Origin of the sequence: Streptomyces sp. NPDC044984, from assembly GCF_040646935.1 — a bacterium.
Lineage (GTDB): Bacteria > Actinomycetota > Actinomycetes > Streptomycetales > Streptomycetaceae > Streptomyces.
Window position 1 is genome coordinate 113,422 of the sequence record NZ_JBEZBE010000013.1, and the last position, 55,425, is coordinate 168,846.

Consider the following 55,425-nt stretch of genomic DNA (forward strand, 5'->3'; position numbering starts at 1 on the left):
CACCTGGGCCTCGAACGACGTGGGCGAGGCGACGCCGAACTCCGGTTCCCAGTGCGACTCCTGGAACAGTCCGGGCAGCACCGAGCCGAGCGGGCCCCGCTTGTTGAAGAAGCCGGTCCCGCCGACGCACACCGTGCGGTAGTCCTCCGCCGCGAGGCCGGAGACCAGGTCGGGGGTGTCGTACACGAAGGTGCGCCCGGCGGTGGTCTCGCTGCCGGCGAACCGGGCCGCGAACAGCCGCGGATGCGGGCCGGGTGCGGCGGGTGTCGGCAGGAAGCCGGCGAAGATCGCCTGGTGGGAGGCGTAGGTGAAGCTGCCGGGGGCGTGCCGCCGCTCCCAGCGGCCGCCGGGCAGACGGCGGGCCAGGTTCGGGATGCGCCCCTGGGCGGCGAGTTCGGCGGCGACGTCGAAGCGGAGGGTGTCGAGGGTGACGAGGAGGATGTCGTGGCTGCCGACGATCTCGTTCATGTCCGGGTCGTGGTCCGGTGCGGCGGTCCCGTGCGGGCCGGGCGCGGGCGTCGGTTCAGGCGCTGACATGGGTGGTTCCCGTTCTGGACTGGTGGTGCGGGTGGGACGGACCGGTGGCGCGGCGCAGGACCGCCGCGACCTGGGCCGCGTAGGTGTCGAGGCCCTCCGCCCCGCTGCCCGGCAGTCCGGTGAGCCGGGGCAGCAGGTCGCCGAAGGCGTTGACCTCGCCGACGGCGAACCGGCGCCAGCCGACGGCCGGGAGCAGGTCGACGCCGACGCACAGGGTGCGCGGGAAGCAGGCCGCCGCGCGCTCGCACACGGCGAGGGCGTCCGCCCACCGGCCGCCGGCCGCCCCGACGGCGTCGCGCACCGCGTCGAGGTCGCCGCGGGTGCCACCGAGGTGGAGGTTGGTCAGGGGTGAGGCGCTGGTGCGCACGACGGCGTGGGTGGCGCGGCCGGCCACCACCACGACCCGCAGATCGGCGGCGCGGCCCCGCTGGGAGGCCTTGGGCAGCCAGCGCTCCAGGTGGAGGCCGTCGGGGGCGAGGGCGTCCACGACGGCGGCGATGTCCTGCTCCCGCTCGTAGCGGCGCACCGCCAGGGAGTTGAACAGCCTGCCGTCCCCGGTGAGTTCGACGGAGGTGGTGGCTCTGACGCGGCCGCTGCCCGACGCCTCGACGGCGAGCACCCCGGAGGCCGAGGAGCCGTGCGCGAGCTTGACGAAGAGTCTCGGCATGCGGTGCTCGCGCATCACGGTGCGTACGTCGTCCCAGCCGGTCACCCGTACGGCGTCCGGGCCGGAGGTGGGTGACCCGGGCACGGGGACGCCCGCCGCGTCGAGGACGGCGTGGCAGCGCCGTTTGTCGAACAGGACGGCCAGTTCGCCGGCGTCGTCGAGCCGGATGCCGCCGCGCAGCCCGCGGACGGCCTCGGTGAACCGCGCGTACCAGCGTGCCGAGCCCTCCACGCGGGTGGGGTCCTGGACGTCCCTCAGCAGCCGGTCGACGTGGGGGTTCTCGCCGGGCGAGTCGAGCCGGACGGTCTCGTCGGCGGCGAAGTCGGCCCCGCCCTCGCGCAGGACCCGCTCCCAGGGCACGACGCGCGGTGCGGGCAGTCCGGCTGCGCGGGCGGCGTCGGTGAAGAGGGCCGTCCTGCGGTTCTCCGGGTTGCCCACGACGGCGAGGCGCACGGGCGCGCCGGCCCGTCCCGGTTCATTCCCCGACCGCGACATAACGCTCCTCCGGCCGGCGCGCGCTGCGGTGGGCGGGGGTGAGGCCGAGGTCCTGGATGTGCGCTCCCAGCGTCTCGCGCACGCGGTGGGTCATCCCCTCGCTCATGAAGTGGTGCCCGAGGTCCAGCGCCCGCAGATGGGTCAGCGGCTGCCCCGAGAGCAGCGCGGCTCCCCCTTCGTCACTGAGGGTGCCCATGCTCAGGTCGAGGGAGTCCAGACCCGCGACGACGGGCGCGGCGGCCACGGCGGCGGCGATCTCGTCCTGGATGTCGCTGTTGCGCAGGCCCAGGTGGGCGAGCCGGGGGCTGCGGTCCAGCATGGCGAGGAGTGCCCGGACGTCGGCCGGGGTGCAGTCGCCGCCGTACCAGGTGGTGCCCAGCCACAACTCCAGGTGGTGCAGGGCGGGGAGGTCGCAGGCCGCCAGGCCGCGTACCGGCTCGGGCGGCAGCCCGCCGGACTCGACGCGCAGCCTGCGCAGCTCCTCGTGCCGCAGCGGCTCGATCACCAGGTTCTCGGCGCCGCGCACACCGAGTTCGTACAGGCCGGGCCAGGCGCGCAGCACCCGGCCGACGTCGCCCTGTTTGATCCAGGAGATCTCCGACTGCTCGGACTCGACGTCGCCGAGGAAGACCGCCCGCAGCCTCGGCAGCCGGTGTGCCCCGGCCGTGATCAGGTCGAGGACGGGGTCGATGCCGTGCTCGTCCCACTCCTGCCACCAGGCGCCGATGACGAGGGCCACGACCTCGTCGGTGCGGACCTGGTGCAGGAACGAGCTCCACCGGTCCTCGAAGGGCACGTCCCAGTCGGCCGTGAGCCGCCAGGCGACGGACGCGGGGGCCGGGAGGTCCGGGCCGGAGCCCTCCTCGTCGGTGACGCCGTCGAAGTGGTGCACGGGCAGTCCGTGGAAGTGGGTCAGGTACGAGGGGTAGTAGCCCATGGCGTGCTCACTCCCCCACCGAGACGTAGCGGTGGACGGTGCCGTCGCCGTCCTTGTCCCAGTCGGCGTCGTCCTTGTCGAGGTCCAGCTCCACGCCGGCGGGTTCGAGCGTCTCGCGTATGCGCTGCCTCAGCGGCTCGCTCAGGTAGTTGTGGTGCAGGTCCAGCTTCTTGAGGTGGGTCAGGGGCTGACCGCCGAGCAGGGCGGTGGCGCCGTCGTCACCGAGGGTGCCCATGGACAGGTCGAGCACCTCCAGCCGGGCGACCACGGGGGCGGACGCCACGGCGGCGGCGACCTCGTCCTGGATCTCGCTGTTGCGCAGGGCCAGGTGCCGCAGCCGGGGCAGCCGGGCGCCGGAGAGGATCGGCGCGAGGTCGGCGGCCTCGCTGTCGGCCCCGTACCAGGAGGTGCCGAGCCACAGGTCGAGGTGTTCCAGCGCGGGCAGTTCGCTGGCCGCGACACCGCGGACCACGCTCACCGGGAGGCCGCCGGTCTCCACGACCAGCTTGCGCAGGCTGTCGTGGCGCAGGGCGGGGAACTCCAGGCCCTGGCCGCCGCGCACGCCGAACTCCTCCAGAGCGGGGAAGCCTGTCAACAGCGGGGTGACGTCGGTCTGGTTGATCCAGGAGATCTCGCACTCCTCGCACACGATGTCCGCGAAGAACAGCGACCGCAGACCGGGCAGCCGGTCACGCGCGGCCACCAGCGCCTCGATCACGGGCGTGGGGGCGTCGTCGTACGCCTCCTCCCAGGCGCCGACGATCAGGGCGCGGACGCGCGAGGTGTCGACCGCGGCGCAGAAGCGGGCGAAGGCCTCCTCCCACTGCTCCTCGGCGTCGTACGCGTCGGCGGCGATCCGCCAGGCCACGGCGTCGGGTTCGGGCAGATCGCCCGTCGCCTCGCCGGGCCCGGGGAAGGCGAACGCGGGGAGACCGTACAGCTCCTCGAGGTGGCTACCGATGATCACGCGGGTTGCTCCTGTCGTGCGATACGGGAAAGAAGGCGGTACGTGGGCGAAGCCGTCGCGGTCCCGGGGCGCGGGCTGTCCGGCGGTGCGTGCAGCAGTTCTACCAACAGCGACTGACAACGCCCGGCGGCGGGCCCGGTGACGGTCCGTTGTCAGTGCCGGCTCGTACTGTCCGCACATGGACTCCGGGGCACCGTGCGCCGGAGCGGAGGGGAGAGCCATGTACCGGCAGGGAGACGTGCTGATCGTGCCCGTCGCGGACGAGGCGGTGCCGTCCCACGTCCCGGACGCGCCCAAGGAGCCGCGCGACGCCAGGGGCCGGCTGGTGCTGGCCCTGGGGGAGGTCACCGGACACGCGCACGCGGTGCTCGGGAAGGGCGAACTCATCCGTGAGCCGGGCCCGTTCGGGCCGTTCCTGCTGCACCTGCCCGAGGGCGGCCGGGTCGTCCACGAGGAGCACGCGGCGATCGCGCTGCCGAAGGGGTGGTTCCGGGTGATCCGGCAGCGTGAGTACGTACCCGGCTCGGTGCGGCTGGTGGCGGACTGACGGACGCCGGCAACCGTACGGAACACCACACCGCAGCAGGGGACAGGGGACGTTGACGATGACGATCGCGCAGGAGAGCGGGACGACAGCCGTGACGGAGGGCTTCACGGAGGGGGCGGCGCGCTGGCGTGCCTGGGCCGCGGCCACCGGGCCCGCCGACCGGGCGGCGGCGGAGGAGGGCGTCCGGCTGGCCTACCGCAGCGCCGGGCTGACCGGGCCGGAGCGCGTGATCTGGGCCGGGTCGCCGCGCGAGGGCGTGACGCTGGTCCGGGAGGGGACGGACTTCGGGGCGAGCGTGCGCGAGGCGGTGCGCACCGCGCCGTGGGCGGCCGAACGCGACCGGCTGTACGAGGAGTTGGGTGCCGCGGGCTGGTCCCGGCACTGGTCCCGGACCGGCGGTGCCCTGTGGGACGCCACCCAGGCGCTGGTCGACCGGATCCGCGCCGCCGTGCTCGACGACCTCGCCCCCGACGACGCGGCCGCTCGCACGGAGATACGTCTGGTCCTGCTGGACGCCCTGCTCGGTCAGCACGACGCGCCGTGGCTGGCCGCCCTGGACACCGAGGGGTCCCCGCTCGCCGGGCCGGCCCGGGTGTGCCGCAGTGCCGGCTGGTGGTGGCCGTTCGAGAAGGTGGCGGTGGTGTGCGAGCGGCCCGTCGCCCTGCACCGGGACGAGGCCGGCCGGCTCGACCACGGCGACGGCCCGGCGCTGGAGTTCCCCGACGGGTTCGCCCTGTGCGCCTGGCGCGGCATGCCGGTGACGCGCGCCTTCCTGGACGAGCTGCGCACCCTCACCCCGGAGCGGATCCGGCAGGAGGACAACGCCGAACTGCGGCGGGTGATGCTCGAGTACTACGGCTACGACCGCTATCTCGCCGACTCGGGGGCGCAGCCCCTGCACCGGGACGGCACGGGCACGCTCTGGCGCGTCGAACTGGACGGCGACGAGCCGGTCGTCATGGTCGAGGTCCTCAACTCCACGCCCGAACCGGACGGCACCCACCGCACGTACTGGCTCCGTGTGCCGCCGACGACCCGGACGGCCCGGGAGGGGGTGGCGTGGACGTTCGGCCTCGGAGCCGAGGTGTACGAGCCGCTGGAGGAGACGTGAACCCGTCCGGCCGCCCGAGGGCTGACCCCGCCCGCAGGGGGTAGGCGGAGAACAGCAAGGACGAACCGGACCGCGGAAGGGAGCACCCATGCCGAGCATGGTGGAGCGCATCAAACAGTTCGCCAGGAGCCCTCAGGGGCGGCGTACGGCCGAGCAGGCGCGGCGGGCGGCGGCCGACCCCCGGCGCCGGGCCCAGGCACAGCGTCTGCTGGGCCGGCTCCGCGGCGGCCACCGCTGAGCCGTTCCGCTTCTGCTTCCGCGCGGTCCGGGACGTACCCGTCCGGGCCGCGCGGCGATGATCGGGGAGGACCTCCATGAACGAGTCGTCGGTCCGGACGGTGGGCTGGGCGCGCTCACTGCCGATGGACCACGGGGTGAAGGCGGCCCGCGACTGGGCGCGCGAGCACCTCGTCGCGCTGGGCTGGGACACGGCCGCGCCCGAGACGGCGGACGACGTGCTGCTGGCCGTTTCGGAACTGGTCACCAACGCGCACGTCCACGCCCGCAGCAGCGCGCAGCTGGTCATGTCGTGGGACAGCCGCTGTCTGCACATCTCGGTGCACGACAGGTCCGCCACCCTGCCGGCGCCCCGGGAACCGAGCGCCGAACGCGTCGGCGGGCGCGGCATGCTGCTGGTCGACGCCCTGGCCGACACCTGGGAGGCCCGCCCCTGCCCCCACGGCAAGACCGTCACGGCCTGCTTCCGGCTGCCGGAGGGCGCACGGCGCTGACCCGCCCCGTGCACGGCGGGCGGCAGGCCCTAGGATCGGTCGGTCCGCCCTCGCAAGGAGCCCCGCACGGTGACCGCCGTTCTCCCCCAGCCCCGCACCACCCCCGCCCTGTCGTCCCCGCGGTGCCTGACCCGGGTCGAGAACGGTGAACGGCTGCACGCGCTGCTGTGGACCGCGGGACCGGGCCGGCGGATGATCAGCAGCGCGGTGCTGGGCGGCGGCATCGGCGAGCGGACCTGGATCCTCAACGCCCAGGTCTCCCACGGCTACCGGCGCACCGACCCCGACCGGCACCTGGCGGACCTCGCCGCCGCCGCGGGTGCGCGGGGACCGGGGGTGGGGCTGATGACGGCGGCGGACGTCTCGGCGTTCACGCGCGCGCAGGACGCCGGTGTGGAGGCCTGCGTCACGGCGGGCGTCGATGTGCGCGGCTGGGCCGCACGGCCCGGGGAGGGCACGAGCGGGCTCCAGGGCCCGGGCACGGTCAACATCGTCGTCGCCGTGCCGGTGCCGCTGAGCGACGCCGCCCTGGTCAACGCGGTGGCCACGGCCACCGAGGCGAAGGTGCAGGCCTTCCTGGAGGCGGGCCTCGACTGTTCGGGCACGCCCACCGACGCGGTGTGCGTCGCCGCCCGCACGCCGGGCCCGGACGAGGAGGAGCACGCTTTCGCCGGGCCCCGTTCCCTGTGGGGCGCACGGCTGGCGCGCGCGGTCCACCGCGCCGTGCGCGAGGCCGTGACCACGGTCTGAGCCCTTCCGCCACCCGGCGCGTACCGCCCGCCGTACCCCCGGATCCGGCGGGCGGTACGCACGGCTGCGGGAGCGCGCCCGAGGAACGGGGCGAGCGAGGAGTGAGGGCCCCGCCTCGGGGTACGCAGCCGCCCGGCGGGCAGGCCGTCGCCCGGGCAGGTTGATTTCGCGGACGCGGATGGGAGACCGTGGCAACCGAATCCGGTTTCCCGGCAGAGAGGTGGTGGGGTGCGCACGGCGCGTGCCTACGCTTGTGATTCCTTCCCCCGGTTCACCCGCCCACCCGCGCGGTACGGACGTCCGTACCGGTCCGACGTGGAAGGACGCCCCCTACCCGGTCGTGGTCCTCGACGCGAAGGGCACGGTCGTGGACCTGAACCCGCCCGCCCGGCTGGTGCTGTCGGACCACCACGACGGAGGCGGCCCACGGGACGTGGTGCCGTCCTGGCTGGCGGACGCGCACCGGAGTCTCACCGACGGGACGGATGTCACGCCGGCGGTCCCACGGGCCGCCGGAGAGATCGGCGACCGGTTCTTCGAGGCGCGTCCCGGCCCGGTCACGGACGGGGGCGTCGTGTGGTGGCTGGTGGACGGCACCGGCCGCCGCCGGGCGGAGGCGTCCCTGCACAGCGCCCGGGAGCAGGCGGAGATCCGCGCCATGGTCTCCAGCACCCTGCTGGCGTCGCTGAACGTGCCGCGCTGCGCGGAGGTCGCGGCGCACCTGGCGGCCGAGCACCTCGCCGACGCCGCGCTGCTCGTCCTGCCACCCGTCGGGCGCCGCCACCCCGTGACCCACGCCCTGCGCGGCGGGCCCGCGGAGCACGCCTCGCTCCAGTTCGACGCCCGGGACGTCCCGGGACTGGCCGAGGCCCTCCAGGGGTTCCCGCCGGTGCCCGCGCGCTGGATCGACCCCGACGCCCTTCCCGAGTGGGTCGTCCCGGCGGGCTTCGGCGGGCCGGTCGGCTCCGTCATCGTCACGCCGCTTCCCGGCCACGGGGTGTCCGCCGGCGCGCTGGTCCTGCTCCGCGCCGGCGCGGAGCGGGCCTTCACCCCGGACGAGGAGGCGTTCGCCCGGCTCTTCGCCGCACGCGCGGGCGCCGCTCTGTCGGCCGCGCGCCTGTACAGCGAGCAGAGCGCGATCACCGCCACGCTCATGCGGGAACTGCTGCCGCCGGCCCTGGAGAGCCTGCACGGGGTGGACTACGCGGGTCGCTACCGCGCCGCCAGCGACCACGAACGGATCGGCGGTGACTTCTACGACGTCCACCCCGGGGCGGACGCCTCGCAGGAGACGTTCGTCGTGCTGGGCGACGTGGCCGGCAAGGGGCTGGACGCGGCGGTCCTGACCGGGAAGATCCGCAACACGCTGCACGCGCTGCTGCCGCTGGCCTCCGACCACCAGCAGGTCCTCACCCTGCTCAACGGAGCCCTGCTCACCTCGCACCACACCCGCTTCGCCACCATGGTGCTGGCTTCCGTCAGGCGCGAGGACCGCCGGGTGCGTCTGAGGCTGACCAGCGCCGGGCACATGCCCCCGCTCATCGTCCGCGCGGACGGCCGCGTCGAGGAGGCGGCCACCCACGGCACCCTCGTCGGAGCGCTCCCCTCCGTCACGGTGCGGACGGCCGAGGAGGTGCTCGCGCCCGGGGAGGCGTGCCTGCTCTACACCGACGGCATCACCGAAGCCCGCGGCGGGCCGCTGGGCGACGAACTGTTCGGGGAACACCGGCTGCGGCAGGCGCTGGCGGAGTGCGCCGGCATGCCGGGGGAAGCGATCGTGGAGCGGGTGCAGATGCTGGCCGCCCAGTGGCTGGGCACCGGCAGCCACGACGACATGGCCACCGTCGCCATCAGCGCACCGCGCACCGCACCGCCCGCCGCCGTCGGCGGAGACCCGAGGAGAACCACATGAGCACGACCCGCTCGTCGGCCGCCGTCCTGCGCGACGGGCTCTGGCGGGCGGTGCTCGACGGCAGCGAGTACGACGCCGTCGACGCGGTGCGCGCCGCTCTCGACGCGGGGTGGGAGGAGGAGACCCTGCTGCTCGACGTCGTCGCGGCGGTGCAGGAGAGGATCGGTGCCGAATGGGCCGCCGACCGCATCACCGTCGCCCAGGAACACGCCGCCACGGCCATCAACGAGCGGGTGATCGCCGCCCTCGTCCACCGTCCGGCGGCGGACCGGCCCGCTCCCCCGTACCGCGGGCGGGTGACGGTCACGTGCGTCGACGGCGAGTGGCACGCCTTCCCGGCCCGGCTCGTCGCCGAGGTCCTGCGGCTGCGGGGCTGGCAGGTGGACTACCTGGGCGCCCAGACGCCCACACCCCACCTCGTCGCCCATCAGCACCACACCGACTCCGACGCCGTCCTGCTCTCCGGGTCGATCCCCACCCACCTGCCCGCCGCGCACGCGGCCATCACCGCGTGCCAGGCCGTCGGGGTGCCCGTGCTCGCCGGGGGCAGGGCCTTCGGCGAGGACGGGCGGTTCGCGCGGGCCCTGGGCGCCGACGGCTGGGCCCCGGACGCCCGCGGCGCGGCCGCCGCGCTGGAGGCCGGTCTGCCGCGCCCCACGGCGGTCCGGCAGGCGGTCGACGACCTGCCGCACCTGGCGGACCAGGAGTACACGATGGTGGTCCGGTCCCGCAGCCGCCTGGTCAGACAGGTGCTGACGGACCTGGAGAGCCGGTTCCCGGCCGTGCGCGGATACGACGACGCGCAACGGGAGCGGACCGCGGAGGACCTGGTCCACATCCTCGACTTCCTGGCCACCGCCCTGTACATGGACGACGCGGGGGTGTTCACCGAATTCCTGGGGTGGACCTCCGAGGTGCTCGCGGCGCGGAGTGTCCCGGTGCGCTCCCTGGTCACGGGGCTGGACATCCTCGCGGAGCAGTTGCACGACTTCCCCCGGAGCCTGCGTTTCGTCCGCGCGGGCGCGGCCGCGCTGAGCGGCGGTGCCGCCGGCGTCGCCGTCCGCGGCACCGCCGTATGAGCGCGTCGCACCGCACCGGCGTCCGCCCCGAACCGGGCCCGGGGACCGCCACCCTGACCGTGCGCGTCAGCGGCGAACTCGACGACGCCTGCGGTGCGGAGCTGATCGCCGTCGTGGTGGCGCACCTGACCGGGCCGACGCCACCGCGTGCCGTGCGGCTGGACTTCCGCGACCTGGCGGGCATCGATCCGCTGGGACTGGCCGCGCTGCTCATGGTCCGCCGTCACAGCTGCGCCGCCCGCGCCGTCCTGCACCTGGACAACCGGCCCCGCGTCCTCGAACGCCTGCTGCGGCAGACCAACGTCCTCGAACACCTCACCGCGGCGGGGGCGGGAGCCGAGCGGTCCGGACCCGGCGGCTGATCCCGGACCGGCCCGCCGCTTCCCCGTCAGCCCGTCGGCCGCCGCCCCGCCCCCGCCAGGGACCGCAGCAGGGCGCCGCGCCCCCGGTCGGGCACCGTCCACAGGGTCTGTCCGCGCACTCCCCAGCGCTCCAGCAGGGCGTTGGCGGCGAGGAAGCCGGTCGTCGCCGCGCGTTCCATGAGTGCCACCGGCAGGCCGGTGCGCACCAGGTCGCCCGCCACCACCAGCGCGGGGTCCGGTGTGCGCACCGTGGGCCGGTCCGCGTACCCCCCCACGGGGAACAGCGGGCAGTCGGACCGCCACAGGTGGCGGGCGTCGACGATCCGGGCGCCGCCCGTCTCCGGGTAGACGCGGTGCAACTGGTCGATCAGCGTCTTCCGCACGGTCTCGCGGGGGCCCCGCGGGTCCACCGCGTAGGCGTGGAGTTCGACCACGGAGCCCCCGGTACGGGCGGCCCAGCGGGCCGCTTCGTCCTCGTAGCGCTCCAGCACGCTGATGTTGTCGAGGCCGGCGTATCCGCTCGTGCCCAGGAACGCGGGCCGGCCGGGTGCGACGGGCCGGTCCAGCCACAGGCGGCTGACCAGGAACGGCGGGGCGGTGCGCAGCCGGGCGACCCGTTCCCGCCACGGGCCGTCGCCCAGCCGGCCGGAGCGGGCGACCAGGGAGCGCAGTCCCGCGGCGTCGAGGGCGAGGACGACGGTGTCGTGACGGCTCTCCTCCCCGGTGGTGGCGACCTGGTAACCGCCGTCGCCGGTGGGGGCGATGTGCTCGACGGCCGTGGCGGTGCGGATCCGGGCGCCGTGCCGGCGCAGGTAGCCGGCCAGGGGGTCCCACAGGGCGGCGGGGAAGGGCGCGTCGGGCACGTCGAACAGCAGCCCTTCGGCGGAACCGAGGAAGTAGATGTGGAACATCAGGACCATCTCGGCGGCCGACAGCCGCCGGGGGTCGGCGAAGAAGCTGCGGGAGAACACCTCGAAGGCCAGGTGGCGGGCGCTGGGCGGGAAGCCCACGGCGTCGAGGAAGTCGTGGGCGCTGGTGCCGTCCAGGCGTTCGTACACCTCGGGCACGCGTACGTCGAGCAGCTCGAGGGCCGCGAGCGGTCTCATGCGGCGCAGGTCGCGCACGCGGAAGGACGGGCTGAGGGCGACGAAGCCGAGCGCGCTCCACGGCGGGGTGCGCGGGACGTGGCGGAAGCCGTCCCGCAGTCCGTCGCTGTGCCGCAGCGGGTAGTCCGGCAGGCCGGTGAGCCGCTCCAGACCGGGGTCGGTGCGGCGCAGCAGACCGCGCAGGTTGTAGTACTGGCGGAAGAAGGCGTGGAAGCCCCGGCTCATGGTCGCCGGGGTGCCGTCCGCCAGGCCGGTCGGCCAGCCGCCGACCCGTCCGCCCAGGAAGGGCTCGTGCTCGTAGAGCGTCACGGCCACGCCGCGTTCGGCCAGCGCGGTCGCCGCGGCCAGACCGGCGATGCCGCCGCCGACGACGGCGGTCGTCGGGCGGGCGCCCTCGATCCGGCGCGCCCCGGGCGGGGGCGCGAGCACGCGGGCGCGGCGGTCCCGGCCGTGCCGGGTGGCGTCCGGGCGGCGGAAGGGGGTCATCCCTCGTCCTCGCTCTCGGTGCGGGGCCGCCGGCCGACGAAGGTGTGGGTGATGCCCGTCTGCCAGCCCGGCAGGGGCAGGGCGCGCACCGCTTCGAAGCCGGCCGCGCGCAGCCGGCCGGCGAAACGGCCGGCGGTGTCGAACTCCACGACGCTGCGCCACAGGTGGCGGTAGAGCCCGGCGTCCCCGAGCACGGTGGCCGCCGGCTGGACGATGCCGCGGCACACCAGGGTCCACACCGCGCGGTCCACGCGGCGTCCGCCGAGCGTGTACTCGTGCACGCCCAGTCTCCCGCCGGGGGCGAGCAGATCGCGCACGGTGGCGAGCACGGCGTCGGGGTCGGAGACGTTGCGGAAGAGGTAGGCCGCGAACACCGCGTCGAAGGGCCCCTCCACCCCGGCCTCCGCCAGCCCTTCCGCCGGTGCCCGGACGAAGCTCACCCCGTCCGGCCAGGCTTTGGCGGCGGCCCGTTCGAGCATGCCGGCGGAGGCGTCCACGCCGGTGATCCGCGCGCCCGGCAGCACGGCGGCGAGGGCGGCGGTCGACGCGCCGGTGCCGCAGCCGAGGTCCAGGACGCGCAGTCCTCCGCCCCGCCGCGGCAGTCCCAGGCGGCGTGCCGAGCGGCGGAGGTGGGAGTGGTAGCCGGGGTTGGCGGCCACCAGGGCGTCGTAGCCGCGGGCGGCGTGGTCGAACGCGGCGGCGAGGTCCTCGTCGCGCAGCAGGGTCATGCGGTCTCCCGGTGCAGAGCAGAAGGGTGGGGGCGGCGGTCCGGGTCAGGGGCCGTCGAACGGGCGGCGGGGCAGGGTGGGCAGTTCCAGCGCCGAGCGGAGCATCGGGCCGACCGGGGCGTGCAGGCCGACGGCGAGGTCCTCGTGGAGCCGGGTGCGGCCGTCCAGGAAGCGCAGCAGGCGCCGCATGGGCACGCGGGTGAAGAGCCGGGAGAACAGCGCGGGTCCGTCGGCCCGGCCGCTGTCCAGGGCGCGCAGCAGGACGGCGTCCATGGCCCGGGAGCGGGCGGAATGGGCGGGGGGCGGCACCGGTGTACGGCCCTGGCGGAGGGCGTCGGCGACGGCCTCCGTCTGCCGTTGGATCCCGGCGAAGGTGTAGCCGGTCGAGGGGCGGGTGGCGCCGCCCGCGGCACCGATGCGGAAGACGGAGGCGCCGACCCGACGGGGGACCGCGGCGTCGGTCATCGGGATGACGCCCGTCTCGGTGGACAGGACCCGCAGTTCCCCCAGTCGGAGCACGTCCTCGGTGTACCGCCGTACCGCCGACTCGTATCCGCCGGCGGTGAGGGGGCGCCGGGAGAACTCGGTGTACTCCACCAGCGCCTCGCGGCGGCCGACGGGCAGGACGTAGCCGAAGGACAGTCCGCCGGCGGGCTGGGGGGTGCGGAAGTCCATCAGGTCGGCGGTCCGCGGGTCGAAGACCGGGCGGGCGGTGCGGACGAACCAGCCGTGGAAGTGCTGCAGCAGTGTGGTGCGGGCGGCCGGCAGGCTGCCCGGGGGACGCGAGTCGAACACCCAGCGGACCCGCAGGGGCCGGGCGCGGCCGTCGGTGCCCCGCAGGTGCAGCAGGGCTCCCCCGCGCACGTCCTCCACGGTTTCGACGGTCGCCTCCAGCCGGCGCACGACCGGGCTGCCGGCCAGGTCGTGGCCGACCAGGTGCTCGAAGTCGTCGGACCGGATCATCTTGTACCGCAGTGGGGTGATGTCCCCCGCGATCGCGGGGCCGGAGGGGGGACGCACCCGCAGGTGCCGCCAGGTCGCCGTGACGGCGGCGTCGAAGCGGCCCGCGCCCGCTTCCCAGAAGCACCACGTGCGGCGCGGAGGACGCAGCGGGCCGGGCGGGGCGTCCACCAGGACGACCGACGGTGCCCGGGACCCCGGCGCGGTCCGCGACAAACGGTGGGCCAGGGACAGTCCGGCGGCGCCCGCCCCGACGATCGCCACCTCGGCGTCCAGCACGACGGCACTCTCCTCCCGCTCCTCGGCACACGCGCCTCGTCAGCATTCCTGCTTGTGTGCCCGTTCGGATTCAGGTCACTCGAACGTGTGACGAACCGCCACCGGTGAGACGGGGCACTCAGGGGGAAGGCATGCGGCGGCAGCTCGCCGGACCGTTCCGGCTCGTACCGCATCCGCGCGTGGTGCACGAGCGGAAGGGCATCGGGGACGGAACGATCGGCGTTCAGGACGAGAGGAACCGGGATGAGCCGCACGCAGGCGGAGGATCACGACACGGCGGAGCCTCGGCTCGTCGGGGGGCCGGTGCCGGTGTCGGCACGGGCCCGGTCCGACGGCGCGCGGCCCGGCGCCCGGTACGACGCGGCGCACACGGCGCGCCCGCCGTGGAACGAGGACGCGTCCGCGGTGGACCGGGACGTGGCCGGCGCGGTCGGACGCGTGCTCGACCACGTGCTGGCCGACCGGGTGGACCGCGCGCGCGACCTGGACCCCCTGTTCGGCGACGACGTGGCCGGACGCGTCGCGCGCTTCACCCGGGCGGGCGGCAAGCGCACCCGTTCGCGTTTCCTGTGGTGGACGCTGCGCGCCTGCGGCGGGGAGGGCGCCGCCCCGGTCGCGGCGGCCCTGCGGATCGGTGCGGCGCTCGAGCTGCTGCAGACCTGCGCGCTCGTCCACGACGACGTGATGGACGGCTCCGTACTGCGCCGTGCGCGGCCCGCCGTCCACGTCGACGTCGCCGCCCAGTACGCGGACGCGGCACCGGCCGGGCGCGCCGAGCGCCTCGGCGGCGGGACCGCCGTCCTCGCCGGCGACCTGGCGCTCGCCTGGGCGGACGACCTCCTGGCCGAGGTCCCGCTGGAGGGCGGCACCGCGCGGACGGTACGTCGGCTCTGGAGCGACATGCGCACCGAGATGGTGGCCGGCCAGTACCTGGACCTGCACGGGCAGGCGACCGGGTCGCGGTCCCTGCCGCGCGCGCTGCGCACCGCCCGCCTCAAGAGCGCCCTGTACTCGGTCGAACGGCCGATCGCCCTCGGGGCCGCGCTCGCGGGCGCGGACGACGGCGTCACGGCGGCCCTGTGCGCGGCCGGGCGCTGTGTGGGCACGGCGTTCCAGCTCCGCGACGACCTCAGCGACGTGTTCGGTGATCCCCGGCGCACCGGCAAACCGGCGGGCGGGGACGTCCGCGAGGGGAAACCGACCTGTCTGGTCGCCCTCGCCCACGCGCGTGCCGCGGCCGCCGGCGACCGCCGGGCCCTGGACGTGCTCGAGCGCTCGCTCGGCCAGGGGGCGCTCACCGAGGAAGGGCTGGAGGAGGTGCGGGAGGTTCTGGCCGGTAGCGGGGCGCGGACCGCGGTCGAGGCGATGATCGACCGTCTGGTGGCCCAGGGGCTGCGGCACGTCGACGGTGTCCTCCTCGATCCGCGCGGCGGGGAGCGGCTGCGGCTGCTGCTGGCCTCCGCGGCGGGTGAGGGGCCCGCGCGGGACGCGCACCCCCGCGGCGCCCGGCCGGAACCCGCGCGGGCGGCCGGCGGCCGGGAGGCCGGCCGGTGACGCGCACCGTGACGGGCCGTACGGATCACGTCGTCGTCGTGGGGGCCGGGCTGGCCGGGCTGTCGGCGGCGCTGCACCTGCTGGGCGCGGGCCGCCGCGTCACCGTCGTCGAGCGGGACGCGTCGCCCGGTGGACGCGCCGGGCGTCTGGACCTCGACGGCTACCGGATCGACACCGGTCCCACCGTGCTGACCATGCCCGACCTGGCCGACGAGCCGTTCGCCGCCGTCGGCGACAGTCTGCGCGAACGCGTGGAGCTCGTGCCGCTGCACCCGGCGTACCGGGCGAGCTTCGCCGACGGGAGCAGCCTCGACGTGCACACCGGGGCCGACGCGATGGCCGCGGAGGTCGAGCGGTTCGCCGGTGCCCGTGAGGCCGCGGGCTATCTGCGGCTGCGCGACTGGCTGGAGCGGCTGTACCGGGCGCAGGCGCGCCGCTTCATCGACACCAACTTCGACTCCCCGCTCGGCCTGCTGGGCGCCGACCTCGTCCGGCTGGCGGCGCTGGGCGGCTTCGGACGGCTCGACGCGCGCATCGGGCGCTTCCTGCGGGACGAGCGGCTGCGCCGGGTCTTCTCCTTCCAGGCGCTGTACGCGGGCGTCCCGCCGGCCCGGGCGCTGGCCGCGTACGCGGTCATCGCCTACATGGACACCGTCGCCGGCGTGTACTTCCCGCGCGGCGGGATGCACGCGCTGCCCCGGGCCATGGCGGACGCCGCCGCCGGCGCGGGCGCCGACCTGCGGTTCGGCCACGAGGTGACCCGGCTGGAACGCTCCGGAGAACGGATCACCGCCGTCGTCACCGACCAGGGCCGCATCCCCTGCGACGCGGTCGTCCTCACCCCCGACCTGCCCGTCGCCTACGCGCTCCTCGGCCGCCGGCCGCGGCGCCCCGTACGGCTGCGGCACTCCCCCTCCGCGGTCCTGCTGCACCTCGGCACCGACCGGACCTGGCCGCAACTGGCGCACCACACCCTCTCCTTCGGCGCCGCCTGGCGCGGCACCTTCGACGAGCTCACCCGCACCGGCCGGCTGATGAGCGACCCGTCGCTGCTCGTCACCCGGCCCACCGCCACCGACCCGTCCCTCGCCCCGCCGGGACGCCACCTGCACTACGTCCTCGCCCCGTGCCCCAACACCGACATCGGACCGGGCCCCGCCGCCTGGACCGACCTGGCACCGGGCTACCGGGACGCGCTGCTGCGGGAGCTGGAGCGGCGCGGGCTGGCCGGGCTCGGGGCCGCCGTCGAGACGGAGTGCGTGGTCACGCCCGCCGACTGGCACGCGCAGGGGCACGCGGCCGGTACGCCGTTCGCCACGGCCCACACCTTCGCCCAGACGGGGCCGTTCCGGCCCCGCAACCTGGTCCGCGGCACCGAGAACGCCGTGCTGGCCGGCTGCGGCACCACCCCCGGTGTCGGCGTGCCGACCGTGCTGCTGTCCGGGAAGCTGGCCGCGGCACGGATCACCGGCGGGCCGCGCCGGCCACGTCCTTCTCCCACGCCCCCGCAGGAGGCCTCCGTATGACCGACCGTGAACTCGACGCGGCCGGCGTCACCGATCCGGCGCTGCGCGAGGCGTACCACCACTGCCGGGCGCTGAACGCACGGCACGGCAGGACGTACTTCCTCGCCACCCGGCTGCTGCCCGTCGAACGGCGCCCCGCCGTGCACGCCCTGTACGGCTTCGCCCGCTGGGCCGACGACATCGTCGACGCGCTCGGCACCGGGGCGGACACCGCGCGCCGGGACGCCGGACTCTCCGCGCTCCAGCGGGAACTGGACAAGGGCCTGCGGGACGGGAACAGCACCGAACCCGTGGTGCGGGCGGTCGCCGACACGGCGCGCCGGTACGGCATCGACCACGGGCACTTCGCCGACTTCATGACCGCCATGCGCTCCGACCTGGTGGTCACCGACTACGCCGACTACGCGGCCCTGCGCCGGTACATGCACGGCTCGGCGGCGGTCATCGGCCTGCAGACGCTGCCGGTGCTCGGCACGGTCGCCCCGCGCGAGGCGGCCGCGCCGCACGCCGCGGCCCTCGGGATCGCCTTCCAGCTGACCAACTTCCTGCGGGACGTGGGCGAGGACCTCGACCGGGGGCGGGTGTACCTGCCCGCGGACCTGCTCGCCGCACACGGCGCCCACCGGGCGCTGCTGCGCTGGTGCCGGGACACCGGCCGCCGCGACCGGCGTGTCACCGCCGCGCTGCGGGAGTTCGAGGCGCTGACGCGGGGCGTGTACCGGGAGGCGGCACCGGGGCTCGCGATGCTCGAGCCGGTGTCCCGGCCGTGCGTCCGGGCGGCGTTCGTGCTGTACGGCGGGATCCTGGACGCGGTGGCGCGGGACGGCTGGTCGGTGCTGCACCGGCGGGCGGTGGTCCCCCGGCGGCGGCGTGCCGTGGTCGCCGCCGACGGGCTCGTCCGGGTGGCCACCGCCCGGCTGCGCGCCCACGGCGGCGCCCGGCGTCCGGACGTCCGTCCGCTCGCCCCGTGCCCGCCGGTCCCCGGGGAGGTCGCGTGAGCACCGGATCCGGAAGCGGGCGCCGGCGCCTGCCGCTGTCCCTGCGCCGGCGCCCGGTGCCGTGGGAGCGGCAGCCCCCCACCTGGCGCGAGGCCCGGCCCGCCGTCATCGCCGGGGCGCTGAAGCGGGCGCAGGCGCGTCCGTCCGGCAACTGGTACGTCGTCGGCGCCTCCCGCGACGCGGGCGGTGACCGGCCGCTGGCGCGGACCGTGGCGGGGCAGGAGGTGGTGGTGTGGCGGGACGCGGCCGGCCGGCCGGTCGCCGGGCCCGGGATCTGCCCGCACCTGGGCGCCCCGCTGCGGGACAGTCCGGTGCGCTGCGGCACGCTGGTGTGCCACTGGCACGGACTCGCCCTGGACGGCGGGTCCTTCGCGGGCTGGGAGCCGTTCCCGGCGTACGACGACGGCGTCCTGCTGTGGGTCCGGCTGGACGCGGTGGGCGGCGAGGCGCCGCTGGACGGTCCGGTGGTGCCGCGGCGGCCGGACCCGGCGCGCGCCCTGACGGCGGTGTACACCGGCGTGGGGGTCTGTGAGCCCGAGGACGTCGTGGCCAACCGTCTGGACCCCTGGCACGGGGCCTGGTTCCACCCCTACTCGTTCGTCGACCTCACCGTGGCCGGCGCGCCGGACGGCCCGGACGGGGACGGGGACGGCTTCACCGTGGACGTGTCCTTCAAGGTGGCGGGGCGGCTGGTGGTCCCGGTGCGGGCGGTGTTCACCGCTCCCGAGCCGCGCACGGTCGTCATGCGCATCACCGAGGGCGAGGGGGTGGGGTCCGTGGTGGAGACGCACGCCACTCCCCTGGGGCCCGACGACCGCGGGCGGCCCCGCACGGCGGTCGTCGAGGCGGTGGTGGCGGCGTCCGGCCGTCCGGGGTTCGTCCTGGCGCGCGGCGCGGCGCCGCTGCTGCGTCCGCTCGTGCGGGCCGCCGCCGGACGGCTGTGGCGCGACGACCTGGCCTACGCGGAGCGCCGCTGGTCGCTGCGTTCCTCGGGGCGTTTCCCTGGCTGAGCGGACGGACCGGTCAGGGGCTCCTCCGGGCCCGGTCGGCCTCGCCGCCGGCGCCGAGGAGCCCGGTGTGCCGCATCGGGTCCTCGGCCTCCAGCCGGGCCAGTTCCCGGCGGGCCACCCGCAGCACCACCGGGGGCAGCGCGGCACGCGCCGCCTGTGCCAGACGCAGCCAGCGGGGCACGTAGACGGCCGTGCTGCGGTGTTCCACCGCAGCGGCGAGCCGAGCGGCGACCTGCTCCGCCGGGTACAGGCGCCGGGCCGGCGGCGGCATGTGGCCGCGCAGCTCCCGCAGTACGGGATGGCGGTCCGCGTCGCGGATCATGTCGGTGTCGGTCCAGTTCACGTAGCCGATGCCGACGGCGACGCCGTGGTGCGCCACTTCGGCGCGCAGGGAGTGGGCGAAGGCCTCCACGCCCGCCTTGGAGGCGCAGTAGGCGCTCATCATCGGGGCGGCGCCGATCGAGGCCAGTGAGGCGACCTGGAGGTAGTAGCCCTTCGTCGCCAGCAGATCCGGCAGGAAGGCGCGGGCCGTGGCGGCGCTGCCCGTCAGGTTGACGTCGATCACGCGGCGCCACAGGGCCGGGTCCGAGGTGACGAACGGGCCGCCCTCCGCGACACCGGCGTTGGCCACCACGGCGGAGGGGGTGCCGAGGCGTGCCCTGACCCGTTCGGCGGCCCGATCCAGCGCGGCCTCGTCGGTGATGTCGAGCTCGCCCACCCATGTCCGCGTGGGCAGGCTCTCCGCCACCGCTTCCAGCCCGGACCGCTCGTGACCGAGCAGCGCGATCCGGGCACCGCGCCCGGCGAGATCACGGGCCAGGGCCGCGCCGATCCCGCGGGCGGCGCCCGTGACCACGACGGTACGGCCGCGCAGCGGGCCGCCGCTCACCGGACGTCCCCTTCGCCGGGCGGCGGGCCGGTGTCGGGGCGGGCGGTGTGGTCGGGGTGGCCGACGGTCCGGCGGGCCTCCTTCATCTCGGCCTCGTAGAGGTGGTCCCGGCCCTCGGCCAGTTCCTCGACGGCGGCCTGTTCGAGCTCCTTGAACGGGCGGTAGTACGTGGCGTCGTAGGCCTCGACGACCTGGAACGTCCAGTGTCCGGGGATCACGTTGCGGCCCAGCACCTGGGTCCGCACCGTCTCCGCCCAGTCCGGGTGCCCGGCCTTGCGCAGCAGTTCGACCGTCCGGTCGAGTTCGAGGTCGGCGGTGCCGGTGAGCTGGTGGAAGCTGTAGAGGTGGCCGCGGGCCCGCTCGGTCGTCTCCAGTGCCTTCGACAGCGAGCCGAGCGCCTCCACCGTCTCGTCGCTCACGCCTTCGGGGCGCCGGTGGGCGCGGTCGGGGCCGTCGTCGTGTCGGGTCATCGTCCCTCCTCCGTCGGTCGTGGTCGTCGGGTTCGCGCGCGCCGGTCATCCACCGCCGCTGCCGCCCCTGTCGGGTTGCCGGCGGCCGGTGCGGTCGCGGCGGGCCAGCAGCCGCTGTGCCCCGGCCAGGCCCGGCGCGAGGGACCGGCGCAGCGCGGCGCGTGCGGCGTTGGCGCCCGGCGCGCCGTGCACGCCGCCGCCCGGGTGGGCGCCGGCGGACGCCAGGTACAGGCCCTTGACGGGGGTCTCGGGGCGCCCGGTGCCGGGGGCCGGGCGGAAGAACAGCTGCTGGTGCATGGCCGCGGTGCCGCCGTTGATGGCACCGCCGTACAGGTTCCGGTCGAGGGCCTGGAGGGCGGGCGGGGCGAGGACGCGCCGGGCCCGGATCCTGGACCGGAAGCCGGGCGCGAAGCGTTCCACCTGTCGCTCCACGCGGTCGGCCATGAGTTCCCGCTCCTTGGCGTCCCAGGTCCCGGTGAGCGAGTCCTCGCCCGCGTCGCCGGTGACGTCGTGGGGCACGTGGGTGTAGGCCCAGGCGGACTCGGTGCCCCGCGGGGAGCGGGACGGGTCGGCGGTCGTCATCTGGCCGAACAGGCAGAAGGGGCGGTCCGGGACGGTGCCGGTGGCGAGCTGGGCGGCGAAGCGGGTGAGTTCGTCGAGGCCGTCCGCGAGATGGACGGTGCCGGCGCCCGCGGCCTGCTCGCAGCGCCAGGGAACCGGGCCGTCCAGCGCCCAGTCGACCTTGAAGGTGGCGAAGTCCCACTGGAAGCGCCGCAGGTCGTCCAGCAGCTGGGCGGGAACGTCCTCGGGGCCGAGGAGTTCGCGGTACAGGGCGGGCACGGCGACGTCCGCGAGGACGGCGCGGCCGGCCGCGAACGTCTCGCCGTCGGCCGTGCGCACCCCCGCCGCCCGGCCGTCGCGCACGAGGATCCGGTCGACGCGCCTGCCGCAGCGCAGCACCCCGCCGCGCGACTCGAGACGGCGCGTCAGGGCCTGGGTGAGGGCTCCGGCGCCGCCGGCCGGCACGGGGAAGCCGTACGTCTGCCCTAGCATCGTCATCAGCCAGCCGAAGCCGCCGCTGCCCGCGGCCTCCGGTGCCAGGTCGGCGTGGAGGGCGTTCCCGGCCAGCAGCAGTCCTCCGCCCTCGCCCCGGAACTCCTCCTCCGCCATCCGGCGCACCGGCAGGACCAGGGTGCGCGCCATGCGCAGTCCGCCCGTGCCGCGCAGCCTGACGGCCAGCCGGAGCCCGGAGCGGACGGGCGGGAAGGGGGTGAACAGGGCGTCCAGGAGGTCCGGTCGGAGGCCCTCCCACATGTCGTGCAGACGGTGCCAGGCGGCGCCGTCGCCCGGCGCGAAGGCCTCCAGCGAGTCGGCGGTGACGTCGACGCGACGGTCGAGGACCGCGCACCGGCCGTCGCTCAGGGGGTGCGCGACCACGTGCGGGGCGTGGCTCCAGCGCAGCCCGTGACGCTCCAGGTGCAGTCCGGAGACGACCGGGGAGGCGGCGGCGAGCGGGTAGAAGGAGCTGCAGAGGTCGCTGACGAACTCGGGGTCGGCGCCCCGGTCGTGGCGCACGGCACCCCCGGGTTCCGGCTGCTCCTCCAGCACCTCGACGCTCCAGCCGGCGTCGGCGAGCAGGTTGGCCGCGACCAGTCCGTTGGGGCCGGCCCCGATCACCACGGCGTCAGGCACGGGCGCCTCCGTCGTCGGGGACCGGTGACACCACCTGGCCGAGGGGGCGGCGCCGCTCGGCCTCGGCCGCGTCCGCCTCACAGATCTTCGCCAGCCTGGCGAGCATGGCGCGGTGGCGGATCTGGATCAGGGCCTCCACGGCCACGTTGTGCATCGTGCCGCCGACGCCCTTCAGCGGGTGCTCGTCCACGATGACCAGGCAGTGGTCGCCCCAGGGCCGCAGTTCGACGGCGATGCGGGCCGTGCCGAGGGGGCCGGCCTTGGCCTCGAGCTCCAGCGCCTCGCCCGGCACACAGCGCCGGACGACGGTCTCGTTGGACAGGCGCAGGGGCCCGAGCCGCACCTCGAAGCCGATCGCCGAGTCGAGCTGCGGCCAGTGGCCGCGCACCGGTCTCGACGAGGAGGTGCCCACCACCCAGTCCGCGTACCGGGTGCCGTCCTCCAGGACGGCCCAGACGGACTGCGGGCTCGTCCTGATCAGATGATGGCGAACCGCCACTTCGACCTCCCGTGTCCGCGAGTGACGTCAGTCAGCACTGAGTGCCCCTTCTGACCGGGGTCAACCGGCGACTCTGCGTCGGTGCGGGCCGGGGGGTGTTCGCGCGGCCCGGGCGTTTGCGGGGTGTCTCCCCCACTCTCGGCTTCTCCCCCACTCCCGGCTGCGCTCGGGCGGGGGCCCCATCGCCCTGGGGGCGCCTCCCAGGCCCTTCAGGCACTGGGGAAGGCACGACTGCCCGCGGTGAGCGCGGCCGGCGCGTTCGGTGTCAGGGCGTCGTGTCCCGGGTCGGGGCCAGGGCCCAGCGGATGGCTGCGGTGACGGCGGTGCCGAGGGGGCGTACGCAGACGCCCTCGGCCGCGGGTATGCGGGGTAGCCACAGGGCGCGGGAGGCCCAGCCGGGCAGCAGGGACACGGCGTTGGCGGCGAGGACGCCGTACGGCAGCCGGGCGAGCAGCGGGACGGGCGGGCTGAGCAGCAGGAAGCGGGCGGTGGAGCGCGCCTCGGGGGTGGCGCGCAGCTCGCCGCGGTAGGCGGCCAGCCGCTCGGCGAGTCCGGCGCGGTCGACCGGCGGGTCGGGCACGCCGAGCGCGGTGGCGACGCGCGCCATGTCGGCGACGTACGCGTCGCAGCCCTCGTCGTCCAGGGGGCGGGCGCCGTAGCGCTGGTGGGCGCGCAGGAACATGTCGACCTCGGCGATGTGCACCCAGCACAGCAGGCGGGGGTCGGACGCCCGGTACTCCTCGCCGTCGGCGGTGGTGCCGCGCACCGTCTCGTGGACGGCCCGCACCCGGTCGACGGCCCGCTGGGCGCTGTCGGCGGTGCCGTACGTGGTGGCGGCGAGGAAGGTGCTGGTCCGCTGCAGGCGTCCCCAGGGGTCACCGCGGAACCCGGAGTGCCCGGCGACGGCGGCCATGGCCAGCGGGTGGAGCGACTGCAGCAGCAGGGCCGACAGTCCGCCGATGAACATCGACGCGTCCCCGTGCACCCTCCTGACCGGCCGGTCGGGACCGTACCAGCGCGGGCCGGGCGTGCCGTGGATGCGTGCGCGGTTGTCCGGGCCGTCCGGTCCTGCGACCCGGGAGAAGATCGCCTGGCCGATCCGGTCGCGCAGCACCGCGCTGCCTTCCGTCAGCACTCCCATGGCTCGCCCCGCTTCCTCGCGCGCCCCGACGACCCGTCGGCGTCCACGGCCGCACCTGCCCGGTACCCGGCAGGGCGGCTAGGGAACATCGCCCCGCCAGTCGTACACCCGGGCGCCGGCGCCGCGGGGCGCGTACACCGCGCGGCCGCCCGCGCCGTAGCGGCCCAGCTCGGTGGGCAGGCCGACGCCGTGCCTCAGTTCCGTCTCGCTGCGGCCGGTGACGTCCAGCAGCAGACCGTCCAGCGGGCCCCCGGCCAGCTCCACGTACGACCGCCCGGCGCGCGGGCCCGGATCGTCGTGGTCCGCCCCGTAGACCCTGCCGCGCAGGAACTCCAGTTCGTCCATACCGGCAGGGTGGCATCCGGCACTGACAACCGGGGCCTACGCCCCGTCCGCGCCCGCCGCCCAGGGGGGCGGCGTCCGTCCCTCGCTCCAGGCGAGCAGGGCGTCGCGGTTCACGCACACGATGCCGCACTGCTCGGCGTACTCGACGGCCGGCGCGGTGAAGTCGCTGGTGGTGACGACGAGGGCGACGTCCGCCTCGTGGACGGTGAAGCAGGTGCCGCCGAAGCGCTGGAGGTCCTGCGAGCCCACCTTGTTGTCGTCGCCGTAGCGCTTGCACTGGACGACGAGGCGGCGGCCGTCGGGGGTCAGGGCCGTCACGTCGGCGCCCAGGTCCCCCGCTCCCCCGACGACCTCGACCCGCGCGCAGCCGTCCCGCACGCACAGGCCGGCTATCGCCGCCTCGAACGCCTCGGGGCTCAGGGCGTCGTGGTCGATGACCGGGGTGACGGGCGCGACGACGGTGGGGAGGACGTCGTCGTACGCCCCGGCCGGTGCGGGGATCGCGGGCCGGAGCGGGGACGGGACGGGGTCGTCCAGGGCGTCGAGCGCCGTCGACGTGGCCTGTTCCAGGGCCTCACCCGCCCGGCGGGCGATCCTCGCCGCGGACGGCCGCCGCCGTCTGCGTCCGTGGGCCAGCAGGGCCGCGACGGCCACGCACAGCAGGACGACGGCCCACACCGGGCGCCGCTGCACGACCGGGGCCAGCGCGCGCACCGCGAAGCCGGTGACGATCAGGGCCGTGGCGAGCAGGCCGAAGAACATGGCCGTCGCCCGCAGGTCGAAGCGCCTTCCGTGGTGCCTCGGACGTGTACGGCGCTGGGGCATGGTCACCCTGGTGGCTCCTCTCTCGCGGCCGGCAGGACGTGCACCCGGGGTCCACGGGACTCCTGAGGATCACGTACGCCGTCTGCCCCGGATCGGGCCGTTCACCGGCGTGCCGCACATCGGCGCGGGGTAGAGGCGGTGTGTGCTGGCTGCGGCGACCAGGGAGGCGGACGATGGACTGGCGGTACTTCGCGCGGCAGATGGCTTCCATGGCGCGTGACCTCCTGGCCGAGCACACCCTCGACTCGACCCTGGAGCAGATCACGCGCAAGGCGGTGGAGCTCGTCGACGGCTGCGACGCCTCCGGGATCCTCGTGCTGCGGGGGGAGCGGGTGACTTCGCTGGCGCCGACCGCGCAGTTCGTGACCGACAGCGACCACCTCCAGGAGCGCCTGCGCGAAGGGCCCTGCTTCGACGCGGCCCGGCCCGACCGGGCCGAACGCGTCTTCCGCATCCCCGACTTCACCGCGGACCCCGAACGCTGGACGTCCTTCGTGCCGCGCTGCCGGGAGCTCGGGGTGGGCAGCATGATGGGCTTCCTCCTGTACACCCGGGAGGAGGAGCTGGGAGCCCTCAACATGTACTCCCACAAGCCGGGCATGTTCACCGAGGACAGCGAGACGGCCGGCTGGCTGCTGGCCTCCCACGCGGCGGTCGCCTTCTCCACCGCCAGGACCGACGCCCAGCTGCAGGACGCCATCGCCACGCGGCATCTGATCGGGGAGGCGATGGGCATCCTGATGGGCCGCCACCAGGTGACGGAGGACCAGGCCTTCGACCTCCTGCGCACCCGGTCCCAGCGCACCAACACGAAGCTGCGCGAGGTGGCGCGTCAGGTCTGCGAGACGGGCGCCCTGGACCGGTGACCGTCCGGCGGCGGTCGCTCAGCGGCTGCCGGTCCAGCCGTGGGCGACGTCGATCACGAGGCGGCCGTCGAGCTGCAGCACCCGGAACGGCAGCCGCGCCCGCACACCGAGCCCGATCTGGGTCTCGCCCTCGAAGCTGCCGGCGAACCGCGCGTCCCTGAACGTGCGGTACCCGGTGAGGTCCACGCCCGGCAGGGGGCGTCCGGCGCGCGCGGGGTAGGTGGGCTCGCCGCTCTCGGGGGCGTACGAGGGCGCGGCCACCCGCACCTCGAGGACGGCGCCGCCGGAGACGGGGATGTGCCGGCCCGATCCGTCCTGGTGGAGACGGTCGACGTACCGGACGGAGTGGCCGAGGCCGCCGCGCGCGGCACCGGGCAGATCGACGACCATGCGGTCGTGGCAGGCGTGCCGGCCGGTCCTGACGTCCCGTACCGGCGTGGTCGTGCTCTCGGAGGCGGACTTGGGCAGGCTGCCCCAGCCGGTCGGGCACGCCGTGGCCCGGGTGGCCGTCGCCGGGGTGGCGGCGGCCGGGACCGCCGCCGTGGTCAGCGTGGCGCCCACGAGCACGAGGGTCGCGCAGATCATTCTCTTTTGAAGCATTTTCGGCCCCCTGGGCTCGCATCCTTCTGGTATCGGGTGAGACGACCGGGATGCCCCGAAGGTTGCGGCTCCGCCGCGCCGGACCGTCCGGCATGGCACATCCTGGTGGGGAGCGAACGGATGACCCGTGCGTCCGCACCGGGAGGACGCGACATGGATGACGCAGCCGCCGTACCGCGCGGGGAGCGGCCGGCGGACGTGCCCGGCCGCGGCGCCGGGGAGGGCGCGGGAGCGGACGGGCTCCGGACGGCGCGTCCGGCGGGCCGGATCGAGGACGCGCTCGCGGAGCCCGTGGTGGCGGCGGTCCAGGACATCGGCGGGTACGGCGGACTGGTGTACCTGCGCTCGCGGGACCGGCGCTCGCTGGTGCTGTGCGTGGTGGCCGGCGTCCCGCGGTCGCTGCTGATGACCTGGTGGCGGGTGCCCGTGGGCGGCGCGCTGCCCATGTCCGAGGCGTACCGCAGGGGCGAGAGCATGTGGCTGCCGGACGAACGGGCCATGATGCTGCGCTTCCCGCAGTTCACCGCCGCGCTGCCGTACTCGTTCGGCTCCGCCTTCCACCCGGTGCACGTCGACGGCGAACCCGTGGGCGTCCTGTCCGTCCTGCGGTCGGCCGCCCGGGAGCCGGTGGACGAGCGGGCGGTGCGGGCGGCGCTGCACGGCGCGGGGCGGGACATGGAGGAGCGCCTCACCGCGTTCGCCCGCCGGATGCCCGGCAGGGAGGGCGCGGACGCCGTGGCGTACGGCATCGACTACGACGACCAGCCGGTCAGCGTGCGGCTGCCCACGCCGCCCGCCCGGGCCGTGTCGGTCGGCATGGTCGAGTGGGACCTGGACAGCGACCGGTGGTCGGGGGACGACGACGCGCTGTCCCTGCTGGGGGTCGGCCGGGAGGAGTTCGGCGGCAGCATGGCGGAGGTCGAGGGCCGGGTGTCCCCCGAGGACCTGTACGAACTGCGGGCGGGCCGGCGGGAGGCGGCGGACACCGGGCAGATCAGGGGCCGGCGCTTCAGGGTGCTGGACGAGGCCGGGGAGGACGGGCGGATCCGCTACCGGCCGGTCGAACTGTGGGGGCACGTCGTGCGGGCGGAGGGGGCCGCCCGGCTCCTGGTGGGCGCCCTCGTCGACGCGGCCGGCGGGGTCACCGCGGCGGAGGCCGCCGAGCGGCTGCCCGACGGCGTGTTCTCCCTGGACCAGGACGGCCGGGTCGCCTACGCCAACCGCCGCTGCCAGGAACTGCTGGGCTGCGACCTGGAACACATGCTCGGCCACTATCCGTGGGAGGTGCTCACCTGGCTGCGCGATCCGGCCTACGAGGACCGCTACCGGGCGGCGATGCTGTCGCAGGAGCCGGTGTCGTACCTGGTGCAGGACCCGGACGGCGTCTGGCTGGGGTTCGTGCTCTATCCCGAGGTGCACGGGCTGACCGGCCGCGTGTTCCGCACCGGCGCCCCCGCCGGGGCCGAGCCGGGCCGGTCCCCGGCGCCGGCCGGCGGGGACGGCGCGGCGGCGCCCTCGGAGCTGGTCGCGACGGCCCGCGCGGGAGCCCTCTACCACGTCGTGCAGATGGCCAGCGTGCTGACCGAGGCCGTCACCGTCAGGGACGTCTGCCTGGCCGTCGCCGAACAGCTGCTGCCCGCGTTCGGCGCGCAGGAGATCGCCCTGTACACGATCCGCGACAACCGGATGCACCTGCTGTGGGAGTCCGGTTATCCGGAGCACTTCCTCGACAGTTTCGAAGGGGTGCCGCTCAACGCGAACCTGCCCGGTGTGCACGCCCTGACCACCCGGCTCCCGCTCTTCTTCGAGTCACCGGAAGCGCTGGTCAACGCCTACCCCCAGCTCCTCCTGGACCCGATGAACGCCTGGGCGTTCCTGCCGCTGATCGCCTCCGGCCACCCGGTCGGCTCCTGCATCCTCGGCTGGACCGCACCGCACCGGTTCACTCCCGAGGAGCGCACCGCGCTGACCGCGCTGGGCGGTCTGACCGCGCAGGCGCTGGAGCGGGCCCGGCTCTACGACGCGGAGTCCGCCGTCGCACGGGGGCTGCAGGAGGGGCTGCTGCCGCACCGGCTGCCCGCCATCGACCGGATGCTCACCACCGGCCGCTATCTGCCCGGCACCCAGGGCATGGCCATCGGGGGCGACTGGTACGACGTGATCAGGACCGGGCGGGGGGTGGCACTGGTCATCGGCGACGTCGAGGGGCACAGCGTCGGGGCCGCCGCCGTCATGGGGCAGCTGCGCAGCGCGGTGCACGCCTTCGCCGCCAGCGGCCGGCCGCCGCAGGAGGTCATCACCCACACCAACCGGCTGCTGGTGGAGCTGGAGACGGACGTCTTCGCGACCTGCTGCTACATCGAGCTCGACCCGGCCACCGGCCGCGCCCTGGCCGTCCGGGCGGGTCATCCCCCGCCCCTGCTGCGCCACCCCGACGGACACACGGAGAGCCTGGACCTGCCCGGTGGCGTGCTGCTCGGGGTGCTGCCGGAGGCCGTCTACCCGGTCACGGCACTCACCCTGGCCCCCGGCAGTGTCCTCGCGCTGTACACGGACGGGCTCGTCGAGACGCCCGGCGGTGACATCGAGACGGGCATCGGGATGATCCGCCGCTGCCTGGCGCGCAGCCGCACCGACTCGGTCGAGGAGCTCGCCGACCGGCTGATCAGAACGGCCCGCCGGACCGAGGACCGCCCGGACGACGTGGCGCTGCTGCTGACGGCCTACGACTGGCGGCCCGGCCGCTGACCGCCGCCCGCCAGGGGTACGCGCACGCCTCCCGTACCGGCGAAGGCATACGGTGCTCCCGCCCCCGCACCAGGCCTGACGCGCGCAGTGGGCGCATCCACCCGTACGAGGACACGGCGGCCTCACAGGCAGTAGCGCACCAGCCACTCGTCCGGGTCGTAGGCGTCGCGGGCCGGGTCCGGCGCGACGGCCGGGCGTTCCTCGACCATGTCCTCCACCCGGACCGGCTCCGGGAGGCGTCCGAAGCGGGCGTGCCGCACGGTCGCCGCCGCGTCCGTGCCCGTGCCCTCGTGTGTGCGAACCGTCCCCTTGTCCACGGCGACTCCCCTCTCGCGGCCGACCGGCGCTCCCCCTCGGACAGCACCGCGTCCTTGGCGCCAAGTGTCACACACCGGTCACCGAAAGCGTGGCTTCCGTCACAGCCGACCGCGGCCGGTACTGATCAACTCCTCGCATGCGCAGCAACTTCCTCTCCCTTGCCGTCGTCCTCGCCGGCGCCCTGTCGGTCACCGCGTGCGACACGCGTGCCGAGCCGTCTCCGTCCGGTGCCTCCTGCGCGGGGCGGCCCTCCGGCACGGACACCGAGCTGGAACGGGACGGGGTCCGGATCACCGGATTCGACGGCGGAAGCGGGGGCTGCGTCCTGTTCGAGCTCACCCACACGGAAGCCGGGCCCCACACCTACACGGTCACGTTCGACATCCTGTCCGAGGCGGGGAGGGTGCTGTACAACACCGAGGGGACCGTCCAGGACGTGGCTCCGGGCCGGACGGTCCCGGGCAGGGTCTCGCTGAGCGGGTCGATGGCGGGCCCGGGGGACGCGAGCCGGGTACGGATCGCCAAGGTGCGCAGCGTGCCGGCCGACGAGACGCCGTCCCCGGGGGGCCCGTGTCCGGACTCCGGTGTCCGCGTGTACGCGGACGACGCCAACGCCGCCATGGGCCTGCGGGTGGTGTCCGTGCGTCTGGAGAACTGCGGCACCCGGCCCTACTCGCTGCACGGCTATCCCGACGTCCGGCTCTTCGACGAGGACCACGAACCGGTGGACGGTGTCCGGGTCCTGCGCGACGGCGCTTCCGTCGCCGGCGGCACGGGGGCGGACGGCCCGGCCCTGCCGCTCGTGCTGAAGCCGGGTGAGGGTGCCTGGGCCGGCCTGGTGTGGCGCAACACGGTCGAGGCGGGTGCGGCGGTCGACGTCCCCTACGTGCGGGTGCGGGCGAAGTCCGGGGCGGACCCGGTGACGCTCGTCCCCGAACTCGACCTCGGGACGACGGGGAAGCTGGGCGTCGGCCCCTGGAAGAAGGAGGAGGAGTAGCTTCCCCGGAGTAATGGCTTTCCCGGAGGAGCGGCTTCCCGGCCGGATTGGTCCCCGACAACGGGGTGGAAGTGGACCCCTCGGCGGGCCGCCGTTCTTTCTAGCGTCGGTGTCATGAACGCCGTCACCACGCGCGGGGCCCTGCTCGCCGCGCTCGCCTGTGTCCTCGTCGGAGGCTCCTTCACCGCCAACAGCGTCCTCGGCGACTACCCGTACGCGGGCGGTCAGTTCCTGCGGTACGCGCTGGCCTGTCTGCTGCTGATCCCCCTGGCCGGCCGGGGCGCGGCCGCCAGGCTGCGGTCGCTCCCGCCGCGCCTGTGGGCCCGGCTGGCGCTGCTCGCCGCGGTCGGCATGGTCGGGTTCAACCTGGCCGTCCTGGCCGCGGAGCGGACCGCGGAGCCGGCGGTGCCCGGCGTCTTCGTGGGCTGCGCGCCCGTCGTGGTCGCCGTCCTCGTCCCCCTGCTGGACGGCCGGCGGCCGAGGCGGGCGGTGCTGTACGGGGCGTCGGCGGTGGCCGTCGGCGCCTTCACCGTGCAGGGCTGGGGGCGTACGGACGGGGCGGGCCTCGCCTTCTCGCTGTGCGCGCTCGTCGGGGAGGTCGGGTTCGCCGTACTGGCCGTGCCCGTGCTGCGGCCCCTGGGCCCCCGTCTGCTGTCCGCCACGGTGTGCGGCGTCGCCGCGGTCGAGTCGGCGGCGGCCGGGCTGCTGCTCGACGGGTCCGCGTGGCTGCGCCGCCCGGACGGCGTCGAGGCGACGGCGCTGCTGTGGCAGGCGGTGGTGGTCACCGTCGTCGGCTTCGTGTGCTGGTACATGGGCATGCAGCGGATCGGTGCCGAACGGGCCACCCTGTTCTCCGGTCTGATCCCGGTGGCGGCCGCGTGCACCGCGCCGCTCGTCGGCACCGGCTCCTACGGTGCGTCCCAGGCGGTGGGCAGCGCCCTGGTCGGCGCCGGGGTCGCCCTGGGGTCCGGCGCGCTGGGTGTGCCGGCGGGCCTGCGCCGGTTCCGCGCCGCCCTGCCCGAACGAGGCCGCTCCTCCACGGCCGCCGAACCGGACGCCCTGGCCGACGCCCCCAGCCGCTGAGCCCGCGGCCTCCCGCTCCTGCTCCGCATCGGTGCGGAGGGGGAGGGAAACACGGGGCGGCAGGACCCGGGCCGGGTCCTGCCGCCGTTCATGTGCCGCGTCGGGTCAGGCCCCGCGCCTCACGCTCCGCAGGACGAAGAATCCGAAGATCACCAGCACTCCGCCCAGCGCGGCGGGCCAGAGCTGGGCCCCGGTCTCGGCGAGGCTGCCGGTCTCGGCCTGCGCCTCGGTCCCGTCCTCGGACCCGAGCTCCGGGAGACTGCCGGGCACCTCGGCGGCCTGGGCCGCCTGGCCGCCCTCGTCGTTGCCGCCCTTGTCGCCGACCTGGTTCCCGATGTCGGCGTCCTCGGCCGGGGTGGAAGCCTTCACATCGGGCTGCTCGGGCCGGGCTGCGCCGTCGCCCTCAGCGGGCTCCTCGCCCTCCGCGGGCTCCTCGGCGGCCGGGGGCTCCTCGGCGGCCGGGGGATCCGACGGCTGCTCCTGCCCGCCGTCGCCCTGGTTGCCGTCGTCGCCGGGCTTGTCGCCGCCGTCGCCCTGGTTGCCGCCGTCGCTGCCCTGGCCCGGGTCGCCGGGCGTGGCCGTGGGCTCCTCCGGCTGCTGGGGCTCCTCACCCGGCTCGCCGCCGCCGTTGCCGCCGCCGTCGTTGCCGCCGCCGGCACCGCAGGTGCGGCCCTCGTTGATGCAGTCGACCATCTCGTTCATCAGGTCCTCGTCGAAGACGTTGATGAAGTCACCGTGGTCCGTGATCGGCTTGTGCAGCTGCTCCGGGAAGGAGTCCACCGCGAACAGCGGAGTCGTCCTGCCACCGTCGTCGAGGCTCGGTGCGTCGACGTCGTAGACGATGCGCTGCACCAGCTGCGGCACCGGCTTGAAGCCGGACGGGCAGGCGCCCTCGGCGTCCGCGAACGCCATGTGCGTACGGTGGTTGGCGCTGTCGATGTTGCGGCCGTCCCAGCAGCTCTGGAAGTCGAACGTGCGCACCACGTCACTGCCCTGCGGGCACAGCGGGTACTTGTCCGTCAGCTGCCGGTCCTCGAAGCCGGTGCAGCTCCAGGAGGCGTTGGCGTTGGCGGGGCCGTTGACGAACGACTTGGCGTCGCCGGTGATGATGCGCAGCAGCCGGGGCATGGCGGTGACCTCGCCCCGCGGGTTGCCCTCGAAGGTCAGCGTGACCTCCTTGGGCGTGACGATCTCACCGACGTTGCCCTCGATGCCGCCGCCCGGGGACTGGGCGTCCTGCTCCTCGGTGCCGTTCTGCAGCCGCAGCACGGGCCAGTAGTACGACGACCTGTCGCCCTGGTCCGCGCAGCTGGTGTCCGCCCGCGCCAGGTCTTCGTCGCTGGAGAAGGCGTTGGTGGCCTGGTTGCCGATGTAGTCGTGGAAGTGGTGGGCGCCGTTGCCGACACCCGGGGCGGCGATCACGTTGTCCGAGTTGAACAGGCCGTTCTCGTTGACGCCGCACTCGCTGGTGAAGGTGCCGCGGGAGGCGTTGCCCGTCTGCCGCGGCTCGGTGACGTTGGGCTGGACGCTCTCGATGTCGACGTAGTCGCCGGCGACGGGCCCGTTGCCGGCCTGACCGCCGTTTCCGCCCTGGCCCTGACCTTGCTGGCCCTGACCTTGCTGGTCCTGGCCCTGCTGGCCCTGACCTTGCTGATCCTGGCCGTCGCCTCCGTCACCCGCCTGCTCGCCCTCGTCGCCGGCGCCCTCGTCACCGGCGTCCTCCTGCCCGGCGTCCGGCTGTGCGGCGTTGCCGGACTCGCGCACGGCACAGGCGGCGAGCTCCTCGAGGCCGGCGGGCCGGTCGCCGGCCCGGTCGATGGCGGTCGCGATGCGCGCGAGGGTCGCGGAACGCTTCTCCTCGAGCGGCCCGGCGACCGCGTCGTCCGCGAAGCCCGGGTCCTGCCGGAGAGCCTCGGCCGACTCCCCGAGCCTCTTGTAGGCATCGGCGATCTGCGCGTCGAGCGCGGCGAGTTCCTTGTCGACCTCCGCCCGCGCCTCCTGCGGCACCGACGTCAGCTCGGTGGCCACGTCCGGGCAGTCGATCGTGGCGCCCGAGAGGACCCGGCCGCCGCCCGGCGCGCCCTCCTCCGTCGCGGAAGCGTAGACGTTGGCCGCCATCATCCCGCCTCCGCCCAGGATCAGGGCGAAGGCGGCGAGCGTCGCGCGCTGTTTGGGGCGTCTGCGTGTGTTGCGTGCCAAGGCGGTACTCCTACGCTTCTGTCGCGGGGGGTGGGCAGGGGATTCCCACGCCCCATACGCAGGCGGACCGCCGCGCGTTCAAAGGCCTCACGGATTCTTCGCGGAATCTCAGAGAACCCCGGTCCCGTACGCACCGGTCCCCGCCGGACTCGTGCGGCCCGGCGGGGACTTGGGGACGGGAGCGGTCAAGTGCCGGTGAATCAGCCGAAGTTCACGTCACTGCACAGGAAGTACGTCTGGTCCATGTGCGAGGCCTGCCAGATCGTGTAGACGACGTGGCGGCCGCTGAGGCCGGAGGTGCTCACCGGGATCGAGTAGTTCTGGCTGGGCGCGTACGAGCCGGTGCGGGCCAGCTGCCGGAGGTCGTCCCAGCCCAGCTGCTCGGTGGTGGGGTCGAAGCCCTGCCGGGTGACGTAGACGAGGAAGTAGTCCGCGCCGTGGCCGGCCTGGTCGTACAGCTTGACGGTGAAGTCGTCGTCCACGTTCGTCGTCTTCCAGGCGCCCACCGCGTCGAGGGAGTCGTAGCGCCCGCCCTCGGCGTGTCCGCCGCTGCACAGCCGGCCGTCGGGGACGACGGCCTGGAAGTTGCCGGCGGAGCCGTTGCGGTAGAGGCCGTTCCAGTTCCACATGGCGTTGGGGTCGTCCTGCCACGCCTGCCAGCACATCGGGTCTTCCTGGGCCATCGCCGGGTTCTGGAAGTCGCTCCCCCAGCGCTGCCAGCAGCCGTAGTTGCGGGACGCGGGGTCGATCACCGAGCCGTGGGCGACGGCGGTACCGCTCCAGGGGATCAGACAGAGCAGCGCGGCGACGGCCACGGTCAGGGCGAGCGACAGACGGGACCGGAGCGACACAACGTCATGAACATGACAAACCATGGATTCCCTCTTTCCGCTGTGGGGGTCGCGGGGATGCGGGCGCGCCCCCACGGCCGCCATGGGAGCGCTCCCAGTGCACAGGCTGCGCCCGCCGAAGCGGAGCAGCAATGCGCGTTCGCGCCACTTCCGCGCGGGCGGTGGCGCATTCGATGCGTTCGACGGAGACCGGTACCGGCCCCTCAGAGCCCGTCGAGATCGTGCGTCGTACGGCCGAGGCAGACGGCCGAGTCGTCCATCGAGGTGTCGATCTCCTCGAAGCCCATGCGGTCGTAGAAGGCCCGGGCGGGCTTGTTGGCCGCCGCCATGACGAGGTGGACGGACGGCACTCCCCCGTCCCGCAGGGCCTCGAGGAAGGTCCGCATCAGCCGCCGTCCGTGACCACGCCCCTGCCAGTCGGGCAGCAGGTCGATGTGCAGGTGGGCCGGCCAGGCGGCCAGTTCCGGGAGGATCATCCGCTCGGGGTGGTGCAGGAGCCGGGCGATCACCTCGTCCGGGGTGGCCGGCGGGCCGGACGGCTCGGGGTGGCGGTCGGCCACCAGGGGCAGCCAGGCGGTGCGGAAGGCCCTGGCGAAGCGGACGGTGTCGGCGGTGCCCACGATGTAGCCGACCGCCCGGCCCCGGCCGTCGTCCAGCACGAAGGCCAGTTCCGGCTCCAGATGGACGTAGGGCGCGGCGAAGGTGTCGGGGAAGACGGTGGGGTCGGTGTAGTGGGGGCGGCTGTCCTGGCCGTTGTGCGCGGTGCGGATGCAGATGTCGTCGAGGGCCGGCCGGTCCTCGCGGCGGTACGGGCGGATCCTGGGGGACTCGGTCATGCTGGGCATCCTGCCCACTTGGGAGCGCTCCCACAACCCCTTTCCGGCCGGGCCGGGCTCCGGTTTCCCGGCTTAGCCCGCCGGCCCCTGGTTACCCGGGAGACATGAAGCTGCATATCCCGGGGCGGAACGGCCCGCGGACCGACGAGAGCGCGACGGACGAGTCCCGTCCGGGTTACGGGAGCGACGCGGCGGCGGACGAGCCCGGGCCCAGTGACGAGGTGGAGCGGGCGGCACCGGACACGCCGGGCAAGCTGCCGAAAGGAGCGTGGGGCGCGGCGCTGAAAGGCAGCGTGCGCGAGTTCAAGGACGACGAGCTCACCGACCGGGCCGCCGCCCTGACGTACTACGGCGTGCTGGCGCTGTTCCCGGCGCTGCTGGCCCTGGTGTCGGTCCTGGGCCTCACCGGCAGGTCCACCACGGACAAGGTGCTGGAGAACCTCCAGGAGCTCACCGCCCCCGGTGCGGCCCGCGACATCCTCACCCAGGCGGTGCAGCAGTTGCAGGGCAGGGCGGGCATCGGGTCGATCGTGGCGATCGTCGGTCTGGTGCTGGCCGTCTGGTCGGCGTCGGGTTACGTGGCGGCGTTCATGCGCGCGGCGAACGCGGTCTACGACATGCCCGAGGGCCGCCCGGTGTGGAAGGTGCTGCCGGTACGGCTCGGGGTGACGGTCGCCCTGATGGTGATGGCCGTGATCAGTGCGCTGATCGTGGTCTTCACCGGCGGGCTGGCCCGTCAGGCGGGCGACCTGCTCGGCCTCGGCGACACCGCGCTGACCGTGTGGTCGCTCGCCAAGTGGCCAGTGCTGGTCGTCCTGGTCGTGATCATGATCGCACTGCTGTACTGGGCGGCTCCGAACGCCAGGGTCAAGGGGTTCCGGTGGATCACTCCGGGCAGTTTCCTCGCGCTGGTGATCTGGCTGATCGCCTCCGCCGGGTTCGCCCTGTACGTGGCCAACTTCGGGTCGTACAACAAGACGTACGGCACGATGGCCGGCGTCATCGTGTTCCTGATCTGGCTGTGGATCACCAATCTGGCCATCCTGCTGGGGCTGGAGTTCGACGCGGAGATCGCCCGGCAGCGGGCCATCGCCGGGGGCCACCCGCCCGAGGCGGAGCCGTACACGCAGCCGCGCGACACCCGGGCCTGGGACGAGCAGGACCGGCGGCGCATGGACGAGACCTGACGGTGCCGTCGGCGGGGCTCAGTCCATCAGGCCCGCGGCGACCGTGGCGCCCAGCTCCCAGCACCGCTCGACGGCGGCCCGGTCCGGTTCGCCGGTGACGGTCACGCCGTCGGCGGCGCGCCGCCAGCCGAGGCCCGTCGCGATCGACTCGATGCCCCGCACCGCGCCCGTGACGTCGTTCCCGCCGTGCACGTAGTAACCGAAGGGCCGGCCCCGGGTGGTGTCCAGGCAGGGGTAGTAGACCTGGTCGAAGAAGTGCTTGAGCGCGCCCGACATGTAGCCGAGGTTCGCCGGGGTGCCGAGGAGGTAGCCGTCGGCGTCCAGGACGTCGGCGGCGGTGGCGGACAGCGCCGCCCGCCGCACCACCCGGACACCCTCGATCTCCTCGGTGGTGGCGCCCGAGAGGACGGCCTCGAACATCGCCTGGCAGTTCGGCGAGGGCGTGTGGTGGACGATCAGCAGAGTCGGCACGCCCCGACCCTGCCGTGCCGGTCCGCGTGCCCGCAAGCCGCCACGGGCGGTGTCCCGTTGTGACGGCGGGACGGGGATGACACGATGCCCCGCATCGGTACGTGGAGACGGGGTGCGTCTTGGTCGACGAGGGTCACGGGTCACCGGCGGCGGCGGTGTTCGACGCGCTGGGCGGCGAGTACGAGAAGGCGTTCGCCTCCTCGCCGGCGCACCGGGCGTCGCTGGACCGGCTGCTCGAGGGGCTGGCGCCCGGCAGCAGGGTGCTGGACGTGGGCAGCGGCACGGGCCGCCCCACGGCCGCCGCGCTCACCGGGGCCGGCCACCGGGTGCTGGGCGTCGACGTGTCCCCGGTGATGGTGCAGATCGCCTCCCGGCAGGTGCCCGGAGCGGAGTTCCGGTGCGCCGACATCCGACGGATGCCGCTCGAGGACGGTTCGTTCGACGCGGTCTGCGTGTACTTCGCGCTGCTGCAGATGTCCCGTGCGGAGCAGTCGGAGCTGGTGCGCCGGCTGGCGCGGGCGCTGCGGCCGGGCGGCCTGCTGGCGCTGGCCACCGTGCCGCTGGACGTCGAGGGGTTCGAGGGCGTCTTCATGGGACAGGACGTGCGCGTCACCAGTTTCGCGGCCGAGGACGTCGTCGCCCTCGTGCGGGCGGCGGGCCTGGCGGTGGAGTCGCAGGAGAGCGTGATGTTCACCCCGGCCCATCCCGACGCCCGGCCGGAGCCGCAGCTCTTCCTGCACTGCCGCCGCGAGGAGGCGTGACCCCCGGCCGGCCCTCGGCCGGCCGGGGTGACGGATCGTCAGGAATGATCGGCGCCGGATCAGGTACCCGTCTTCCGTTCCCCATCGGAAAGCGAGGTAGCCGACGCATGTCGCAGGTAGAGGAATCGATCGAGGTCGACGTCCCGGTCCGCACCGCCTACAACCAGTGGACCCAGTTCGAGAGCTTCCCGGAGTTCATGGGCGGCGTGGAACGCATCGAGCAGCGCAGTGACACGCTGACCCACTGGGTGACCAAGGTCGGGGGCGTGGAGCGGGAGTTCGACGCCGAGATCACCGAGCAGATCCCGGACGAGCGCGTCGCCTGGACCACGGTCGACGGCGAGGCGCGGCAGGCCGGGGTCGTCACCTTCCACCGGGTGCGGGACACCACCACCAAGGTGATGCTGCAGATGGACTTCGACCCGCAGGGGATGACCGAGAACGTGGGCGACAAGCTCGGCTTCGTCAAGCGGCAGGTCGGCGGGGACCTGAAGCGGTTCAAGGAGTTCATCGAGCGGCGCGGTCTGGAGACGGGCGCCTGGCGCGGCGAGGTCTGACCTCCGCGGGGCGGCGCCGTCCGGGCGCCGCCCCGCACTCCGTCGTCCCGGTCCCCTCCGGCACGGCGGCCCCCGCGGTCCCGGCCTTCGGGCCGGGACCGCGGCCGTCCGCGGCAGGGGCTTCGGCCCGCACCGCGCGCCCCGGAGACCTGGCGGCCGAAGCCGCCGGACACGGCCGCCGCGGTCCCAGCGGCCACGGCGGTGACCGCCCCGCCCCGGCATTCCCTCAGCCCGGCATTCCTTCAGCCCGTCATGCGCCTCAGCCCGTCATGCGCCTGCGCCACGACGGTTCGACCCGGCGCCACTCGGCCTCCCACTCGGCCAGGCGCCGCAGTCGCAGCCGGGCGCGGACGAGCCATCCGCCGAGCAGGACCGCTCCCCCGGCGGCGACAGCGACCGTGGCACCGGCCATGACGGTCTGGAACCGTGCTTCCGCGCCGTCGGGCGGTGCGGAGACCAGCCGGCCCGCGGGGTCCGTCCACACGGTGACCCCGGCGCCCGCCGGGCTCCCCGGATCGACCTCGGCCCGGCCCGTGCGGCCGGTGCCGTCGGGGGCGGTCCACCGCACCTTGGCCCATACGCCGCCGTCCCCGTTCTCCGTCACCGGCGCGGACAGCCCGGCGGCGTCCTCGGCCAGTACGGCGGGGACGGGGGTGGTCCGCTCCCGGCGTTCGGCGAGCGACCCGTCCACGGCCGCGGCCGCCGCCAGCCCGGAGAACGCCCCGAGCAGCAGGGCGAGGAGGAGTGTGACGAGCACCAGCCAGGCCTCGGCCAGATCACTGCGGCGGCGCAGCGGGTTCCTCCGCCACCGCCACAACCGCACCCTCCGGGACCTCGTACCCTGCGTCCTCGCCATCGGAGGTCACCTCCTCGCGCGGGTGACGAACGGCGCCTCACTCCAGGGTGGACCCGACCGCCCCGTTCCCGCACGGACCGGAAGCCCCGTTCCCGCACGGACCGGACGGCCCGGTCCGGCCGCTGCCCGTCAGACCGTCGGGTGCACGGGCACCACCTCGTGCTGCGGGACGCCGAGGACGACCTTGAGCGCCCCGGTCTCGGCGGCGTTGCCGAAGACGTCGTAGGCCTCCTGCATGTGGTCGAGCGGGAACGTGTGGGTGACCAGCCGGCGGGTGGGCAGCCGGCCGGCGGCCGCCATCCGCAGCAGGGTGGGGGTGGAGCGGGTGTCGACGAGCCCGGTGGTGATGGTGACGTTCCTGGCCCACAGGTCCTCGAGGTGCAGGGTGGCGGGTGCGCCGTGCACACCGACGTTGGCGAGGTGTCCGCCGGGCCGCACGATGCGGGCGCACAGTTCGAAGGTCTCCGGAACACCCACCGCCTCGATGACCACGTCCGCGCCGAGCCCGCCGGTGAGGTCCTCGACCAGTTGCTCGGGGGTCTCGTCCGCGTCGGCCACGGCGTCGGCGCCGAACTCCTTCGCCGCCTGCAGCCGTGCGGCGGCCGGATCGACGGCGACGATACGCTCGGGCGCGAACAGCCGGGCGGTGGCGATCGCGGCGAGGCCGACGGGCCCGGCGCCGACCACGACGACCGTGTCACCGGGGCGCACCCGCCCGTTGAGCACGCCCACCTCGTAGGCGGTGGGGAAGATGTCGGCCAGCAGTACGGCGTCCTCGCCCGCGACGGCGCCGGGCAGCGGGTGCACGGAGAGGTCGGCGTACGGGACGCGTACGTACTCGGCCTGGGTGCCGTCGACGAGGTGGCCGAGGATCCAGCCCCCGCCGCCCCGGCACTGGCCGTACACGCTCTCGCGGCAGTAGCCGCAGCGCCCGCAGGCGGTGATGCAGGAGACCAGGACGCGGTCCCCGGGGCGCACGGTGCGGACGTCGCCGCCGGTCTCGACGATCTCGCCGACCGCCTCGTGGCCCAGGACGGTGCCCGGACGGACCCCGGGCACGTCGCCCTTGAGGATGTGCAGGTCCGTGCCGCAGACGGTGACGGCGTCGACGCGCACGATGGCGTCGCCGGGTTCCTCGACGGCCGGGTCGGGAACCTCCTCCCAGGCGGACTGCCCGGGGCCGTGGAAGACGTAGCCCTTCATGCCGATCCTCACCCTTCTCGCTCGGCGGCGGGCTTCGGCGCCGGGAGCGCGTCCGCCCGGGTCGGCGGGGGCTCCGAGTGAGCGCCGGGAACGCCCCCCACTTCCAGTCTGGGCGCAGGACGCCGGATCCGCTCGGGCCGGACGGCCCCCCTGTCACGCCGTCGGGGCGGCCCCGTGATTCCGCACCCCGCGCTGCCCGGATGTCCGAGCCTTCTCCCGCCCCCGCCGCCCCTTCCCGTCCCGTCCCCGGGGCTCCGCCCCCGGACCCCGTGCGCGGTCCCCCGCGCCCCTGGGGGATCAGGCCACCGGGCGGGCGATGCCGGTGTCCAGGAAGTGGCGGGTCCGGCCGGCGGAGTCGCCGAGTCGCAGGACGAGGCGGGACACGGCGTCGTACAGGTGCCGTACCGCTTCGAGGCGTTCCAGGCGCGGGGCGAGGGCCGACAGGGTGATGGCCAGGGCGACGCCCGCCCAGGCGACGGGGCCGAGCGGGGCGCAGCCGAAGAAGTGGCTGACGCCCGGCGTCTGGACGAGGGCGGCGAGCACGGCCGCGGAGCCCAGGGCCGTCACCCACACCAGGGGGCTCCGGCGGCGCCCGGAGAGGGTCTGCGCCAGCTGGGCGCCGACCACCCCGCACAGGGCCATCGTGGTGGAGCGGCGTTCGGTGCCGGGGGTGAGGCGGCCGATCAGATAGGCGGTGACCGCGCCGAGGCAGGTGGTGATGCCCCGGCGCCGGATGGAGCGCAGCAGGGGCGCGCCCAGGACGTCGAGGCCCATCGGGCCGCTCGCGGCGTGCGCCGCCGTCGACGGGTCGTCGCTCGGTGTCACCGCCACCGCCATGGCGGGGAACATGTCGGTGAGCAGGTTGACCAGGAGCAGCTGACGGGTCGACAGCGGTGAGGACCCGGCGAGCAGGGTGCCCAGCACGCTGAAGCCGACCTCGCCCGCGTTGCCGCCGATGAGGATGCTGACCGCGTCGGCGACGCTGCGCCACAGCGCGCGGCCCTCGCCGACGGCGTCCACCAGGACGGACAGGTCACCGGTGGTGAGCACCAGGTCGGCGGCGTTGCGGGCGGCGGCGGAGCCGCGGGCCTCGATGCCGACGCCCACGTCGGCGGCGCGGATGGCGGCGGCGTCGTTGGCCCCGTCGCCCGCCATCGCCACCACCCGGCCGGCCTGTTGCAGGGCCTCCACGACGTGCAGCTTCTGCTCGGGGGCGACCCGGGCGACGACTCCGGCACCGTGCAGCGCGCGCACCCGCTCCGAGCGGCCCATGGCGACCAGGTCGTCCCCGGTGACCACCTCCGTCTCCTCGGGCCAGCCCAGTTGCAGGGCGATGGCGCGGGCGGTCTCCGGGTGGTCGCCGGTGAGCATGACGGGCAGGATGCCGGTCCGGCGCAGTGCGGTGAGCAGCTCCCGCGAGGTGTCGCGCGGCACGTCGGCGAGGGCGATCAGGCCGGCGAACTCCAGGTCCGCGAGGCCGGCGTCGAGTTCGGCGTCCGCGTCGGACCCCCGGCACGGGCGCCGGGCGACGGCGAGGACGCGCAGTCCCTGGCCCGCCAGGGTGTGGGCGGTGCCGGCCGCCTCCTCGGGAAGGTCCCGACAGGCGGGGAGCACCGTCTCGGGAGCCCCCTTGACGACGAGGAGCGCGGCGCCGCCGTCCCGGCCGACGGCCGCCGCGTAGCCGCGGCTGGCCTCGAAGGCCAGTTCGCCGTCGGCACTCCAGCCGGTGTCGGGCGGAGCCACGTCGAGGACGGCCTCGTCGGTGGCGTGGGCGACCCGGCGTCCCTCGCCGGTCTCCTCCTGCGGGCAGGCGCGCGCGGCGAGCCGTACGACCGGTACGGCGTCCTCGGCGTCCGGGGCGAGGACGGTGCCGTCGGCGGTGGCCACCCGGACCAGCCGGAGCCGGTTCTCGGTGAGGGTGCCGGTCTTGTCGAAGCAGACGGTGTCGACCCGGCCGAGCGCCTCCAGGGTGCGCGGGGTGCGGACCAGCACACCCCGCCGGGAGAGCCGGCGGGCGGCGGCCATCTGGGCGACGGTCGCGACCAGCGGCAGCCCCTCGGGGACTGCGGCGACGGCCACGGCGACACCGCCGCTGACGGCACGCCGTATCGGACTGCCGCGCAGCAGGGACAGGCCGGTCACCAGCGCACCGCCGGTGAGGGTCACCGGGAGGGCCTTGCGGGTCAGCTCCTGCAGCCGCGCCTGGACGCCGGCGGGCGGCGGGGTGCGGGCGGCCAGGGCGACGGCGCGGCCCGCCTCGGTGCGGTCGCCGGTGTCCACGACGAGCGCGTCGGCGCGGCCGGCCACGACGGTGGTGCCCTCGAAGACCATGCAGGTCCGCTGGGCGACCGGGGCGCCCGGGGTCGCTTCCACGCCCTTGGTCACGGGCAGCGACTCGCCGGTGAGCGACGACTCGTCGACCTCCAGCCCGTCCGTCTCCAGCAGCCGTGCGTCCGCCGGTACGACGTCGCCGGCGCCGAGACCGATCCGGTCCCCCGGCCGCAGCCGGGCGGCGTCGACGGTGACCGTGCGGTCGCGGGTGACCTGCCGGCGGGCCTTGGGCCGCTGGTGGGCGGCGAGCTGGGCCAGCGCCCGTTCGGCGCGCAACCGCTGGAGGCCGCCCGCCACCGCGTTGATGTCCATGGCCCCGACGACGAGCAGCGCGTCGACGAGCGAGCCGAGCAGCGCCGAGGCGAGCGCCCCGGTGGCCAGGACCGGTGTGAGCGGGTCGTCGAGCTCGCGGCGGACGGCGCCGGCCGCCTGCCAGGTCCAGCGGGCGGGGGCGGCCGCGGGCGTGCGGGCGAGCCGCGCGGCCCGCTGCCGGGAGCGTTCGGCGAGCAGGGCGAGTCCGCCGGGTTCGGCGTCGGCGCGGGTGTCGCTCAGCAGCTCGCGTGCCTCGTGCGGTTCCAGGGCGTGCCAGGGCACGTGCAGCCGGGGCTCGGGCGGCGTGGCGCGGGCCACGCGCAGGCCTTCCGTCCAGCCGGTGAGCAGGGCGCCCGCCGCCGCGACGTTCACCGGGGCGTGCCGGGTGAGCCGCTGCCACAGCCGACCGCCGGGTGTGCCGCCGCGGGCCACCATCAGCCCGGACAGGGCGGCGCCGGCCCGGGCCAGGGTCTGCGAGCGGCGGCCGACCCGGCGGGCCGCCGGGACGGCCGTCAGCAGGCGCCAGACGTCGGCCAGTCCGTTCGGGGCGAGCGCGTCGGCGCCCCAGGCGAGCGCCGAGCGCGCGTCCGTGAGGGCGATCGCCACGTCGCCGGCGGGCAGTCCGGCCGCCATGTCGTCGCCGCCGTGCGCGGCCACGCGGGCGACGCTCACCACGATGTGCCCGTCGTTCTGCAGCGCCCGTACGACGTCGCCGAACGGCAGGTCGGCGGGGGCGACCTCGTCGGCGAGGCGGGTGATGTCCTTCAGGTCGGAGCCGCCGGTGACCACGACGTGCAGCCCGGCCCGGCGGGCCGCGTCGAGGACCGCTTCGGCGTAGGGGTCGACGGGGTCCTCGAACACCGCGGGCGCGCCGTCGGCGGGCCGCGCCCGGCCGCGCAGGGCGTCGGCGTGCAGGACCAGGGAGTCGGCGATCTCCAGCTGCCGCAGCCGGTCGGCGCTGCGGACCAGGACCCCGAACCGGGCGAGATGGGTGCCGAGGAACGCGTCGAAGGCGGCGGGGCCGTAGCGCGCCGCCTTGGGGGATCCGGCGAGGACGGCCTCGGCCGCCTCCCTGGTGTCGTGGGTGACGAGGAGGGTGGCGACGGCGCCCGCGACACTGCCGGTGCCGGCGTGCGCCGCGTACGCCTGGGCGGGCGTCACCCGCAGGGGCGGGCGGGTGTCGGCGGGGCAGGGGATGCTGGTGCGCCGTTCGAGGCAGACGTCGTCGTGCAGGGCCTCGAAGGCGGCGGCCCGGGCTGTCGCCTCGGTCAGCTGGCCGGTGCGCACCAGCCCGTCGAGCACCAGGGACACGGGGGACTGTCCGGCGCCGTGCGTGGCGGCGTTGGCGGCGGCGAGGAGGAGGTCCATGCCGCTGCGGCCGAACCGCTGCCGCAGCAGGGCGCGGAAGCGGGGGTTCTCGCGCAGCAGGGTGACGGCGGCGGTGACCGCCTTGGGACTGGGCGGCAGGCGCAGCGACCGGCCCGCCAGGGCGCCGGCCGCGCCGGCGGCGTCCAGCAGCAGCGCGGTGGCGGCGACCCGTACCTCGCGGGGGTCGCCGGGGTGGGCCGTGTCGTCCTCCTCCTCGGGGCCGGCGTCCTCGGTCAGTCCGAGGCGGGCGGCGAGCGCGACGGCCCGCTCGGTCACGCGGTCGCCGGCCGCGTCCGTCACGGCGGTCACCACGAGCCGGGACAGTCCCTCGTCCCAGTACGCCGTCAGCACGTCGGGGTGGTCGAGCAGTTCGGCGGCGACCTTGCGGGCGAGCGGGGCGGTGGCGCCGCCCGGGTGCCGCAGGGCCAGGTGGACGTGGTGTCCGGCCCGCCAGTGCCGGCCGCCGTCGAGGGCGTTGCGGGCGACGTGGCCGAGGCGGCGCGTCGTGGCGTGGACGGACGTCATGCCCTGTGCGGTGCCGCGGGCGGCGCCTGCGGCGGCTCCCGCCACGGCCCCGGCGAGGGGGGCGACGTCGAAGCGTGTGAGCATCTGTGGGAGTCCCGTTGATCGTGGCTCAGCCGGTGTGCCGGGCGTCGCGCGACTGCCCGGTCGCGGTGCCCGGGTCCGGGCCGGGGGCGAGGTCCGCGCCGTGGTGCCGGGTGGCACCGGCGACCTGTTTCAGGGCCGAGGCGGTGGCGGTGTCGCCCACCTTGGCGGGCTGTTCGCGCACGGAGGGCTGCGCCCGGCCGTCGCGGTTGCGGGAGGGGGCGAGCCGGTCGCCGGGGCCCGCGGACGCCCGGTCGTCGGGCGTGCCGCTCCCGGCCGGTGCCCCGTGGTGTCCGTCCGCACCGTCCGGTGGCTTCGCGCCCTGCCCGCCGTCGGGCCGCTGCGCGGGGCGCGGCCGGGTGAGCCAGGCGACGGCCGCGCCGGTCAGCGCCACCGGCCACTCGACGACGCCGGCCACCCCGAGCACCCCGGCTCCGGCGTAGACGGCCATCCGGCGCCCGCTCGGGGACACCGCGCCGATCGCGTCCAGGGCGCCACCGGCCACTTTTCCCACCTGCTGCGCGCCCGGCAGATGCCGCAGGCCCGAGGCGACGGCCCGCAGGGGTTGCGGAAGATCAGACGGACGAGACGTGTCCTGCTCCATGTCGGCCTCCACGAGCGAGCCCCTCACGGGCACTCATCACCTTCCCCATCTTTTGCCCCATATTCAGCCACGACCGTCAAAAATGCCCTTCTTGTACGCCCGAGGCGGCGAGGGGGGCCGCACAGCACCCCGGCCCGGTCCGCTGCCTTTCGCCCGCGCCCGTGTCGGAACGGGCACGCCGGGTACTAGGTGCAGGCACACAGCGGCCGTGCGGACCGTCGGGTCGGCGAAAGGAGTGGTCATGACGGAGAACGGCGAGGACGCCACGCTCGCCCGGACCCCGGGGACCCGGGAGCTCCGTCTGGCCACGGACCTCCCCGGACCGGTGCCGGCGCACGCCGTGCGGAGCGGCGCGCGCGCCCAGGAGGACGACCCGGAGCTGCCCCGCGACCGCAATCAGGCGATCCTGGAGGCGGCCAAGCAGGTCGGCGCGGTGCTCAAGCGGGGCGGGCACCTGTTCGCGCTGGCCGGCAGCGTCGCCGTCCACGCCCACGGCGGCAGCGGGAACCTCCAGCACGACGTCGACTTCTGCGTCCGGCCCGAGGACGCCGAGTCGGTGGCCGCCACGCTCCGCGAGGCCGGGCTGACGGTGTACACCCCGCCCGAGGACTGGCTGATCAAGGCCACGTGCTTCGGCCAGGACGTCGACCTCATCTTCGAGCTGGCGCACCGGCCCGTCTCCACCGAGATGCTCCGGCGGGCGCAGGAACTCCCGGTGGAGTCGGTGCGCATGCCGGTCCTGGCGCCCACCGATCTGCTGACCGGCCTGCTGGCCGCCTTCTCGGAGCACCACTGCGACTTCGGGGCCGTCCTGCCCATCGCCCGCGCCCTGCGCGAGAAGGTCGATTGGGAGCGGGTACGGCGCGACTGCGGGGACGAGCCCATGCCGGCCGCCTTCTTCTTCCTCCTGGAACGCCTGAACGTCATCTGAACGTCCGCGGAAGGGAACGCCCATGAACACCCACGACGCCGGATCCGCAGGGGGCACACCGGCGGCGCAGAGCCCGGAGTACCGGGTCGCCCACCTCCAGGACCGGCTCGCCTCCGGCGAACTCGGCGAACTCGGCGTGCGGGTCGAGGTCCGCGGCAAGGCCGTACTGGTCACCGGAACCGTCCCCTCCGCCCGGTGCCGCGAGGACGTCCTGAGCTCCGTACGGGAGGAGCTCGCCGGGCTCGAGGTGCACTGCGACGTCGTGCTCAGCGAGACCTCGTCACCCGACCACGCGGAGGAACTGTCATGATCCGGATCGCCGCCGTCGGGGACATCCACATGGGCCCCGACACCCGGGGCACGCTCCGCCCCGCGTTCGACACCCTGCCCGAGTGCGCCGACCTCCTGCTGCTGGCCGGGGACCTCACCCGGCACGGCACCGTCGAGGAGGCCCGCGTGGTGGCCGACGAGATCCGGGGCGTGGGCGTCCCCGTGGTCGCCGTGCTCGGCAACCACGACCACCACGACGACCGGCAGGACGAGGTCACGGCCGTCCTGCGGGACGCCGGCGCCCACGTCCTGGAGGGGGAGTCGGCGGTCGTACGGGCCGGCGACGCGCGCGTCGGGGTGGCCGGCACCAAGGGGTTCGGCGGCGGGTTCGTCGGAGCGAGCGCCGGGGAGTTCGGCGAGCCGGTGATGAAGGAGTTCGTGCGCCTCTCCCGCCGGTGCGCCGACGGCCTGCGGGCCTCGCTGGAGAAGCTGGACGAGGAGGGCTGCGACGCCCGGATCGCCCTCACCCACTACTCCCCCGTGCCGGAGACCCTGGCCGGGGAGCCGCTGGAGATCTATCCGTTCCTGGGCAGCTATCTGCTGGCCGAGGCGATCGACACGGCCGGCGCCGACCTCGCCGTGCACGGGCACGCGCACGCCGGCAGCGAGCACGGCATGACGACGGGAGGCGTGAAGGTGCGCAACGTCGCCCAGCCGGTCATCGGCCGCGCCTTCCACGTCTACCACCTGCCGGTCCGCGACCGCGTGGGCGCCGCCACGGGGGCGGCGACCGCCTAGCCCCACCGCCCCGCAACTCCAGCGCCGCCGGTCGCACCGGCGGCGCTTTTCTCTGCCCCGGGAGCAGGTCCGCACAGGGCCTCTCGTGTGAACACCCCGCAAGGCGCGCACCCTTTGCGCATTTTGCCTGATTAGCATGCAGGCTCCGGGTCCCGTGGTCCGCGTCGCCGCGCACACGCCCGGGGCACGGCCGCGCCCGCCCGCGCCGTCGCCGGTCCGCGCCCGTCGTCCATCCCCGACCCGCACGAGAGGACACCAGATGGCACTGTCGGGCCGTACCGGACCGCCGTCCGAGCCCGCTCCCACCCCGCACGACGCCGAACTGCGCACCGTCGCACGGCACCTGGCCCGCCGTCGCTTCCTCACCGTCACCGCCGCGGCCGCCGCCCTCGCCTTCACCACCAACCTCCCCGCGCGCGGCGCCTTCGCCGCGCCCCGGCTCGACGCGGCCCGGATCACCGAGGACCCGTTCACGCTCGGTGTCGCCTCCGGGGACCCGCTGCCCGGCTCGGTGCTCATCTGGACCCGGCTGGCCCCGGTCCCCTTCGCACCGGACGGGGGCCTCGGACAGCAGCGGGTGGAGGTCTCCTGGGAGGTCGCCGCCGACGAGTCCTTCGCGCTGGTCGTGCGGCAGGGCACCGCCCTCGCCCTGCCCGAGTACGGGCACAGCGTGCGCGTCGACGTGCAGGGCCTGGAGCCGGGCGGCCGCTACTACTACCGGTTCCGCACGGGCGCCTGGATCAGCCCCACCGGCCGCACCCGCACCGCTCCCCCGGCCGGCGCCGACGCCGCGAGCCTGAGACTGGCGGCGGTCGCCTGCCAGGCGTACCACGACGGCTACTACACGGCGCACCGGCACCTCGCGCAGGAGGACGTCGACGTGGTGTTCCACCTCGGGGACTACCTGTACGAGTACGCCGTCGACTCCGCGGGCGGCGCCCGCGGCTACACCGACGTGGTGCTGCCGGCCGTGTTCAACCGCGAGACGACGACGCTGGCGGACTACCGGATGCGCTACGCGCTCTACAAGAGCGACCCCGACCTGCGGGCCGCGCACGCCGCGCACCCGTTCGTCGTCACCTGGGACGACCACGAGACCGAGAACAACTACGCGGGCGCGATCGACGAGAACGGCAGCGACCCGGCGCTGTTCCTGCCCCGCCGCGCCGCCGCCTACCGCGCCTACTGGGAGAACCAGCCGCTGCGCGCCGACCAGTTCCCCGAGGGCCCCGACGCCCGGCTGTTCCGCCGGCTGCACTGGGGCGGCCTCGCCCAGTTCGACGTCCTCGACACCCGGCAGTACCGCTCCGACCAGGCCTACGACGACACCCCGCACGTTCCCGGGCCCGAGTCCGACGACCCGGCGCGCACCCTCACCGGGGACGCCCAGGAGCGCTGGCTGCTCGACGGATGGGGCACGTCGACGGCGCTGTGGAACGTGATGCCCCAGCAGGTGTGCTTCTCGCAGCGCAAGCTGGACCTGAACGCCGAGGCGAAGGTCTCCATGGACGCCTGGGACGGCTACCGCGCCAGTCGCGGCCGGCTGGTCGCGGGCGCGAAGGCGGCCGGTGTCGCCAACTGGCTGGTCCTCACCGGCGACGTCCACGTCGCGTACGCCTTCGACATCAAGGACGACTTCGACGACCCCGGCTCCGCCGTCCTGGGCACGGAGCTGACCTGCACCTCCGTCGCCAGCGGTCGCGACGGCGCGGAGCACCCGGCCAACTGGGACACCTATCTGCGGGCCAACCCCCACCTGAGGTTCTACGACGGTCGGCGCGGCTATGTGCGCGTCGAGCTGGGCCGGGAGAACGCCCGGGCCGACTACCGGATCGTCCCGGTAGTGACGACGCCCGGCGCCCCCGTCTCCACGGCCGCCTCCTTCGTCACCGAGGCGGGCTCGCCCGGTCTGACACCGGTCTGACTCCGGCCACCCGTCCGGGTGGCCGGAGTCGTACGCGTGTACTGCACTTGGCGTCCGCACGTGCCACGAACGCGGTAACCCCGGCGTGTCCTGACATCGTGCCGGGTGTCACGGGCAAGGACTGAGTCTCCTCCGCAGCTCCGCACCACGCATGAAGGAGACGTACCGAATGGTCCTCAGACATGCCCGGGCCGCGCGCCGGTCGGCGTTCACGGCGCTCGGCGCCCTCGTCCTCGCCGGACTCCCCTGCGCCGCGGCGGCCGACCCCCCGCCCGTGGCGGGGCCGGTGCCCGGCGCCGCCCAGACCCTCGGCGCCGACCGGCCCTCGCCCCACCTGCTCGCGGCGCTCCGGCGCGATCTGGGGCTGGACCCGGCGCAGGCCTCCGAACGGCTGGTCAACGAAGCGGAGGCGGGCACCCGGGCGGGCCGGCTGCGCAACGCGCTCGGCGACCGGTTCGCCGGTGCCTGGGTGCGCGGCAGGACGGCCGGGGAGCTCATGGTCGCGACCACCGACGCCAAGGACGCGGCGGCCATCGAGGCCGAGGGCGCCACGGCCAAGGTGGTCCGGCGGACGCTGGCCGGGCTGGAGGCGGCCAAGGCGAAGCTGGACGCGGCGGCCGAGCGGGTCGAGACCCTCGACACGCCCGTCTGGTACGTCGACGTACCGGAGAACCGGGTCATGGTGCAGGCGACCAGCCAGGCGGCCGGCACCGCCTTCGTCAAGGCCGCGGGGCTCGAAGGCGAGGACGTCGGCATCCGGATGACGACGGTACGGCCGCGCCTGCTGCAGGACATCACCGGCGGCGACGCCTTCTACATCGACGGCTCCGCGCGGTGCTCCGTCGGTTTCTCCGTCACCAGGGGCGAGCAGGCGGGCTTCGCCACCGCCGGTCACTGCGGCGAGCCCGGCGCGACCACGACCGGGTACGACCGCACCGCGCAGGGCGTCTTCCGGGCCTCCACGTTCCCCGGCGAGGACATGGCGTGGGTGGCCACCGACGACCAGTGGACGCCCACGCCCGGCGTCAAGGCGCAGGAGGGCCAGGAGGTGCAGGTCACCGGTTCGGCGCAGGCGCTCGTCGGGGCGTCGGTGTGCCGTTCCGGCTCGACCACCGGATGGCACTGCGGCACCATCCAGCAGCACGGCACCAGCGTCAGGTACCCCGAGGGCAGGGTCGACGGGCTGACCCGGACGACGGTGTGCGCCGAGCCGGGCGACTCCGGGGGGCCGTACGTCACGGGCGCGCAGGCGCAGGGGGTCACCTCCGGCGGGTCCGGTGACTGCACCAGTGGCGGTACGACGTTCTACCAGCCGGTCAACCCGATCCTCGGCGACTTCGGTCTCACCCTGACCACCGCCGCGGCGCAGACCACGCCGGACCGGCAGGACGACGGCGCGCGGGCGTGGGCCGCGGGCCGGGTCTACGAGGTGGGGACCACGGTGACCCGGGACGGGGTGCGCTACCAGTGCCTGCAGACCCACCAGGCGCAGGGCGCGTGGGCGCCCGCCGGGACCCCGGCGCTGTGGCAGCGGCTGTGACCGTGTGACCGGTACGGCGCCGCCGTCAGCCCTGGGCCGGCGCCGGCGCCGTTCGTGCGAGGGCGGCGTCACTCCTGCGCGAGCAGGGCGTACGCCGTGGCCTGGAACGGGTCGCGGGCGCGGAAGCGGCGGGTGCACACCGCGGCCAGGGCGGTCCCGGTGTCGGGCCGGAAGCCGAGGAAGGCCTGCTGGCCGAGGGTGGCCCCGGAGTGGAAGTACAGGGGGCCGCCGTCCGTCGGGTGCCGGAACCAGGCGGCGGTGTGCACGTGCCGGTGCCCGAGTCCGCGGCGGAGCACGGGCGTGCGTACGGCGCGCAGCGCGCCGGCGAGACCGGGTGCGCGGGCCGGGTCGAGATGGGCCTCGAGGAAGGTGAGCAGGTCGTGCGGGGTGGCCCGGACGGCGCCGGCCGCCTGGAAGCCGCCCGCGTCGAAGGCCGGGACGGTCGTCCCGCCGTCCTTGCCGTGCCCGGTGGCGTCGGGCCCGCCGGCGTCCGCCCGCAGGGCCGTGCCGCCGAGGCCGAGGGGTTCGAGCAGCTGTCCTGTGATCAGGTCGTTCAAGGGTGTGCCGGTGGCGGCGGCCAGGGCGTGGCCGAGCACGGCGACACCGAAGTTGGAGTAGTGCCAGCGGGTGCCGGGGCGGTGCCGGGGGCGGTGGCGCAGGAAGGCGTCGACGACGCGCGCGTCGGGGTAGCGGGCGTAGGGGTTGCCGCGCCAGGCGGGCAGGGCCCGGAGGTGGAAGCCGGCCGGGAGGCGGGGCAGTCCGGCGGTGTGGGTGATCAGGTGGACGAGCGTCGCCGGTGCCGGCCCGGCGGGCCGGCCGCCGTCCAGCAGGGCGCGGGCCGGTTCGCCGCCGGAGAGCCGGCCGCTGTCCGTCAGGCGGGCCAGCAGCAGTCCGGTGAACGTCTTGGTGGCCGAGCCGATCTCGTAGCGGAGGGTGTCGCGCGGGTGTTCCGGGGGCGGGGCGGTGCCGCCGGTGCGTACGGTGCGACGGCCGTCCCGGGACACGGCGAAGACCGCGTCGGGCGCGTCGGCCGCGGCGACGGCGTCGCCGAGTCGCTCGTACAGGCGCTCGTCGGCGCGGGACTCCGCCCGGTGTGCGGGGGTCTCACCGTCGGGCGGGAGGCCCGGCCAGGGCGTGCGGTACGTCGTCGTCATGAGGCGCGGGCCAGTTCGGTCAGGACGCGGGAGGTGGCCAGGACGGAGGCGAAGGCGGCGACCAGCGTCGGGTGGTAGACGAGGTCGAACACGTCCTGTTCGTCGCCCTCGGGCATCGTCCGGGCCGCGGGCATGGCGCCGTCCGGCTGCTGTGCGGCGGCGAAGGCCTTCCAGGCCGGCTCGTCCAGCGTGGGCCGGGGCAGGCAGGCGTCCACCACCAGGAGTTCGCCGAGCAGGTCCCAGCGTTCGAGGTCCAGCCAGTCGTCGATCCAGGCCGGCAGCCAGGTGGTGAGGTAGTCGGCGATGTCCGCGGGCAGTCCGCCGGGGTTCTCTCCCCAGTCGGTCAGGTGGAAGACGCAGTGGGTGATGTCGTAGGCGATGTGGCCCTCGACGGTCCAGGGTTCGGGGGTGCGGGCCAGCCAGGTGACGCGCAGGGCCTCGGACTCCGGGGGCCTGGGGGTGAGTCCGTAGCGGCGCTGGAACGCGGAGAGCGCGAGCCGCCGGGTCGGGGACGTCTCGAACGCCCGCCAGCTGTCGAGGCGGTGGTTGAGCACGACGGCGCGTTCCAGCTCGGGCTGGCTGTACCCGAGTTCCCGGAACGGCAGGTACACCTCGAACGGGACGGGGGAGAGCGGTTCGGTGCGCTGTCCGCGCACCAGCATGCGGCCGCCGTCCAGGGTGTCGCGCCAGGCGTGGTCGATCAGCCGGCGGGCCAGTGCGGCCTGGCGGGAGCCGGCGACGCCCTCCCGGAAGAGCACGGCGCAGATCAGGGCGAGTTCGCCGACCGGTTTGAAGCGCTCCAGGAACCCCGTCTCCGGGTCCGCGTCGGGTTCCAGCCGGAAGCCGTCGCGGTGGGCCCAGAGCCATTCCACGGCGCCGGCTCCGACGGTGTGGATCAGTCGGGTGTCGGTCATGCCGGCGCTCCCTGTCGGCCGTGCCGCGTTCCGGTGCCGGCGGGTGCGGCGGCCGGGTGCGCGGTGGTGAGTACCGCCGCGAAGGCGGCCAGGAGGGTGGAGTGGTAGTGGACGGCGAAGTACCGCTCGGGGTCGGCGGCTTCGCCGTCCCCGTCGTCGCGGCCCTCTTCCCGGATCGCGCCCGAGGGGTCCTGAGCCGCCCTCAGGCGCCGCCAGGCGTCCGGTGGGACGACGTCGTCGAGGAGGGGGCGGGGCAGGGTCGCGGCCACGGCCAGCAACTCACTGCCCAGGTCCCACATCTCGGCGTCGAGACAGGTGTCCAGCCAGGCCGGCAGCCAGTCGGCCAGATAGCCGGCGAGGTCCGGCGGCAGCGCGTCGTCGGCGCGTCCCCAGTCGGTGAGGTGGAAGACGACGTGCGTGAGGGCGTATCCGGCGGCGCGCTCGAAGGTCCAGGGTTCGGGCAGTCCGCCGAGCCAGGTGCGCGGCAGCGGGGCCGGGTCCTGTCCGGACCGGTGGATGCCGCAGCACTCCTCGGCCTTCAGGACGCCGAGGCGCCGGGTCGGGTTCTGCTCGGTGAGCCGCCAGCCCCGGGTGCGGGCGACCACGGCGGCGGCCTCCTCGTAGGCGGGGTGGCGGAAGCCGGCCGAGGCGAAGGCCGCGTACACCTCCAACGGGTAGGTGGCGAACGGCTCCAGCCGCTGCAGCAGCGCGAACAGCTCGCCGTCGCGCGTCTGCCGCCAGGCGAACTCCAGCAGCGCGCCCGCCCGGGCGTGCAGCGGGTCGGCGGGGGCGGTGCGGCGGGTCACGGTCGCGCAGACCCGGGCCAGTTCGCCGAGCGGCTTCCAGGTGCCGTCGACCCGGCCGTCGGCCGCCAGCGCGTCCTCGCCGAGTGCGAAGCGGGCGCGGTGGGCGGTCACCCATGCGAGGGCGTCCTCGGCGACCAGCCGGACGTCCCGGGTGCCGGGCGCGGTCACCCGCGTGCTCCGGTCCGCATCAGCCGCGCCGCCTGCACCTGGAGCGTGACGTGCGGGTCCTGTTCACCCATCAGCTCCACGAAGTCCAGGCCGGCTTCGAGGCCGAGGGTGTCCGGGACGCCGGGCAGCAGGGTCAGCCAGCGGCCGGCTCCGGCGGCCTGCCGCCAGTCCCGGCGGCGCACCGCCCGGACGAACCCGCGGGCGACGTCGACGGGGCGGCGCCCGGCGGCTCCTCTCACCGCGCAGTCCTCACCGGGCAGGGCGAGCGGGGCCAGTACGGCGAGTCGATGGGTGAGGGACTGCCAGTTCGCCTCGTCGAGCCAGCCGGTGCCCGGCTCGTCCGGCGGTCCGGAGGAGAAGGAGGGGTCGATCCGCCGCAGGGTGCGCGCCATCCCCCAGTGGCTCCAGCGGACGGTGGGGGCGGCGTCCGCGCGGGGCGGGTACGCCTCGACCGCCTTGCGGAACACGGCCACTTCCGCCGGGTCGGGCGGGGTGCCCAGCAGAAGGCTCGGCAGCATCGCGTCCGCGCCCAGTACCCGTACGGCGGCGAGCGCGAGGTCCCCCGCTTCCCCGTCGGTCCCCGCCGGGAGGACCGCGCGGGTGCGGTCCCCGCCCCGAAGGGCGGAGACCACACCGGAGGCGAGGTCCTGCACCGCGGCCTGCAAGCGGGTCGAAGTGCCTGACTGCTCCATATCATCCGCTCCCGTCGATCCCGTTCAGCCCTTCTTCGGGCGCGGGGTCGGCGGCGACAGCAGAGCCGCGCCTCCGCCGACGACGATGGCCAGGGCGGCGCACTCACGGCTGTCGCGGTACACACCGTCGGTCTCGGCCGGGTCGAGTGCCGCCTCGATGTCGACACTCCGGATTCCGGTGAGTTCCTCGGTGACCTTCTCGTCGGGACGCATGACACCATCTCCCTGAGATGTAGCGATTGCCTTCCCTTCCAGCCTCACCCATATCGGACAAATTGCGCTACTTTTCTCAGGACTTACTTTCGTCACTTCTTCAACAGGCCGGGGCGCCAAGGCTTCACGAGGAGGCGGCGGGCGGGCGTACGCCGGACAGGAGGACGCCGCTGTGCGGGCGGGTCGGGACCCGGTGCAGCGGGATCGTGAGATTCTGCTCCGGCACCGTGTACTCCGTTCGGGCGAGCCGCACCGCGAGCGCCTCCAGTACGCCGACGGTGATGCCCTCACCGGGGCAGCGGTGCCCGGCGCCCGGGTCGCCGCCGCCCTGCGGGATCAGTTCGTCGCGCTCCACGGGCCGTTCGAGGAAGCGCTGCGGGCGGAAGGCGTACGGATCGCCCCACAGCGACTCGTCGTGGTTCTGGCCGTACACGTCGAGCACCACCAGCCCCCCGGCCGGGACCCACTCGCCCCGCCAGTACAGGTCCCGGGCGGCCAGACCGCCGAGGAACGGCACGAACGGGTAGAAGCGGCGCACCTCGTGGGCGAACGCTGCGGTGAACGGGACGTCCCCGTCCGCGAGGGGGGCGCGGTGCTCGGGCCACTTGTGCAGGGCGTGCGCGGTGAAGGCGACGAACCAGGCGAGGGCGGTCGTCGG

54 protein-coding genes (2 of these 54 cut by a window edge) are annotated in these 55,425 nt (G+C 75.2%); 24 read left to right on the plus strand and 30 right to left on the minus strand.

The window, feature by feature from the left end; translation table 11 throughout:
- The 4 genes in view from AB0A94_RS16500 to AB0A94_RS16515 are tightly spaced (at most 55 nt apart) and all read right to left on the minus strand, a layout consistent with a single transcriptional unit that may run on beyond the window.
- Positions 1-468, minus strand: the 5' portion of a protein-coding gene (locus AB0A94_RS16500; protein WP_361744983.1) for an STM4013/SEN3800 family hydrolase. It extends 354 nt beyond the left edge of the window; only the first 468 of its 822 coding nucleotides appear in the window; the start codon lies at positions 466-468; its stop codon lies off the left edge, out of view.
- A gap of 55 nt (positions 469-523) precedes the next feature.
- Positions 524-1,699 (minus strand): STM4014 family protein, encoded by a 1,176-nt coding sequence (locus AB0A94_RS16505; RefSeq protein WP_361744820.1) that lies wholly within the window; start codon positions 1,697-1,699, stop codon positions 524-526.
- Positions 1,680-2,636 (minus strand): STM4015 family protein, encoded by a 957-nt coding sequence (locus AB0A94_RS16510; protein WP_361744822.1) that lies wholly within the window; start codon positions 2,634-2,636, stop codon positions 1,680-1,682. Before AB0A94_RS16510 ends, AB0A94_RS16505 begins: the two co-directional genes overlap by 20 nt.
- A 7-nt stretch (positions 2,637-2,643) precedes the next feature.
- Positions 2,644-3,603 (minus strand): STM4015 family protein, encoded by a 960-nt coding sequence (locus tag AB0A94_RS16515; protein ID WP_361744824.1) that lies wholly within the window; start codon positions 3,601-3,603, stop codon positions 2,644-2,646.
- A 220-nt stretch (positions 3,604-3,823) separates the two neighbouring features.
- On the opposite strand from AB0A94_RS16515, the gene AB0A94_RS16520 reads away from it, so the two are divergent.
- The 8 genes from AB0A94_RS16520 to AB0A94_RS16555 all read left to right on the plus strand — a co-directional run bounded on the left by AB0A94_RS16520 (position 3,824) and on the right by AB0A94_RS16555 (position 10,095).
- Positions 3,824-4,150 (plus strand): hypothetical protein, encoded by a 327-nt coding sequence (locus tag AB0A94_RS16520; protein ID WP_361744825.1) that lies wholly within the window; start codon positions 3,824-3,826, stop codon positions 4,148-4,150.
- Positions 4,151-4,208: 58 nt separating this feature from the next.
- Positions 4,209-5,261, plus strand: coding sequence for a DUF6745 domain-containing protein (locus tag AB0A94_RS16525; RefSeq protein WP_361744827.1), 1,053 nt, complete (start codon positions 4,209-4,211; stop codon positions 5,259-5,261).
- Positions 5,262-5,349: 88 nt separating this feature from the next.
- On the plus strand, positions 5,350-5,499 hold the full coding sequence (locus AB0A94_RS16530; RefSeq protein WP_361744829.1) for a hypothetical protein: 150 nt from the start codon (positions 5,350-5,352) through the stop codon (positions 5,497-5,499).
- Positions 5,500-5,575: 76 nt separating this feature from the next.
- Positions 5,576-5,992, plus strand: a complete 417-nt coding sequence (locus tag AB0A94_RS16535) for an ATP-binding protein (RefSeq protein ID WP_361744831.1) — start codon at positions 5,576-5,578, stop codon at positions 5,990-5,992.
- 69 nt (positions 5,993-6,061) lie between these two features.
- Positions 6,062-6,742 carry an adenosylcobinamide amidohydrolase gene (locus tag AB0A94_RS16540; protein WP_361744833.1) on the plus strand — a complete coding sequence of 227 codons (681 nt, stop codon included), beginning with the start codon at positions 6,062-6,064 and terminating at the stop codon, positions 6,740-6,742.
- 241 nt (positions 6,743-6,983) lie between these two features.
- Positions 6,984-8,654 carry a PP2C family protein-serine/threonine phosphatase gene (locus tag AB0A94_RS16545; protein ID WP_361744835.1) on the plus strand — a complete coding sequence of 557 codons (1,671 nt, stop codon included), beginning with the start codon at positions 6,984-6,986 and terminating at the stop codon, positions 8,652-8,654.
- Positions 8,651-9,733 carry a cobalamin-dependent protein gene (locus AB0A94_RS16550; protein ID WP_361744837.1) on the plus strand — a complete coding sequence of 361 codons (1,083 nt, stop codon included), beginning with the start codon at positions 8,651-8,653 and terminating at the stop codon, positions 9,731-9,733. Before AB0A94_RS16545 ends, AB0A94_RS16550 begins: the two co-directional genes overlap by 4 nt.
- Positions 9,730-10,095, plus strand: coding sequence for an STAS domain-containing protein (locus tag AB0A94_RS16555; RefSeq protein ID WP_361744839.1), 366 nt, complete (start codon positions 9,730-9,732; stop codon positions 10,093-10,095). The genes AB0A94_RS16550 and AB0A94_RS16555 overlap by 4 nt, the downstream gene beginning before the upstream one ends.
- A gap of 26 nt (positions 10,096-10,121) precedes the next feature.
- Here the strand turns inward: AB0A94_RS16555 and AB0A94_RS16560 are convergent, their stop codons facing one another.
- Genes AB0A94_RS16560 through AB0A94_RS16570 form a run of 3 tightly spaced genes read right to left on the minus strand, consistent with a single transcriptional unit; the run spans position 10,122 to position 13,654 of the window.
- On the minus strand, positions 10,122-11,687 hold the full coding sequence (locus AB0A94_RS16560; protein WP_361744841.1) for an FAD-dependent oxidoreductase: 1,566 nt from the start codon (positions 11,685-11,687) through the stop codon (positions 10,122-10,124).
- Positions 11,684-12,415 (minus strand): methyltransferase domain-containing protein, encoded by a 732-nt coding sequence (locus AB0A94_RS16565; RefSeq protein WP_361744843.1) that lies wholly within the window; start codon positions 12,413-12,415, stop codon positions 11,684-11,686. The genes AB0A94_RS16560 and AB0A94_RS16565 overlap by 4 nt, the downstream gene beginning before the upstream one ends.
- A 45-nt stretch (positions 12,416-12,460) precedes the next feature.
- The gene (locus tag AB0A94_RS16570; protein WP_361744845.1) at positions 12,461-13,654 is read right to left on the minus strand and encodes a lycopene cyclase family protein; all 1,194 of its coding nucleotides are present in this window, start codon (positions 13,652-13,654) and stop codon (positions 12,461-12,463) included.
- A 243-nt stretch (positions 13,655-13,897) separates the two neighbouring features.
- Between AB0A94_RS16570 and AB0A94_RS16575 the strand changes: the two genes are divergently transcribed.
- Genes AB0A94_RS16575 through AB0A94_RS16590 form a run of 4 tightly spaced genes read left to right on the plus strand, consistent with a single transcriptional unit; the run spans position 13,898 to position 18,742 of the window.
- Positions 13,898-15,208, plus strand: coding sequence for a polyprenyl synthetase family protein (locus AB0A94_RS16575; RefSeq protein ID WP_361744847.1), 1,311 nt, complete (start codon positions 13,898-13,900; stop codon positions 15,206-15,208).
- Positions 15,205-16,734, plus strand: a complete 1,530-nt coding sequence (crtI, locus tag AB0A94_RS16580; RefSeq protein ID WP_361744849.1) for a phytoene desaturase family protein — start codon at positions 15,205-15,207, stop codon at positions 16,732-16,734. The genes AB0A94_RS16575 and crtI overlap by 4 nt, the downstream gene beginning before the upstream one ends.
- A complete protein-coding gene (locus tag AB0A94_RS16585; protein ID WP_361744851.1) occupies positions 16,731-17,732 on the plus strand; it encodes a phytoene/squalene synthase family protein in 1,002 nt (333 codons plus the stop codon). The genes crtI and AB0A94_RS16585 overlap by 4 nt, the downstream gene beginning before the upstream one ends.
- The gene (locus AB0A94_RS16590) at positions 17,729-18,742 is read left to right on the plus strand and encodes a DUF5914 domain-containing protein (protein WP_361744853.1); all 1,014 of its coding nucleotides are present in this window, start codon (positions 17,729-17,731) and stop codon (positions 18,740-18,742) included. Before AB0A94_RS16585 ends, AB0A94_RS16590 begins: the two co-directional genes overlap by 4 nt.
- A 13-nt stretch (positions 18,743-18,755) precedes the next feature.
- On the opposite strand, the gene AB0A94_RS16595 is transcribed toward AB0A94_RS16590, so the two are convergent.
- The 7 genes from AB0A94_RS16595 to AB0A94_RS16625 all read right to left on the minus strand — a co-directional run bounded on the left by AB0A94_RS16595 (position 18,756) and on the right by AB0A94_RS16625 (position 24,609).
- Positions 18,756-19,631, minus strand: a complete 876-nt coding sequence (locus tag AB0A94_RS16595; RefSeq protein WP_361744855.1) for an SDR family oxidoreductase — start codon at positions 19,629-19,631, stop codon at positions 18,756-18,758.
- Positions 19,628-20,101 carry a hypothetical protein gene (locus AB0A94_RS16600; RefSeq protein ID WP_361744857.1) on the minus strand — a complete coding sequence of 158 codons (474 nt, stop codon included), beginning with the start codon at positions 20,099-20,101 and terminating at the stop codon, positions 19,628-19,630. Before AB0A94_RS16600 ends, AB0A94_RS16595 begins: the two co-directional genes overlap by 4 nt.
- A gap of 45 nt (positions 20,102-20,146) precedes the next feature.
- Positions 20,147-21,793: an NAD(P)/FAD-dependent oxidoreductase gene (locus tag AB0A94_RS16605; RefSeq protein ID WP_361744859.1), complete on the minus strand. Its 1,647-nt coding sequence runs from the start codon at positions 21,791-21,793 to the stop codon at positions 20,147-20,149.
- On the minus strand, positions 21,786-22,292 hold the full coding sequence (locus tag AB0A94_RS16610) for an SRPBCC family protein (RefSeq protein ID WP_361744861.1): 507 nt from the start codon (positions 22,290-22,292) through the stop codon (positions 21,786-21,788). The genes AB0A94_RS16605 and AB0A94_RS16610 overlap by 8 nt, the downstream gene beginning before the upstream one ends.
- Positions 22,293-22,557: 265 nt before the next feature.
- Entirely contained in the window at positions 22,558-23,433 is an 876-nt protein-coding gene (locus AB0A94_RS16615; RefSeq protein ID WP_361744863.1) for an oxygenase MpaB family protein, read from the minus strand.
- A 78-nt stretch (positions 23,434-23,511) separates the two neighbouring features.
- Positions 23,512-23,778: a hypothetical protein gene (locus AB0A94_RS16620; RefSeq protein WP_361744865.1), complete on the minus strand. Its 267-nt coding sequence runs from the start codon at positions 23,776-23,778 to the stop codon at positions 23,512-23,514.
- A gap of 36 nt (positions 23,779-23,814) precedes the next feature.
- Entirely contained in the window at positions 23,815-24,609 is a 795-nt protein-coding gene (locus tag AB0A94_RS16625) for a restriction endonuclease (RefSeq protein WP_361744867.1), read from the minus strand.
- A gap of 167 nt (positions 24,610-24,776) precedes the next feature.
- On the opposite strand from AB0A94_RS16625, the gene AB0A94_RS16630 reads away from it, so the two are divergent.
- Positions 24,777-25,469, plus strand: a complete 693-nt coding sequence (locus tag AB0A94_RS16630) for a GAF and ANTAR domain-containing protein (protein WP_361744868.1) — start codon at positions 24,777-24,779, stop codon at positions 25,467-25,469.
- A gap of 18 nt (positions 25,470-25,487) precedes the next feature.
- Here the strand turns inward: AB0A94_RS16630 and AB0A94_RS16635 are convergent, their stop codons facing one another.
- On the minus strand, positions 25,488-26,069 hold the full coding sequence (locus AB0A94_RS16635; protein ID WP_361744870.1) for a hypothetical protein: 582 nt from the start codon (positions 26,067-26,069) through the stop codon (positions 25,488-25,490).
- Between the two features lie 153 nt (positions 26,070-26,222).
- Here AB0A94_RS16635 and AB0A94_RS16640 point away from each other — a divergent pair, with 153 nt between their 5' ends.
- Complete coding sequence (locus tag AB0A94_RS16640; protein WP_361744872.1) at positions 26,223-28,817, plus strand: SpoIIE family protein phosphatase; 2,595 nt, start codon at positions 26,223-26,225, stop codon at positions 28,815-28,817.
- Positions 28,818-28,939: 122 nt separating this feature from the next.
- Here AB0A94_RS16640 and AB0A94_RS16645 read toward each other — a convergent pair whose 3' ends face one another.
- A complete protein-coding gene (locus AB0A94_RS16645; RefSeq protein WP_361744874.1) occupies positions 28,940-29,134 on the minus strand; it encodes a hypothetical protein in 195 nt (64 codons plus the stop codon).
- Positions 29,135-29,271: 137 nt separating this feature from the next.
- Here AB0A94_RS16645 and AB0A94_RS16650 point away from each other — a divergent pair, with 137 nt between their 5' ends.
- Both AB0A94_RS16650 and AB0A94_RS16655 read left to right on the plus strand, forming a co-directional pair.
- Entirely contained in the window at positions 29,272-30,132 is an 861-nt protein-coding gene (locus AB0A94_RS16650; protein WP_361744876.1) for a DUF4232 domain-containing protein, read from the plus strand.
- Positions 30,133-30,246: 114 nt separating this feature from the next.
- Positions 30,247-31,215, plus strand: a complete 969-nt coding sequence (locus AB0A94_RS16655; protein ID WP_361744878.1) for a DMT family transporter — start codon at positions 30,247-30,249, stop codon at positions 31,213-31,215.
- Positions 31,216-31,320: 105 nt separating this feature from the next.
- Here AB0A94_RS16655 and AB0A94_RS16660 read toward each other — a convergent pair whose 3' ends face one another.
- From AB0A94_RS16660 to AB0A94_RS16670, 3 genes are all read right to left on the minus strand, one after another.
- On the minus strand, positions 31,321-33,333 hold the full coding sequence (locus tag AB0A94_RS16660) for a DUF1996 domain-containing protein (protein ID WP_361744984.1): 2,013 nt from the start codon (positions 33,331-33,333) through the stop codon (positions 31,321-31,323).
- A 281-nt stretch (positions 33,334-33,614) separates the two neighbouring features.
- Positions 33,615-34,289 (minus strand): lytic polysaccharide monooxygenase auxiliary activity family 9 protein, encoded by a 675-nt coding sequence (locus tag AB0A94_RS16665; protein WP_361744880.1) that lies wholly within the window; start codon positions 34,287-34,289, stop codon positions 33,615-33,617.
- Positions 34,290-34,468: 179 nt separating this feature from the next.
- Positions 34,469-35,101, minus strand: coding sequence for a GNAT family N-acetyltransferase (locus AB0A94_RS16670; protein ID WP_361744882.1), 633 nt, complete (start codon positions 35,099-35,101; stop codon positions 34,469-34,471).
- A 104-nt stretch (positions 35,102-35,205) separates the two neighbouring features.
- On the opposite strand from AB0A94_RS16670, the gene AB0A94_RS16675 reads away from it, so the two are divergent.
- Positions 35,206-36,288 carry a YihY/virulence factor BrkB family protein gene (locus AB0A94_RS16675; RefSeq protein WP_361744884.1) on the plus strand — a complete coding sequence of 361 codons (1,083 nt, stop codon included), beginning with the start codon at positions 35,206-35,208 and terminating at the stop codon, positions 36,286-36,288.
- A gap of 18 nt (positions 36,289-36,306) precedes the next feature.
- Here AB0A94_RS16675 and AB0A94_RS16680 read toward each other — a convergent pair whose 3' ends face one another.
- Positions 36,307-36,759 carry a flavodoxin family protein gene (locus AB0A94_RS16680; RefSeq protein ID WP_361744886.1) on the minus strand — a complete coding sequence of 151 codons (453 nt, stop codon included), beginning with the start codon at positions 36,757-36,759 and terminating at the stop codon, positions 36,307-36,309.
- Positions 36,760-36,878: 119 nt separating this feature from the next.
- On the opposite strand from AB0A94_RS16680, the gene AB0A94_RS16685 reads away from it, so the two are divergent.
- On the plus strand, positions 36,879-37,520 hold the full coding sequence (locus AB0A94_RS16685) for a class I SAM-dependent methyltransferase (RefSeq protein ID WP_361744888.1): 642 nt from the start codon (positions 36,879-36,881) through the stop codon (positions 37,518-37,520).
- A gap of 107 nt (positions 37,521-37,627) precedes the next feature.
- The gene (locus tag AB0A94_RS16690; protein ID WP_361744890.1) at positions 37,628-38,077 is read left to right on the plus strand and encodes an SRPBCC family protein; all 450 of its coding nucleotides are present in this window, start codon (positions 37,628-37,630) and stop codon (positions 38,075-38,077) included.
- 259 nt (positions 38,078-38,336) lie between these two features.
- Here AB0A94_RS16690 and AB0A94_RS16695 read toward each other — a convergent pair whose 3' ends face one another.
- The 4 genes from AB0A94_RS16695 to AB0A94_RS16710 all read right to left on the minus strand — a co-directional run bounded on the left by AB0A94_RS16695 (position 38,337) and on the right by AB0A94_RS16710 (position 45,357).
- Positions 38,337-38,933, minus strand: coding sequence for a hypothetical protein (locus AB0A94_RS16695; RefSeq protein WP_361744892.1), 597 nt, complete (start codon positions 38,931-38,933; stop codon positions 38,337-38,339).
- A 129-nt stretch (positions 38,934-39,062) separates the two neighbouring features.
- Positions 39,063-40,136 (minus strand): alcohol dehydrogenase catalytic domain-containing protein, encoded by a 1,074-nt coding sequence (locus tag AB0A94_RS16700; RefSeq protein WP_361744894.1) that lies wholly within the window; start codon positions 40,134-40,136, stop codon positions 39,063-39,065.
- A 297-nt stretch (positions 40,137-40,433) separates the two neighbouring features.
- Positions 40,434-44,756 (minus strand): cation-translocating P-type ATPase, encoded by a 4,323-nt coding sequence (locus AB0A94_RS16705; protein ID WP_361744896.1) that lies wholly within the window; start codon positions 44,754-44,756, stop codon positions 40,434-40,436.
- 25 nt (positions 44,757-44,781) lie between these two features.
- Positions 44,782-45,357 carry a hypothetical protein gene (locus tag AB0A94_RS16710; protein ID WP_361744986.1) on the minus strand — a complete coding sequence of 192 codons (576 nt, stop codon included), beginning with the start codon at positions 45,355-45,357 and terminating at the stop codon, positions 44,782-44,784.
- Positions 45,358-45,598: 241 nt separating this feature from the next.
- Between AB0A94_RS16710 and AB0A94_RS16715 the strand changes: the two genes are divergently transcribed.
- From AB0A94_RS16715 to AB0A94_RS16735, 5 genes are all read left to right on the plus strand, one after another.
- A complete protein-coding gene (locus AB0A94_RS16715; protein ID WP_361744898.1) occupies positions 45,599-46,288 on the plus strand; it encodes a nucleotidyltransferase family protein in 690 nt (229 codons plus the stop codon).
- 22 nt (positions 46,289-46,310) lie between these two features.
- A complete protein-coding gene (locus AB0A94_RS16720; protein ID WP_361744900.1) occupies positions 46,311-46,598 on the plus strand; it encodes a hypothetical protein in 288 nt (95 codons plus the stop codon).
- Positions 46,595-47,356: a metallophosphoesterase gene (locus AB0A94_RS16725; protein WP_361744902.1), complete on the plus strand. Its 762-nt coding sequence runs from the start codon at positions 46,595-46,597 to the stop codon at positions 47,354-47,356. Before AB0A94_RS16720 ends, AB0A94_RS16725 begins: the two co-directional genes overlap by 4 nt.
- 259 nt (positions 47,357-47,615) lie before the next feature.
- Positions 47,616-49,280, plus strand: a complete 1,665-nt coding sequence (locus AB0A94_RS16730) for an alkaline phosphatase D family protein (RefSeq protein ID WP_361744904.1) — start codon at positions 47,616-47,618, stop codon at positions 49,278-49,280.
- A 169-nt stretch (positions 49,281-49,449) separates the two neighbouring features.
- Entirely contained in the window at positions 49,450-50,820 is a 1,371-nt protein-coding gene (locus AB0A94_RS16735; protein ID WP_361744906.1) for a trypsin-like serine protease, read from the plus strand.
- A 68-nt stretch (positions 50,821-50,888) separates the two neighbouring features.
- On the opposite strand, the gene AB0A94_RS16740 is transcribed toward AB0A94_RS16735, so the two are convergent.
- The 6 genes from AB0A94_RS16740 to AB0A94_RS16765 all read right to left on the minus strand — a co-directional run.
- A complete protein-coding gene (locus AB0A94_RS16740; RefSeq protein WP_361744908.1) occupies positions 50,889-51,974 on the minus strand; it encodes a serine hydrolase domain-containing protein in 1,086 nt (361 codons plus the stop codon).
- Positions 51,971-52,888: a hypothetical protein gene (locus AB0A94_RS16745; protein WP_361744910.1), complete on the minus strand. Its 918-nt coding sequence runs from the start codon at positions 52,886-52,888 to the stop codon at positions 51,971-51,973. The genes AB0A94_RS16740 and AB0A94_RS16745 overlap by 4 nt, the downstream gene beginning before the upstream one ends.
- The gene (locus tag AB0A94_RS16750; protein ID WP_361744912.1) at positions 52,885-53,862 is read right to left on the minus strand and encodes a hypothetical protein; all 978 of its coding nucleotides are present in this window, start codon (positions 53,860-53,862) and stop codon (positions 52,885-52,887) included. The genes AB0A94_RS16745 and AB0A94_RS16750 overlap by 4 nt, the downstream gene beginning before the upstream one ends.
- The gene (locus AB0A94_RS16755; protein WP_361744914.1) at positions 53,859-54,554 is read right to left on the minus strand and encodes a hypothetical protein; all 696 of its coding nucleotides are present in this window, start codon (positions 54,552-54,554) and stop codon (positions 53,859-53,861) included. Before AB0A94_RS16755 ends, AB0A94_RS16750 begins: the two co-directional genes overlap by 4 nt.
- A 24-nt stretch (positions 54,555-54,578) precedes the next feature.
- Positions 54,579-54,767, minus strand: coding sequence for a hypothetical protein (locus AB0A94_RS16760; protein WP_361744916.1), 189 nt, complete (start codon positions 54,765-54,767; stop codon positions 54,579-54,581).
- A gap of 124 nt (positions 54,768-54,891) precedes the next feature.
- Positions 54,892-55,425, minus strand: the 3' portion of a protein-coding gene (locus tag AB0A94_RS16765) for a cytochrome P450 (protein ID WP_361744918.1). The gene runs 720 nt beyond the window's last position; 534 of the gene's 1,254 nt are visible here — the last part of the coding sequence; its start codon lies beyond the right edge, outside the window; it ends in the stop codon at positions 54,892-54,894.

Coding starts and splice junctions, on each gene's coding strand:
- AB0A94_RS16650 (WP_361744876.1), top strand. CDS start 29,272: ATGCGCAGCAACTTCCTCTCCCTTGCCGTCGTCCTCGCCGGCGCCCTG.
- AB0A94_RS16670 (WP_361744882.1), bottom strand. CDS start 35,101: ATGACCGAGTCCCCCAGGATCCGCCCGTACCGCCGCGAGGACCGGCCG.
- AB0A94_RS16560 (WP_361744841.1), bottom strand. CDS start 11,687: ATGACCCCCTTCCGCCGCCCGGACGCCACCCGGCACGGCCGGGACCGC.
- AB0A94_RS16705 (WP_361744896.1), bottom strand. CDS start 44,756: ATGCTCACACGCTTCGACGTCGCCCCCCTCGCCGGGGCCGTGGCGGGA.
- AB0A94_RS16725 (WP_361744902.1), top strand. CDS start 46,595: ATGATCCGGATCGCCGCCGTCGGGGACATCCACATGGGCCCCGACACC.
- AB0A94_RS16535 (WP_361744831.1), top strand. CDS start 5,576: ATGAACGAGTCGTCGGTCCGGACGGTGGGCTGGGCGCGCTCACTGCCG.
- AB0A94_RS16655 (WP_361744878.1), top strand. CDS start 30,247: ATGAACGCCGTCACCACGCGCGGGGCCCTGCTCGCCGCGCTCGCCTGT.
- AB0A94_RS16585 (WP_361744851.1), top strand. CDS start 16,731: ATGACCGACCGTGAACTCGACGCGGCCGGCGTCACCGATCCGGCGCTG.
- AB0A94_RS16730 (WP_361744904.1), top strand. CDS start 47,616: ATGGCACTGTCGGGCCGTACCGGACCGCCGTCCGAGCCCGCTCCCACC.
- AB0A94_RS16720 (WP_361744900.1), top strand. CDS start 46,311: ATGAACACCCACGACGCCGGATCCGCAGGGGGCACACCGGCGGCGCAG.
- AB0A94_RS16615 (WP_361744863.1), bottom strand. CDS start 23,433: ATGGGAGTGCTGACGGAAGGCAGCGCGGTGCTGCGCGACCGGATCGGC.
- AB0A94_RS16520 (WP_361744825.1), top strand. CDS start 3,824: ATGTACCGGCAGGGAGACGTGCTGATCGTGCCCGTCGCGGACGAGGCG.
- AB0A94_RS16740 (WP_361744908.1), bottom strand. CDS start 51,974: ATGACGACGACGTACCGCACGCCCTGGCCGGGCCTCCCGCCCGACGGT.
- AB0A94_RS16510 (WP_361744822.1), bottom strand. CDS start 2,636: ATGGGCTACTACCCCTCGTACCTGACCCACTTCCACGGACTGCCCGTG.
- AB0A94_RS16630 (WP_361744868.1), top strand. CDS start 24,777: ATGGACTGGCGGTACTTCGCGCGGCAGATGGCTTCCATGGCGCGTGAC.
- AB0A94_RS16550 (WP_361744837.1), top strand. CDS start 8,651: ATGAGCACGACCCGCTCGTCGGCCGCCGTCCTGCGCGACGGGCTCTGG.
- AB0A94_RS16505 (WP_361744820.1), bottom strand. CDS start 1,699: ATGTCGCGGTCGGGGAATGAACCGGGACGGGCCGGCGCGCCCGTGCGC.
- AB0A94_RS16690 (WP_361744890.1), top strand. CDS start 37,628: ATGTCGCAGGTAGAGGAATCGATCGAGGTCGACGTCCCGGTCCGCACC.
- AB0A94_RS16735 (WP_361744906.1), top strand. CDS start 49,450: ATGGTCCTCAGACATGCCCGGGCCGCGCGCCGGTCGGCGTTCACGGCG.
- AB0A94_RS16755 (WP_361744914.1), bottom strand. CDS start 54,554: ATGGAGCAGTCAGGCACTTCGACCCGCTTGCAGGCCGCGGTGCAGGAC.
- AB0A94_RS16715 (WP_361744898.1), top strand. CDS start 45,599: ATGACGGAGAACGGCGAGGACGCCACGCTCGCCCGGACCCCGGGGACC.
- AB0A94_RS16665 (WP_361744880.1), bottom strand. CDS start 34,289: ATGGTTTGTCATGTTCATGACGTTGTGTCGCTCCGGTCCCGTCTGTCG.
- AB0A94_RS16600 (WP_361744857.1), bottom strand. CDS start 20,101: ATGACCCGACACGACGACGGCCCCGACCGCGCCCACCGGCGCCCCGAA.
- AB0A94_RS16620 (WP_361744865.1), bottom strand. CDS start 23,778: ATGGACGAACTGGAGTTCCTGCGCGGCAGGGTCTACGGGGCGGACCAC.
- AB0A94_RS16760 (WP_361744916.1), bottom strand. CDS start 54,767: ATGCGTCCCGACGAGAAGGTCACCGAGGAACTCACCGGAATCCGGAGT.
- AB0A94_RS16565 (WP_361744843.1), bottom strand. CDS start 12,415: ATGACCCTGCTGCGCGACGAGGACCTCGCCGCCGCGTTCGACCACGCC.
- AB0A94_RS16525 (WP_361744827.1), top strand. CDS start 4,209: ATGACGATCGCGCAGGAGAGCGGGACGACAGCCGTGACGGAGGGCTTC.
- AB0A94_RS16745 (WP_361744910.1), bottom strand. CDS start 52,888: ATGACCGACACCCGACTGATCCACACCGTCGGAGCCGGCGCCGTGGAA.
- AB0A94_RS16530 (WP_361744829.1), top strand. CDS start 5,350: ATGCCGAGCATGGTGGAGCGCATCAAACAGTTCGCCAGGAGCCCTCAG.
- AB0A94_RS16660 (WP_361744984.1), bottom strand. CDS start 33,333: ATGGCGGCCAACGTCTACGCTTCCGCGACGGAGGAGGGCGCGCCGGGC.
- AB0A94_RS16700 (WP_361744894.1), bottom strand. CDS start 40,136: ATGAAGGGCTACGTCTTCCACGGCCCCGGGCAGTCCGCCTGGGAGGAG.
- AB0A94_RS16635 (WP_361744870.1), bottom strand. CDS start 26,069: ATGCTTCAAAAGAGAATGATCTGCGCGACCCTCGTGCTCGTGGGCGCC.
- AB0A94_RS16555 (WP_361744839.1), top strand. CDS start 9,730: ATGAGCGCGTCGCACCGCACCGGCGTCCGCCCCGAACCGGGCCCGGGG.
- AB0A94_RS16575 (WP_361744847.1), top strand. CDS start 13,898: ATGAGCCGCACGCAGGCGGAGGATCACGACACGGCGGAGCCTCGGCTC.
- AB0A94_RS16710 (WP_361744986.1), bottom strand. CDS start 45,357: ATGGAGCAGGACACGTCTCGTCCGTCTGATCTTCCGCAACCCCTGCGG.
- AB0A94_RS16675 (WP_361744884.1), top strand. CDS start 35,206: ATGAAGCTGCATATCCCGGGGCGGAACGGCCCGCGGACCGACGAGAGC.
- AB0A94_RS16640 (WP_361744872.1), top strand. CDS start 26,223: ATGGATGACGCAGCCGCCGTACCGCGCGGGGAGCGGCCGGCGGACGTG.
- AB0A94_RS16695 (WP_361744892.1), bottom strand. CDS start 38,933: ATGGCGAGGACGCAGGGTACGAGGTCCCGGAGGGTGCGGTTGTGGCGG.